This window comes from Rhizobium sp. HT1-10 (assembly GCF_049472505.1).
Classification (GTDB): Bacteria; Pseudomonadota; Alphaproteobacteria; order Rhizobiales; family Rhizobiaceae; genus Rhizobium.
Genome location: NZ_JBCEBQ010000007.1, coordinates 285,397 through 329,767, shown reverse-complemented (window position 1 = coordinate 329,767; position 44,371 = coordinate 285,397). Strand labels below are relative to the sequence as shown.

The following is a 44,371-nucleotide window of genomic DNA, read 5'->3' as shown; positions in this document are numbered from 1 at the left end:
CGATCGTTAGCGAACTGCAGGGCAAGGTCGATGAATTCCGCAAGACCCTGCCGCCGGGCTACAGCATCGTCAATGGTGGTGCTGTCGAGGAAAGCGGCAAGGCACAGGGACCCATCGCGGCTGTCGCACCGCTCATGCTGTTTGCCATGGCAGTTGCAGAGTTTCAGCCGGTTGTTCCTTGTGTTTGCCGTCGCGCCGACAGCCCTCATCGGCGTGGCGTCGGCGCTGCTGCTCAGCAACGCGCCCATGGGGTTCGTGGCGATCCTCGGCATTCTGGCGCTGATCGGCATCCTGATCCGCAACTCGGTCATCCTCGTGGTCCAGATCGAACATCTACGAAGCGAGGGAAGACCTCCCTGGATGGCGGTCATCGAAGCGACCGAGCATCGCATGCGGCCAATCCTGCTCACTGCCGCCGCGGCCACGCTTGCCCTCATTCCTATCTCCCGCGAGATATTCTGGGGACCTATGGCCTATGCCATGATGGGCGGTATTGTCGTCGGAACGGTTTTGACCCTACTGTTTCTACCGGCACTCTACGTCGCCTGGTTCCGCATTCGGCGTGAAGAGGAACCTGTCGAGCATGAGCCGATCGCCACGTGAGGCGATCCCCCAGGCGCCCGGATTTCGCAGCTGGGCGCCGGCCTACCGACGACCAAGGCCGGCCCTGAGGGTGTCGCCAGAATACAGGATTGTGCTCCGATGATGTTCCCCGACCGTTCCACGCGTCGCCTCTCGCAGGTGGTGGTCATGATGGTTGCTGTCCTTTCCGGCTGTGCCTCCAGGCCTTCCGCGGCTGTGCTCGATCCGGTTCATCCGGCCAACCTGCCGGAGAAGCGCATCGTCATGCTGACGGCGACGAACCGCGACAGCCTGGGCCCATCCCGTGGCTTCGGCGTGAACTGGGCGCAGTCCGTGGCCTACCAGAGCTACGAGATGTCGGTTCCACCCGCCCACAAGCCGGCAACCATCGAATACCCGAAGGATCGCCCCGACCCGCAACAGCAGTTCGTGGTGACACGCCGGCAAGACCTTTCCGAAGCGGGATTCGTCGCCGCTGCGGCCAACTCGGTGGGCCCTGACGGAAGCGTGCAGATCTATGTCCACGGCTACAACAATTCTTTCCAGGAAGCGCTCTACCGCGAAGCGCAGGTGACTGCCGATTCGGGCCTCCAAGACCCCATCATGTTCTCCTGGCCTTCCCAGGCCTCGATCGTCGGATATGTGGCGGACCGCGACGCAGTCCTCTACTCGCGACACGACCTCCAGACAGTCGTGGCCGCCCTTTCCTCGGCCAAGAAAATCAAGCGCATCGTGTTGTTCGGCCACAGCATGGGCGGCTTCCTGGTGATGGAGGTGGTCCGTCAGCTCAAGCTCGAGCATCGCGAGGATGTCATCGGCAAGCTCCAGGTCGTGCTTGCCTCGCCCGACATCGATGTCGACGTGTTCCGATCCCAGCTGAAGGAGATCGGCAAGCTGAAATATCCGCCAACCTTGCTGATCTCGAAGGTCGACCGCGCCCTGGCCGTGTCCAGCTTCCTCGGAGGCGAGCGCCCACGCGTCGGCCGGCTCGATGTCAGCGATCCGCGCATTCAGCAGGCCGCCTTGGAAAACGATATCACCTTGATCGACCTCACTTCGCTGAAAGCCACGGATGGGGTCGGCCATGACAGGTTCGCATCGCTGGCGCGGTTTGCAAAGCAGTTGGAGGCACTCGACCGGACGCCGGCAGCTGCGGCTTCACGCGTTGGCACCTTCGTCTTCGACGCGGCAGGCGCCGCGGTCTCCAGTCCCTTCAGGCTGGCCTCGACCGTCGTCAGTGGAAAGTAGCAGACCTCGGCCTCAACGCCGAAGGACCTTCACTTCGCGCGGCGGCAGCGGTCCGAGCAGAACTTGACCTCGCTCCAGTTCGCCGCCCACTTCCGACGCCAGGTGAATGGCAGGCCACAGCAAGCGCAGATCTTGGTCGGAAGATCGCCCTTCTTTTTCATTTTCGGCATGGGCAAGGCCTTTCGGGTGCGGCGCGACGAATATGGCTCATACTCGCTGCCCGGCGTCCATTTTCGTCAAAAACGATGCGGCGCTCTCGCGATAGGACCGTCTCTTGCTCTCGTCCATGCGATGCCAGGATGCATAGATCTGCGCGAGGCGGTGGTTGGTCGAAAGAGTTTCGCGGTTTCGGTCCAGGAAATCCCAATAGAGCGCGTTGAACGGACAGGCGCCGTCGCCGGTTTTCCTGGTGACGTCGTAGCTGCAGTTTTCGCAGTAGTCCGACATGCGGTCGATATAGGCGCCGCTTGCTGCATAGGGTTTGGAAGCCATGAAGCCCCCGTCAGCGAATTGGCTCATGCCGATCACGTTCGGTAGCTCCACCCATTCGAAGGCATCGGCATAGACCGAGAGATACCATTGATGGACGGCATGCGGGTCGAGTGCGGCGAGCATCGCAAAATTCCCGACGACCATCAGCCGATGGATATGGTGGGCATAGGCGTGGGTCATGGTTTGGGTGATGACGGTCGACAGGCACGCCATGTCGGTCTCGCCGTTCCAGAAGAACCAAGGGAGCGGTCTCTCGGCATTGAAGACGTTGCTGTCCTCATAGCCCGGCATCTTCAGCCAGTATATGCCCCTGATATATTCTCGCCAGCCGATGATCTGGCGAATGAAACCCTCCACCGCATTCAGCGGCGCCGAGCCCTCGAAATAGGCCCGCTCCGCCGCCCGACAGACCGACAGGGGATCGAGCAGCCCGATGTTGATGTAGAACGACAGCAATGCGTGATTGAGAAAGGGCTCATCCCTCAGCATTGCGTCCTGGGTCGCACCGAAATTCGGCAGGAAATCGACGATAAAGGCCTCCGCCGCCTTTTCGGCATCCGCAGCGGTGACGGCAAATCCGAAGTTCCGGGTCGAGCCCATGTTGTCGGGGAAGGACGTCTCGACGAGATCGAGTACTCCAGCGGTTATCGGGTCGGGCTTGAAGACAGGATGTTTCGGGCGGAAGAGGTCGGGCTGGGCGGGCCTGCGGTTCTCCGCATCGAAATTCCACTTGCCGCCCTCTGGCTGCTGTCCCTGCATCAGCAAGCCGGTCTTCCGGCGCATGTCGCGATAGAAATACTCCATGGTGAGGGATCGCCGACCGTCCGCCCACCGCCGAAATTCCGGCTTCGCGCAGAGGAAGCGCGTGTCGGCCCTAATTTCGACCGGCACACCGACCATCGCGGCCCAGCCCTCCATCGCATTCAGGACGCGCCATTCGGAGGCTTCCGTGGCGATGATTCGCTTCGGCATGACCTCTGACAAAAGCCGCATCAGCTCGCCGGTAAAGGAGCCGGCATTATTCGGGTCGTCTAGACGGGTGTAGTGGAGCTCGAAACCGCTGGAGCGCAGCTCTTCGGCGAAATGGCGCATGGCGGAGAAGATCAGCGCGATCTTCAGCTTGTGATGCGGCACATAGGTGGCCTCCTCCATCACTTCGCACATCAGGATCGCATCCTGCGCCGGATCGGCATCCTCCAGGCTCGACAGCGATTGCGACAGCTGGTCGCCGAGTATGAAAATGAGGTTACGCACAGGCTTCATCGGCAGGCTTTCGGATTGCGACTTTCGGTTTGCAGTACGCTGAGGATGATCAGCCGGATTGGTCTGATATCAACGATAAGGCTGCGATGCCCGATGCGGCACCGCTCCGGCGTGCAGCCTCAGAAGGCAACTCTGCCACGGCATCCCGTTGAATTCGCCTGAGTTCCGCATATGTCTAATTTGGGAGCGGGGATTACGACCTGCGCAGAATGGGAGAGAGAATGTGCCGAACCTGGGTGGAACTGTCTGCATCGTGACCGGCGCTGGCCGGGGAATCGGGCGCGAAACGGCGCTGCATCTGGCCAGGGCCGGTGCGGCGGTCGCCTTGATCGCCAGAACATCCACCGAGATATCCGAGACCGAGTCGCTCATCCAAGCCGAAGGCGGCAAGGCGCTGGCCGTGGCGGTTGACCTCGTCGATCGCATGGCGGTGGAAAGGGCAATACAGTCAATCGTCGACACGCTCGGACCTGTCGATCTTCTTGTCAATAACCACGGGTCCTTCCGGGCATTCGGGCCGATCTGGGAATGCGACCCCGACACGTGGTGGCAGGACGTCGAAATCAACCTGCGGGGCAGCTTCCACACATCCCGCTGCCTGGCGCCGGGAATGCTGGCCCGCGGCCGGGGACGGATCGTCAACTTCGTCGGCGGCGGCACCGGCAACAGCTTTCCGCACGGCTCGGGCTACGCGTCGAGCAAAGCCGCGATCATGCGCTTCACGGAATGCCTCAACGACACGACCAAAGAGGGTGGGGTTCTGGCCTTCGCCGTCGATCCGGGCCTGGTGCGCACGCCGATGACGGAGCTGCAGGTGTCGTCGGAGGACGGCAAGAAGTACCTTTCCGCCATCCAGACGCTGTTCGACGAAGGTGTCGACCTGCCGCCGTCGCGCGCCGCGGCCCTGATTGTCGATATTGCCTGCGGGCGCTTCGATCCGCTCGCCGGGCGACTGTTGAGGGGCGCAGACGACCGGGATCAGCTTGAGCGTGAGATGGCGGCACTGGTTGATGACGACGGCCGGGCGTTGCGCTTCACCAAGCTGTTTTCAGAGACCTGATACCAGCGCCGAATGCTTGGGTTGACGGCACCGGGATACACCGGATGCCAATGAACCACCGAGGCGGACAGCATGCGCTGCCCGCCTTTCACGCGGCATTCATGTTTTTCATCCCGGAGAGGGTCGCTTTGGCCCAAGCGACGACGGGCCGGTGGTCGGAGACACCGAGCGTCTCGACATCGTAGACCGGCCCCAGCCGGCAGGGCTCCGCGCGCCTGGCAAGTTCGATCAACTCGGGAATGTAGGCCGCTCCCGGATGTCCGGGAAGACGTCCCTCCAGTCGGGCTGCGTATCGCTCCGCCACCACCTCTGCCGGCGCGTGGCACCACACCTCGGCAATATCGGTCGTGCCCGACATGGCAATATGCTCGCGCAATAGCTCCATCGGCTGGAAGCCGAACCAAGCGTCGACGATAAAGGTCGAGCCATCGGGCGCATCGCGGATGACAGACCAGATCGCCTTGTAGCTCGCCTTGCCGAGGGTCCGGTTGAACAGCCGGTCGACGCCTTCGATATGTTCCAGAAACGGATCCTTGATCGTGTCGAGTGCAAGGATCGGCCAACCGGTAGCCTCGGATACGGCATGCGACAGGCGGCTTTTGCCGGATGCGGGGATGCCGTTGACCAGCAGGACGCGCTTGCCGCACGCCTGCCGGGACGGCCAGCCCTGCAATTGCCGGGCAGTCTCGAGCGCTGCCAGCCCGGCGCCAACCACGCCGGCGTCATCACCCAGCGCCGCGCATCGCAGCGGCGTCCGGTTCCAGCCGGATGTCTCGGGAAGGAAGCCGAGCGCTTCGACCGCTGCTTGTCCCATGCCGCCGCCGAGCAGCATGATCGCCGGGTCAAAGGCCGCCGACAGCGTGGAAATCGCAGCGCGCAACGGTCCCGCCCAGTTCTGGATGACAGCAAGTGCCCTCTTGTCTCCGGCCCGAGCCAGGACCGATATGTCCTCGAAGCGGGTGCCAGTTGGATAGCCGGCCTCTTCGAGATGGCGGCCGAGCGCCGTGCCGGAGGATTCCGTTTCCACGCAGCCTGTCTGTCCGCACAGGCAGCGGCGACCACTCCCGTGATTGACGACAAGGTGGCCCAGTTGCCCGGCACTTTGTTTGCCGCTGACGATGCGGCCATTTTCCATCGCCGCACCGCCGATGCCGGTACCGATGGTCAACATCACGGCGCTGCGGGCGCCGCGCGCGGCACCAACACCGGTTTCCCCGAGAAGGGCCATGCTGCAGTCGTTGGCGACGGCGACGGGCTTGCTGAATCTGTTCTCGATCAGCTTCTTGAAGTCGCATTGCGACAGATCGAGGTAGCCGCCTGACAGAACGATGCCCGCTTCGGCATCGACCCTGCCGGGAATGCCGATCCCGATCGCGACCACGTCGGCGCTGTCCGCCTGGCCTATGAGGTCGGTGATGATGCCGATCGCCGTCTGGCGGTCCCGGCTACCCGCAACGATCGTCTTGCTCAGGATTTCCCCGGCCGCCGAGATGCGGGCGGCCCGGATGTTTGTGCCACCGATGTCGATGCCAATTGCAGACGGATGCTTTGTCATGTCGGTGACCGGACCTCATGCCGCCTTGCTGGTTCGTGTCCCAAAGTAGCGTGCGATGATGGCCTGGATATCCTGCAATCTCGAGACCGCGACCGTCGAAAGCTTCTGTGCCGAGACTTCCCTGTCGATCGAGATGCAGTCCTTCCAGAGCGAGCGACCGGCAATCACGCCCGATGCGCCGTTTTTCATCGCTGCCTCCACCTGGACCAGGAACGTCTGATGATCGACGCCCGCCGAAAGCACGGCCCAGGGAACGTTGCCGGCAAGGCGGGTAATCTCCGCACAGGCTTCTTCGGAACCCGGATAAGGGATCTTCAGCACCTTAGAGCCCAGCTCGAGGCAGGCGCGCGAGCCCTCGCGGATCAGCATCGGCAGTTTCGCCTCATAATCTTCAGAGCTCTCACCTTCGAGCCTATAGGTCAGGAACTCGACGACCAGAAGCATGTCCTCGCGGCCGAAATCGGCGATGAAGCGCTTCAGTGTCTCGAGGTTTTCCCTATTCGCTTCGGGAACGTCCATTCGCAGATAGACCATGATTTTGCCGCCGGTGCCACCCAGCTGCCGGACGCGACGGGCGTCTATCCCCTCGACCATCTTGGATATGCGATAGCCCTCAGGAGACACATCCCAGCCGGAGGCGTCGAGGCCGATCAGCAGTGCCGTGTCGCGGGGCAGAATTCCCCGATCAACCAGATGCGGCACGGCGCAAATCGGATCGACCAGCACGCAACCCGCATGGGCTGCGAGATGACGGGTGATATCAGCCTTTGTGTCGCCCAGCATCTCGTTGCTGATCTTCGCCTGCTCTTCCGGGGAAGAGGCGAGCAAGCTGCGCATTCCGCCGCGCTGGTCGCAGGCAATCACCATCATCGCCCCGTTGGCGCCGCAGATCTGCTGATATGCGCGCTGCTCCGCTGTCGTCATTGCTGTCATCGCATCCACTCCCTATCCGCTCATCAATCTGCGGCTGTTGATCAATCGCTCGACGGAGCCAGCGAAAACGGTCACAATTCTGCTGCTCGCAGGCCGGATGGCAATGCGATTGGGTAGCCTGGAATCTAAGGCATTCGAGCAGGATTGCGGTTTGGCCGCTTTTCAGCGATAACTCCTCCAAGTCACGTTCATGTAACACGTTTCAGAAAGGAATTGCAAGCGTGCCTCCGCAGCCTTCGCAAGAAACTCCAGCGTCCCGGGCGATGCTGCACATGGTTGCAAAGCTGCACTATGAGGCAGACATGTCGCAGGTCGATATCGCCAAGAAGGTCGGTGTCTCAACCGCGACCGTGTCACGCCTGCTGCAAAAGGCGCGGGCCGTGGGAATCGTTAGGATCGAAGTCCTGGATCTGGCATCACCCGATGAGATCAGCCTCGAGCTTGTGGCGGCGCTCAATCTCAAACGCGCGGCGGTGATCGATACCCCGCCATCCGGAGTCCTGGCTGCTCTTGCCGCGCCCTTGGGGAACCTTCTGAAGGAGGAGGGCCTCGGCAGCGGTTCTGTCCTCGGCATCGGCTGGGGGAGGGCAATTCGCGAAGTGGTGATGGCTGGGCTGCCGCGCATTCCGGGGATGCTGGTGGTACCGCTGAACGGCGGCATGCAGCAGGCGGCGCCGCACTTCCAGATCAACGAGTTCGTGCGTCAGGCAGCCGAGCATCTCGGCGGCGTCCCGCACTTCCTGCACGCCCCCTATCTGTCATCGACCGATCTGCGCGAAGCTTTTCTCAGCGACCCTTCGGTGCGGGAAACCACAGGTCTCTGGGACCGGATGGAGTGCTGCATCGTCGGGATCGGCCTGCCCCATGCGATCAATCCGCCGGAAGCCAGCGCCGCCACATTGAACGAGCAAGCCTTGAGCGCGGTCGGCGACGTGATCCGTCATTACGTCGACATCGACGGGAAGCCGTTGCCCTGGGAGGGCGAGGAGCGGATGATCGCCGCCTCGCCTGAACAACTGCGCCAGACGGGACTGGCCATCGGCGTTGTCGCCACCGTCGAAAAGGCAGCCGGCGTGATCGGCGCGGTCCGGGCCGGAATGATCAATGCAGTCGTCACCGACACGGCAACGGCTCAGGCCATTTTGACCATTCTCCGCGAACAGCCTGCCGCATAGTTTTACTCGCACGGCGACGATCGCCAACACGCCGAAGCGAATAGAAATTCGTTTCAGGAAGATATTTCACTTGACGAAGGGTACGTCGCGGCATGAGGATCATGTCAGCCGGCTTCCAGGAGGGGTAGCCGTCTGACTCAGAACATCAGCTCATAATGGAGGAGACTATGGAGCGTCGTTCATTCTTCAAGATTGCCGCAGCGGCAACAATTGCCACGTCCGCTGCCCTGACCGCCGGCCATGCCGGTGCCGCCGACAAGAAATACACCATCGCACTCGTTCCCGGCCTGACGACAGACGCCTTCTACATCACCATGCGCAAGGGCGCCGAGGCTGCGGCCAAGGCTGTCGGTGCCACGCTGGTGTTTCAGGGCGCTCCCGACTTCAACCCGGTGACGCAGGTTCCCGTGCTTGATGCCGTCATCGCCAAGAAGCCCGATGCGATCCTGATTGCCCCGACGGACAAGGATCAGTTGATCCAGCCGCTGAAGAAGGCGTCTGACGCCGGTATTCCGGTCATCACCGTCGACACGTTCATCGGCTCCGGTGTCTACCAGACCGGTGCCGGCAACGCCGACTTCCCGCTGGCCTATATCGCATCCGACAACGTGCTCGGCGGCGAGATCGCAGCGCGCGCGCTTGCAAAAGCCGTTGGCGACAAGGGCAAGGTCTATGTCTCGAACGTCAAGCCCGGCGTATCGACCACCGACCAGCGCGAAGAAGGCTTCAAGAAGGAGATGGCTGCAAACCATCCGGGCATCCAGGTCCTCGACACTCAGTTCAATGACAACGATGCCAACAAGGCAGCATCGCAGGTGCAGGCGGTGTTCGCCCGAAATCCCGATCTCGTCGGCGTGTTCGGCGCAAACCTGTTCTCGGCGCTCGGTTCGGCAACCGGCGTGAAGCAGGCGGGAAAATCAGGCGCCGTCAAGGTCGTTGCCTTCGATGCACCGACCAGCATCGTCGACAACATCAACTCCGGCCTGGTCGATGTCGCCATTGCCCAGCATCCGGCTGAAATCGGATATTTCGGCGTCATGGCAGCCTATGCCCACCTGACCGGCAATTCGATTCCGACGGCGATCGGCACCGGCTTCACCATCATCGACAAGTCGAACGTCACAGACCCGAAAGTCTCCAAGTACGTCTACTCTGATTGATCCATAGGGCGCCCGCGGCCGACATCGTCCGCGGGCGGTTTCCAGCGACATCTGTCACGCATGCAGCCTTCGGGCCGCAGACCCTAGTATTGGATAAAAACATGGCAAGCACCGTTGAAACACCGCCGAAGGCGGACCTGCATGTCGCGCCCCAGGCCGATCATGCCGACCAGGCAAAAAACCTGATCACGCGGATCGCGCAATTGCGCGCCTGGCTTTTTCTCGCCGCACTGATCGTCCTGTTCGAGATCTGGGCGCGCCTTTCCTTCGGCGGCACCTTCGTCTTCTCTCCCTTCAACTGGCAGTCGATCGGCATTTTCGCCATTGCGCCGCTGCTGCTGGCAATCGGCCAGACCTTCGTCATCATTTCCGGCGGCATCGATCTGTCGATGGGCTTCATCATGGGCCTTGCCGCCGTGGTGGCCGCGCATGTGACCAATATCGCCGGTCTCTACATGCCGCTCCCAATCGCCATGGTGGTCGGCATCGCTGTTGCGATCGCGGTCGCCACCATTCCCGGCATGGTCAATGGACTGCTGATCTCACGCCTGAAGGTTCCGCCCTTCATCGGAACGCTCGGCATGTTCGGCGTTGCCCGGGGTGCGGCCTTTCTGCTCGCCGGCGGTACGACCGTGCCGGTCAAGAACGAATATTTCGCCATCCTCGGCAACGGCAGCATCTACGGCATCCCCTATCTCGTCATCGTCACGGCGGTGTTCGTGCTGATCATGCACTATCTTCTCAGCCAGACCCGCTTCGGCCAGCACAATTACGCGATCGGCGCCAATGTGCAGGCTGCGCGCCGGGCGGGCATCGACATCAAGCGCCATCTGATGCGGCTCTACATCTTGTCGGCTGCCTGCGCCGGCATGGGCGGGGCACTCTATGCCGCCCGTTTCACGGCGGGTGCGGCCCAGGCCGGCGAACCGCTGCTGCTCGACTGCGTCGCCGCCGTGGTGATCGGCGGGGCAAGCCTGTTCGGTGGCTCCGGTTCCATTCTCGGCACGGTCGCCGGAGCACTGGTCATCGCCGTCATCCAGTACGGCCTGGTGTTCCTCAATGTCGAACCCTTCTGGCAGTTCATCGCCGTCGGCGTCGTCATCATCATTTCCGTTCTCATCGACCAGGCACAACGCCGGTTCACCGGAGCCAAGCAAGATGAATAGTCAGACCCCACTGCTCGAAGTCCGCAACCTCTCCCGCAGTTTCGGGGCGGTCAAGGCACTCGAAAACTGCTCTCTCGTCGTGCGCCCTGGCGAGGTCGTGGCACTCGCCGGCGACAACGGGGCCGGCAAGACCACCATGATCAAGACGATCTCCGGCGTTTATCCTCCAACCTCGGGTGATATCCTGATCGAGGGCAAGCCGGTGTCCTTTTCCTCGCCGCAGGATGCGCGCGAAAAGGGGATCGAGACCATCTACCAGGATCTCGCGCTTGCCGATAACCTGACGATCGGCGCCAATATCTTTCTCGGCCGCGAACCGATGAAGAAGGCTTTCGGCTTCCTGCCGGTGATCGACCGCAAGGCCATGGCCGAAGCAGCGCGCAAGACCATGGCGACGCTGGATTTCCATGTGAAAAGGCTCGACGCCCCCGTCAGCAATTTTTCCGGCGGGCAGCGGCAGGCGGTCGCGATCGGCCGTGCCGTCTATTGGAATGCACGGATCCTGATCATGGATGAGCCGACGGCGGCCCTCGGCGTGCCCGAACAGCGCAAGGTCGTGGCCCTCATCAAGTCGCTGAAGGCGCAGGGGCGCGGCGTGGTGTTCATCTCCCACAATCTGCAGGATATTTTCGCCGTCTCCGACCGCATCGTCGTCTTGCGACGCGGCATCGTGGCCGGCGAAAGAATGATCGCCGAGACAAATCATGACGAGATCGTCAGGTTGATGATCGGCGGCTGAAGCAGGATGATCAATTGCCATCGGCGCCGCGGTTGGTATCGCAACGGCGCCGATCCCCGCCTCTTCCAGAGACCCCTTGATAACCTCAGCCTATCAAGACGATTAGGAAATAAGACTTAATTCTATCGTCAACTTTCCTTATAACTCCATCAAGGACGACTTTGGACGGTCACGCGCCGGACAGCGACAGGTCCGTTCGCGAGTTAGATAATCGAGAGGAAAAGCGATGGATAACCCAGTAGACACTTCCGGCAAATGTCCCGTTCCACACGGTGCGTCTTCGGGCGGCACCGGCAAGGGCACGCGCGGGAACCGCGATTGGTGGCCCAATCAGCTGGACGTGCAGATCCTGCACGGACATTCGGTTCGCTCGGACCCGATGGGTGATTCCTTCAACTACGCCGAAGAATTCAAGACGCTGGACCTCGACGCCGTGAAGCAGGACCTTCACGCGCTGATGACTGACAGTCAGGAATGGTGGCCGGCGGACTTCGGCCATTACGGCGGTCTCTTCATCCGCATGGCCTGGCACAGCGCCGGTACCTATCGCATCACCGACGGTCGTGGCGGCGCGGGCCAGGGGCAGCAGCGCTTTGCGCCGCTCAACAGCTGGCCGGACAACGTCAATCTCGATAAGGCACGCCGCCTGCTGTGGCCGATCAAGCAGAAATACGGCAACAAGATCTCCTGGGCCGATCTGATGATCCTCACGGGCAACGTCGCGCTCGAATCGATGGGCTTCAAGACCTTCGGTTTCGCCGGCGGCCGTGCCGACGTCTGGGAGCCGGAAGAACTGTTCTGGGGCCCGGAAGGCACCTGGCTCGGCGACGAGCGCTATAGCGGTGAGCGCGAACTGGCGGAGCCATTGGGCGCCGTGCAGATGGGCCTCATCTACGTCAACCCGGAAGGCCCCAACGGTAATCCGGACCCACTCGCCTCTGCCCGCGACATTCGCGAAACCTTCGCCCGTATGGCGATGAACGACGAAGAGACCGTCGCGCTGATCGCCGGCGGCCACACCTTCGGCAAGACGCATGGCGCCGGCGACCCCTCGCTGATCGGCGTCGAGCCGGAGGGCGGCGAGCTCGAGGCCCAGGGCCTCGGCTGGCATAGCAAGTTCGGCACCGGCGTCGGCAAGGATGCGATCGGCGGCGGACCTGAGGTCACTTGGACGCAGACACCGACGCAGTGGAGCAATTTCTTCTTTGAGAACCTGTTCAACTTCGAATGGGAGCTGACCCATAGCCCGGCCGGTGCCAAGCAATGGAAGGCAAAGAACGCCGAACCTTCGATCCCGGATGCCTTCGACACGTCCAAAAAGCATCTCCCCACCATGCTGACCAGCGACCTCGCGCTGCGTTTCGATCCGATCTATGAAAAGATCTCGCGTCGCTTCCTCGAAAACCCGGATCAGTTCGCCGACGCCTTCGCCCGCGCCTGGTTCAAGCTCACCCATCGCGACATGGGCCCCAAGGTGCGTTACCTCGGCCCGGAAGTCCCGGCTGAAGATCTGATCTGGCAGGACGTCATTCCGCCGGTCGATCACCCGCTGATCGATGACAAGGACATCGCCGACCTCAAGGCCAAGGTGCTTGCCACCGGTCTGTCTGTGCAGGAACTGGTGTCCACCGCCTGGGCATCCGCTTCGTCCTTCCGTGGTTCGGACAAGCGCGGTGGCGCCAATGGTGCTCGCATCCGTCTCGCGCCGCAGAAGGATTGGGAAGCCAACCAGCCGGCACAGCTGGCCAAGGTTCTGGCCGTTCTCGAAGGCGTTCAGAGCGAATTCAACGCCGCCCAGACCGGTGGCAAGAAGATTTCGCTGGCCGATCTGATCGTGCTTGCTGGTGCGGCCGGTGTCGAAAAGGCCGCCAAGGCTGGCGGTCACGATATCGCCGTGCCGTTCACGCCCGGTCGGATGGATGCTTCCGAAGCGCAGACCGATGCTGCCTCCTTCGCCGCGCTGAAGCCGCGCGCCGATGGTTTCCGCAACTACATCGGCGGCCGCCAGTACATGAAGCCGGAAGAGGCGCTGGTGGATCGCGCCCAGCTGCTGCAATTGAGCGCGCCGGAAATGACTGTTCTGGTCGGTGGGCTCCGCGTCCTCGAAGCAGGCCAGCCGGAGCACGGCAAGTTCACGACCCGTCCCGGTGCCCTGACGAACGACTTCTTCGTCAATCTCCTCGACATGGGCACCCAGTGGTCGCCGATCGAAGGCAAGCAGGGCGTCTACGAAGGCCGTGATCGCAAGACCAGCCAGCCGAAATGGACAGGCACGCGTGTCGACCTGATCTTCGGCTCCCACGCACAACTGCGCGCGATTTCCGAAGTCTATGCGGCATCCGATGCGCAGGAAAAGTTCGTGAAGGACTTCGTCAAGGCCTGGAACAAGGTCATGAACGCGGACCGCTTCGACCTGCACTGATCCCCATCACGCCTTTGGGCACGGCCTTGTGCCGTGCCCAAAGTGCTATAGGCGCTCTGACAATCGTAGAGCATCTTGCGGGTGCAGGGCTCCTTAATCCAGGTGGTCCCGCCCGCTCAGCCGCGGCCAATGAATGGCATGCTGGATGCCATCAGCGTGATGAACTGGACGTTCGCGTCGAGGCTCATGTTTGCCATCGACAGCACGGTCGATCCCACCAATGCAACATCCATGGTCGGCTCCACGGCAATCGTTCCGTCTGCCTGCGGCACGCCTTGGGCCATGCGGGTAGTCATATCCGTGGCAGCATTGCCGATATCAATCTGCGAGGCCACGATGTTGTGGATACGACCGTCGAGGCTGATCGACTTGGTGAGACCGGTGACGGCGTGCTTGGTCGCGGTATAGGCGGCCGAGCCCGGGCGCGGCGTATGGGCCGAAATGGAGCCATTGTTGATGATGCGGCCGCCCTGTGGCGATTGGTCCCGCATGGCCCGGTAGGCCGCGCTGGCGCAGAGAAACATACCGTTAAGGTTGACGGCAACCACGGACTGCCATTGTTCGAAGGTCACATCGCCGAAATTTGTCGTCGGCGCGCCGACGCCGGCATTGTTGAAAAGCACATCGAGACGGCCGGCCTGCGCCTTGACGGTCGCAAACAGTGTATCGACGGAATGAGGATGTGTCACATCTGTCGGAACGATGAGGGACGTGCCGAGCCTCGCAAGGGAAGCCGTTTCCTGCAGCGGCTCCTGGCGCCGACCTGCCAAGGCGACGAAGTAGCCGTCGTTAAGCAGCGCCAGGGCTACCGTTCGGCCAATTCCGGACCCTGCGCCGGTGACAACTGCGACCCGTTGATCCATCTTTCGTCATCCTATCATTCGTCTGGCACCCAGGCCGGCTCAGATGGCCGCTGGGGTGTAATCGTTGGCGGTAAACAGGTGATGGTGCACCCGGCCGGTAAACATCTTGAGAAGTTCGCCGCTCACCTCCCGACTTTCATAACGCACATCGGACTGCAAGGCGGCATCCACTGTCTCCATGTCGGCGTAGCGAATGGCAAGTGCCATCGCATAGGGCGGCGCACCTTCGTCACGATCCAGACCGTCCAGGACCCGGACCTCTTCGGCACCTGGAAACCGCGTCCAAAGCGGCACCAGCCGCTCCTTCACGAAGGCGCGGAACTCGGCCTCCCTGCCGGCATGGATTTCTCCTTCGAACAAAGCATAGCGGACAATCATCGGTGTTTCCAATGGATGAAGGGGAACGGGTGCAGGGGGGAGGGAAGCCCCGGGCGGCTGCTCGCGCCCGGGGCATTGATCTTACTTGCCCCAGATGGACTTGTAGTGATCGCGGTAACCGTTGTCGGGATCGAAGCTGTTCTTCGGGCCGCCGTCGAATTCGACATTGGCTGATGTGACCACATGCAGCGGCGAGACATAGCCGGACCATGCGACACCGGCGAAGGCGCGGTTCAGCTCGTCGACAAGCTGCCAGCCCTGCAGATTGAGCGGCTCAGCGACGGTAACAGCCTGGTATTGCTTGGCGCGAATGCGCTGATAGGCGCTCTCGGAGCCATCACCCGCCGCGACATTGACGGGCTTGCCGTCACCGGCAATGCCAGCCGATGCGAGCGACGGACCCATGAAGTCGAAGTAGAGATCGTTGATCGCCAGGGAGTGCGTCCACTTCTCTCCGTACTTCTGCAGCAGCGAGGTTGTGAGCTGCGGCATGCGCTGCGACGTCTCGGCAATCGGCGTATCGACATATTCGAGCACCGTGCCGCCGAGGGACTCGATCTCCTTCTTCATGCGGTCGGCCTTGGCGATGGCGATCGCGTAGGTGCTGTCGGTGAAGATCACCACGCCCGGCTTGCCGCCGGCATCGACGAAGGCCCAGTCGGCCGCTGCCTTGGAAACTTCCATGGCATCGGTGGTGACATTGGCGAAGACGCCGACATCAGGCACGGGGCCGACATTCGATGCCGCATGCCAGGACACCATCGGAATGCCGGCCGCCTTTGCCTGCTCCATGGCCGGCTTCTGTTCGACCGCGTCGAAGCCATCGATGATGATGCCGTCGGGCTTCAAAGCCATGGCTTGGCCGAAGGCCGCGGTGCGGCCGCCGATCGAGCCGGCGCCATCGAGCGCGGTGACCTTCCAGCCGAGCGCACCGGCCGCTTCCTGGACGCCGGTGACGACGCCGAGAATGCCGCCGTTCTTCATATCCCCGGCCAGAATGACAATGTTCTTGCCGGCCGCTCCCTTCGGCCCGGTCGTCGGGCCGTCCCAGCCGGTGACCTTCGACGCATATTTGTCGACAACCGCCTTGGCATCGGCCATGGGGTCGGCGAAGGCGGGCAGGCTGGTCATCAGGGCGAGGGCCGCGACGGTCACCTGCAACATCGTTCTGCGATTCATGTTCACTCCTCCATTGGTTTCGAGAGCCGGACCAGAGCCGGCGCAGTTCACTTGGACGCGGGCGTGATCCTCCTCACGGCACCGCGCTTGCGCTGGGCGTATCCGGCTATGCCGATGGCAATGAGCAGGGTGACCCCATTGAAGAGCGGCTCGATGAAGAACGAACCGCCGAATTGCTGAATACCGGATATGCCGACCGCAAGAATGATCACGCCGATCAGCGTTCCCCAGACATTGACGCGGCCGGGCTTGATCGTCGTCGAACCGAGGAAGGCGCCGACCAGCGCCGGCAGGAGATATTCAAGCCCGACGCTCGCCTGGCCGATGCGAAGCTTGGAAGCTAGCAGCACGCCGGTAAGGGCGGCCAGAAGGCCCGACGTCACGAAGGCGCCGATGACAAATTTGCGCACCGGAATGCCGTTCAAAGCCGCCGCTTTCGGATTGGCGCCGATGGCGTAGAGGTAGCGCCCGACCGGCAGATATTCGAGCACAACCCACATGGCGATGGCGATACCCAGCACATAGAAACCGGTGATCGGCAGGCCGAACAACATCGTCCCGTTCAGGGCATAGAAGCCCTGCGGCAGAACACCGACAACCTGGCGGCCTCCGGTGTGCCAAAGGGCGAGCGCATAGAGGACGGTCCCTGTGCCGAGTGTTGCTATGAAGCTGTCGATCTTGGCGACCTCGACCAGCAGACCGTTCAGGAAGCCGGTGAGGGTGCCCAGCGCCAGAACGATCAGGACGGCAACGGGCCAGGGGAGGCCGTAGGCGGTCTGCAGGCTGATGGCGAGGATATGCCAGAGCACGATGCCGTAGCCGACGGTCAGATCAATGCGGCCGGACGCCATCGGGATCATCGCGGCAAGCGAAAGCAGCGCGATGATCGCCTTGTCCGAAACGATGGAGCGGACGTTGAGAAGCGTGGGAAAGGTTGTCGGCAGCAGAACCGAAAACAGCAGGATGAGCCCGATTGTCAGGATCACCAAGCCATAGACAGGGATCAACCGGCCGATTTTCTGTGCGGTCGACAAGCCCGCCATTTCGCCCTTTGTCGGCTCCAGCGCTGTCGATTCAATGGATTGCATGGCTTTGTTCCTCGATTTTCATGCCGCTTCGGACGCGGAGGCCGCGGTGATGACTGCCTCCGTGGTCAAAGCATCGCCGGTGAGTTCGCTGACGATCCTTCCGCGCGAGAACACCAGTGCCCGATGGCAGATATGGGCGATTTCCTCAAAGTCGGTGGAGACGACAATCACCCCCAGACCGGCGTCGAGCGCCTGTGTGATCAGGCGATAGATTTCCGCGCGGGCGCCGACGTCGACGCCGGCCGTCGGGTCCTCGCAGACGAGCAGCTTGCGGCCCGTCGCAAGCCAGCGGCCGACGACGACCTTCTGCTGATTTCCACCCGAGAGGGCCTCGACCGGCAGGTCAGGGTCGTTCGGTCGCAGGCCGACGGAACGGCCGATGGCGAGCGCAAGATCGGCCTCCCGTCGCGGCGAGAGAAACGACAGCAGGCCGCGCCCGACGGCACCCGGATTGAGATAGGTGTTTTCACGCACCGAAAGCGACATCGCAACGGACTCTTCCGTCCGGTCCCGGGCCATCAGGCCGATGCCCGAAGCCATGGCGGCACGCGGGCTCGACAGATCGGGTTCGGCATCATGCAGCAACACACTCCCGGAAAAAGCCTCGCAGCCGAAGAGTGCCCGTCCCACCGTTTCCTGGCCAGCGCCGCGCAGGCCGACGAGGCCCAGCAATTCGCCCTGGCGTATGTCGAAGGAGACCGGGCTGGTACCGGCACAGACCAGATCGCGGACCTCAGTGATCGGCTTGCCCGGAGCCGTCGGCTTCTTGGCAAAGAGGTCGAGGTTGCTGCGACCGATGATCATCGTCACAAGTTCATCGGGACTGGTGTCGGCAACGGCCTTTTGCCCGACCATCTTGCCGTCGCGCAGCACAGCGACACGGTCGGCAATCCGGAATATTTCATCCAACCGGTGCGAGACGTAGATCATCCCCACGCCGCGTGCCTTCAGCGGCCGGATCGCGTCGAACAACCGGTCGACTTCATCGGCAGGAAGGCTGGCCGTCGGTTCGTCCAGAACCAGGACGTCCGCTTCCACGGCAAGAGCCCGGGCGATGGCGACCAGCGATTTTTCCGTGCGGCTGAGCGATGACACCCTGGTCGTCGGATCGAAGTGGCAACCGACGAGCTTCAACGCGTCCTCGGCCCGCACCTGGGTGCGCTTCCAGTCGATCATGCCGCTACGCATCGAAAAGCCCTGCGCCAAGCCCATATTTTCGCCGACCGTCATCCATTCGATCAGCCCGAGATCCTGATGGATGAAGGCGACCGGCTGGCGTTCATTGGGCCTGGAGGGGCGATGATGGTAGCTCTCGCCTCGGAACAGGATGTCACCGATATCAGGCTTGTAGATACCGGCAAGGGTCTTGATCAGAGTCGACTTGCCGGCGCCGTTTTCGCCCAGCAGCGCCAGGATCTCACCTTCCCGCAAATCGAAAGAGACATCGCTCAGCGCCCGGGTGCCGCCGAACGTCTTGGTGATGGCCTGAAACTCAAGCAGTTGTCTCGCTTCCACCGATGCTCCTCCCAAAGCCACCGTTCATGAAATTCATGTTATCGATAACATTAGACGGCGGTCAAGCAAAAATCTGCGACGAGGCTGAGGGCGGATGATGGTTTGAACCGCTAGCCTGCGAGCGAGCCATCGAGAAGGCGCATCATCTCGGCCGAATCCCGGGGGCCGAGACCGGCGACGCAGAGCAGCCGGTGGATTTCTGTGACGGCACTTGTCATCGGAAGGGGTGTCCTGGTCTTCAACGCGAAGGCTTGCAGCGAGTCGAGATCCTTCAGCATGTTGTCGATACGGCCGGTCGGCGAAAAGTCGCGAGCTGCAAACTTTGCCGTGAACTCTTGCAATATTCGATTGTCTGCCCGGCCTCCGGCAAGAGCGGCCGGCAGCATGGCGGGATCGACGCCGCCTGCCTCCGCCAGCTTGACGGATTCAGCCACGGCCTGGAAAAGCACCGCGCAAAAAAGCTGATTGATCAGCTTCGTGGTCTGGCCGGCGCCCGTGCCGCCCATCAGCGTGTAATTGGCAGCCAGATGCTGCATGACGACACGGGCCCGTTCGAAGTCCGCCTCGCCGCCGCCGGCCATGATCGTCAGGCTTCCCGAAAGCGCGCCGGGTACACCACCCGAGAGCGGGCAGTCCATCCAGCCCATGCCGGTTTCAAGCCTGAGCCGGCTCGCCATCGAGGTCGTTTCGGTGGGATCGATGGAGGACATGTCGATGAGCAGCTTCTCCGGCGATGCCGCCGCAGCCACGCCGCCTGCACCGAAAACGACGGATCGGACGATATCCGCATGATTGAGGCTGAGAATGCAGAACTCGGCCACCGCTGCCGCATCCTCGACGGATCGGGCAGGGGTTGCGCCCTTCGCCGCGAGCAGGGCGACCTTTTCCTTGTCGAGATCGAAAACCGCAATCTCGTGCCCCGTCTCGATCAGGCGGGTGGCGATAGCCGTGCCCATGATGCCGGCGCCAATGACGGCGATCCTGGCCTTTTCTCCCTCTCGCATGCTTCCTCCTCCCGCATCCCGGACCGCAGCATCAACCACAGAGGCCGAGTTCATCGGCCGCTATCGCATCGCCCCAGATGCCGCCCTAGAGGCATGTGGTGATGCCACCATCCACATAAAGCGTGTGGCCGTTGATAAAGGAAGAGCCTTTGCTGGAAAGAAAAACCGCCGCGCCGATCAGCTCCTGCACATCGCCCCAGCGCCCTGCCGGCGTCCGCTTTTCCAGCCAAGCGGTAAATTCGGGATTGTCGACAAGAGCCTGGTTGAGCGGCGTTTTGAAGTAGCCAGGCGCGATGGCATTGATCTGCAATCCGTGCTTCGCCCAATCCGCGCACATGCCGCGGGTCAGATTGCGAACCGCCCCCTTGGTGGCCGTGTAGGGCGCAATGCCCGGACGCGCCAGTTCGCTCTGGACGGAAGCGATATTGATGATCTTTCCGCGACGCCTGGAGATCATTCCCTGGGCAACCGCCTGTCCGACGTAGAACACGCTGGAGATATTGGTGGCCAGCATCAACTCCCATTTGTCCGCCGGAAAATCCTCCAGAGGCGAACGGAATTGCATGCCGGCATTGTTGATAAGGATATCGATCGCGCCCAGACGCTCCTCGATCGCGGCCACACCCTGGTCGGCGGCATCTTTCTGGGTGACATCGAAGACGGCGGGATAGGCCTTGAAGCCCTTGCCTCTCAGGGTGTCGACCGCATCCGCGACAGCATCCTGCCTCCGCCCGTTGACAACCACGTCCGCGCCATAGCTTGCCAGCCCTTCCGCAAGGGCAAAACCAATGCCCTGGCTCGAGCCGGTAATCAGCGCACGATGACCCGTTAAATCGAATAAGTCCCGCATCTGGCCTCCTCAACGCTCTGTCAGCAACGCCGGACAGTAGCATCCGCACGGGGTGAAACACCACTTGACATCAACACCGAATTATATGTTATCGATAACATAATCAACCGGCAAAGTGGAGGAGAGGACATGCCGAAACCGGATATCCTGATGACCGGCGCCTATCCTGACTGGGACATGGAGGAGCTGGAAAGGGACTACGTCGTCCATCGGTTGTGGGATGCGGCTGACCGACAAGCTCTGCTGAACGCTGTTGGCAGGGACATCCGGGCCATCGCCACCAAAGGCGATCTCGGCGCCTCGGCCGAGCTGATGACGGCATTGCCCAATCTCGAGATCGTTTCCTGCTACGGCGTGGGCACCGATGCCATCGATCTTTCCCACGCTCGCAGCCGTGGCATTCGCGTCACCAATACGCCCGATGTTCTGACCGACGACGTCGCCGATATTGCCATAGGCCTGCTTCTGGCTGCGGCCAGGCAGATCGCGCAGGGAGATGTGTTCGTACGCGCGGGCACCTGGAGCAAGCGGGCGATGCCTCTGGTTACCCGCGTTTCCGGGAAAAAGGTGGGCCTCGTCGGAATGGGGCGGATCGGCCAGGCTATCGGCCAGCGGGCTGCAGCGTTTGGCTGCGAAATAGGTTATTTCGCCCGCCACAAGCGGGAGGAAGTCGGCTTTGCTTTCCAGCCCGACCTTCTCGCCTTGGCGGCCTGGGCCGACTTCCTGGTGGTGATCGTTCCCGGCGGGGAGGCGACCCGCAACATCATCGACGCTGATGTCCTGAAGGCGCTCGGACCGCGGGGTATCCTGGTGAACGTTTCGCGCGGCTCGACCGTGGACGAGCCGGCTTTGATTGCAGCTCTCGAGGGTCGAATGATCCAGGCGGCCGGCCTCGACGTGTTCTGGAACGAACCCGACATTGATGCCCGCTTCTTGAGCCTCGACAATGTCGTATTGCACCCCCATCATGGCTCGGGAACAGTCGAGACGCGCCGGGCGATGGGCAAGCTCGTACGCGAGAACCTTGCGGCACATTTCTCCGGCGCCCCCCTCCCGACACCCGTCATCTGAGGTCAAGACCGATGAAAGCACTGGTCATTCACGCCGCCAAGGATCTTCGTATCGAGGAGCGAGAGGCCCTGCCTCCAGGGCCAGGGCAGGTAGAAATCGCCATCCAGGCCGGCGGCATCTGCGGTTCGGACCTCCATTACTATAATCATGGCGGCTTCGGCACCGTGCACCTGCGCGAACCGATGATCCTCGGGCACGAAATCGCAGGCACGATCAGCGCCGTGGGCGAGGGGGTCGAAGGCCTCTCCATCGGCGAGCGCGTCGCCGTATCGCCAAGCCGACCCTGCAATCATTGCCACTATTGCCTGAAGGGGCAGCAGAACCAGTGCCTGCACATGCAATTCTACGGCAGCGCCATGCCCATGCCCCATATCCAGGGCGGTTTTCGCCAGCAGTTGGTGGCGGAAAGCTGGCAATGCCACAAGGTCGGCGACGGTGTCTCCATCGAGGAAGCCGCCTTTGCCGAACCCTTCGCGGTGACGCTGCACGCGGTCAATCGCGCCGGCTCCATGCTGGGCAAGAGGGTCCTGGTGACCGGCTGCGGCCCGATCGGCGCGCTTGCGATCATTGCCGCCCGCCTGCACGGCGCCAGGGAGATCGTCGTGACCGACGTGATGGATCACGTTCTCACGCTCGCACAGGGCATCGGTGCCGATCGGACGATCAATGTCGCCACCAATCCCGAGGCGCTGTCGGCCTACGGCGCGAACAAGGGCTATTTCGACGTGATGTTCGAGGCGTCGGGCAACGAGCGGGCAATGAGGGCGGGACTGGAGGTGCTCGCACCACGCGGCGTGCTGGTCCAGCTCGGCCTCGGTGGTGATGTCTCGCTGCCCCAGAACATGATCGTTGCCAAGGAGATCGAGATCAGGGGCACATTCCGGTTCCACGAGGAGTTCGGCTTGGCCGTAGACCTCATCAACAACCGACGGGCCGACCTTAAGCCGCTGCTGACGGCCGTCTATCCGATTGGCGATGCCGTCGCGGCTTTCGAGGCAGCGAACGACCGCAGCAAGGCCATGAAAATTCAGATTGCCTTCTGAACAGTCCGTTCGGATCAGGCGCTTTCGCGCATCACGACCTTGTAGCTGGTGAGGGTGATCTCATCGCCGCGCCGTTCTCCGCCCTGGATTGCTTCCAGCAGGCGGGCGGCGGCCTGGCTGCCGATCCCGTAGCAGTCGGCATTGATGGTCGTAATGCGCGGGTGGCAGATCGAGGAGATTTCATAATCGCCGAAGCCGGCGATCGCGATGTCTTCCGGCACCCGCATGCCGCGGCGCTGGCATTCCATCAGTGCTCCGAAGGCCGAAAGATCGGACACGCACAGGACCACCTCCGTATCCGGCCAGCTTTCCAGCAGGCTGACGATCGCCTGCGCGCCCTGCTGCATGGTGATCGGCGGAACGCCGAAGGAAATCGCGCGACCGGGGCCGAGACCGAGCTCCTCGACCGTCTTCAGGAAGCCGCTCCGCCGCTGGCTGCCGCGCGTGTCGCGCGCCGTCGTGCCGCCTATATAGCCAAACTTACGGTAACCTTTCTCCGCAAGGGCGCGAACCAGCAGCGACATGGCTTCGCCGTTCGAAAAACCAACGACGTGATCGATCGGCTTCTCGGGAATTTCCCATGTCTCGACAACCGGGATATTGGCATTTTCAAGCATGCGGCGTGCCCGTGGCGTATGCGATCCGCCCGTGAGGATGATGCCCTCAGGCCTACGCCGCAGCATCGACTCGATCAGCTTCTCCTCCTTTTCGGCGGAATAGTCGGTGTAGCCCAGAAGCAGCTGCAGCCCGGTATTTTCCAGCGCATCGGTGATGCCGCGCGCGGTGTCTGAAAAGTTCGAGTTGTTGATGGAGGGCACCAGCGCCGCGATGAAGCCGGTGCGCCGGGACGACAGGCTGCCCGCCGATTGATCGAGTACGTAGCCGAGCGCGTCGACCGCCTCCATGATGCGCTTGCGGGTTTCTTCGGAAACGCTCGCATCCTGGCGAAAGGCGCGCGACACCGTCATTGCCGAGACGCCGACGGATTTGGCGACCTCGGCCATTGTCAGCTTCTGGATGTCGCGCGGCGAGGCACGATTGGACCTGCTGCTGTCCGGTCTCTTCACTTTATGTCCATGCCTAATTCAGTGCCTGAACGCCAAGGTTGCTCGACGTAAGGACACCGACACTAAAGTTATCGATACCATCAGACAATGGGAAATGCGTGTGCGCGGCCATCGAGGGTGGTGCGCCGAGAAATCCCGCGACGGACGCTGTAGACAATCAGTGGCAGAAAAAGATCGGCAGGTCGGTCTTGTCCATCACGGTCCTGGTCACGCCACCGAAGATGGTCTGCAGAAATTCCCCATGGCGATAGGCGCCCATCAGCAGGCAATCGGCGCCCAACCGATGTACCTTTTCAAGAAGTTGGGTGCCGAGATCATCCTGATGGCTCTCGATCACATGGGTAACGGGCGTCACACCGCTTTCGGCGAGGAGCGCGATAGCGCTGTCAAAATACTCCTCTGACGGTGAGAGGACATGCACCATGCCTGCCGCTCGAAGCCACGGTTCGGCCTTCGCAAGGCAGTGTCGGACCTGCGCATCGTCGTTCCAGGCGATGGCGATGGACGCGCCGATGACAATCGGAGCGCTTTGCGGGAGCGGCGGTACGAAAAGCACCAGCCGCTGGTGGTCGAAGACCGCTGCATGCAGGGCATCGCGTGCCTCCATCGACTGCGGCCGCGAAATGGTTATGAGGCCTGCGTTGCGGACCAGCGTCCCCACGCTATCGCCCTCAACCTCCCGCCAGGCGACAGCTTTTCCCCGGTCGCCGAGGCTTTTCGTCCAGTTGTCGAAGATGGCTCTGGTTTCGCCAGGCTGCTCGGCTGTCCCCTCGTCCTTCAACCGCAACTCCTGGACGTCGATTTCCTCAGCGCTAAGAGCAATTTTTGTCGGATCGAACCCGACGTGCAGAGCCGTGATGGCCGCGTCACGATCGACCTCGGCTGCAGCAAGCGCCGCTCTCAAACTATCGTGACAGGTTTGCGGGCTCGCAATCAGCGCGATGATATCCATGGATGCTAGGCCTTCCTGCAGTCGACGAAAATGCACCCGCGACCGTTTGGCCAGGCGGGCCGAAGCGGCGGCGCTCGTGAACCAGGTCCCCGATGAACAAAGGACGCCGCATCACTTGACCCGGCGTCCGTGTAACCTGGCGAGCAAGTTCGATTGTTGTCAATCTCGTTTGCCGCGCGTCAAGGCAAGAATGGTATTACTTGCCGTCAAACCAGATCTTCCACTGCGGAACGGCAGTCGCAAACGTGCCGCGATGGGTGGTTGGGCCTGTCGAAACGGCTTCGACATTGGTGTTTCCCGATCCCATCGACTGGGCGTAGGTCATGGCCATGCGGCCGACGCCCGTCGTGATCGCCTCGTCCGTTTCGCCGTAATAATTCCGGACCGGCGACTTGATCACCCAGCGATAGGACTGCGCCGTCATAATCAGTTTGCCGAAGGCGGAATTGGCGAAATATTGCGGATCGAAGTATTCCGGTCGAATGAGCTTGTGCAGATCGGTGGTGATATCTGAGGCAGTGAAAGGCTGGCGATCATAGGCTTTCTTGGCGATGTCGTAGTATTCGTCAGTCAGCAGCGAGTGCGCGAGGCCGGGGACACCGTAGTAGTTCTCGTAGGCGAAGGAGGAGAGGATCACGATACTGTTGAGCCAGACGGCATCGAATTTCCGAGGATAGACAAGAAAACCCTCCATCAATGCGTAGACGTCGAGGGGTGCGCTTGCCGTGGCCGCGCCGTCGACCTTGACGCCAGCCGCTTCCAGCTTTTCCAGCATCGCCATGGTGACGAACCCGCCCTGCGACCAACCCGCCAGAAAAAGCTTGTCGCTGGAAAGCTTCATGTCAGCGAGCACGGCACGGCTGGCGATGAGCAAGTCGTAGGTTGCCTGCTGATGGCTGCCCTTGACCATGTAGCCTTCAGGCTCGGTGGAAATGCCAAGGCCGAAGTAGTCAGCGCCGATCAGCAGATAGCCCTGACCTGCGAATTGCGCGATCATCAACTGTGTCTCGGGCGACTGGTCCGCGAAGGAGGGCACCTGCTCTCTGCCGTAGACGGTGCCGTGCTGGTAAGAGACGGTGGGGAACGACTTGCCATCGGTGTCCGGTACCGCCAGCAGGCCCGAGGTCACGGTCGGTTTATTGCCCATTTCCGGGATCACGGAACTATAGGTGATCCGATAGAGACGCACGGCATTGCGAGCGGGCGTGTAGGCAACCGTAATTCCGGCAAAGGCCGGCGTGTCGGTTTTCAAGATCGTGTTGAGCTTGTCGACGTCCCAGGTGGCGAGAAGCTCATACCTGATCCCGGAGCCGACCGCGATCGGCCCAGCCTGCGCGGCAAATGCGGGAGAGACTCCCAGTGCCAGTAGCAAAATGCACAACACCGAGCGCACGAAAGGCAACATCCAAATCCCCTGTGTTTAAATGCCAATTTCTCCGCCCGGTTCCCGAGCATCGAACTCCATCGAGCGCAGTTATTCAAGCGCCTCTTAATATTTCATTTCAATATGACTTCGACGCGACAATTTAATGCAGCAAAACCAAGGGATGTTTACTATCGGGCAGGCTTCGGAATTGTGGCGATAGTTCCATAACCCATCTTACGCTCCAAAGGTCTTTAGCGGGGGCAGCACCGCAAAGTTGAAGTGTCCTTTTTGTGCAAAGTTGGAATGTCGCAGTCCCCAAGTCTGATCGATGTGTGGGAGATTGCAGATGGGGTTGGCAGCGATGGGCGAGCGCGATCTGCAGCGGATCGAGGCTTTTGTCGAAAGCAATTGCCGACCGAATGACCATATCGCCAGCGGGGCGACAATCTGTGCTGCTCGGCAACCTCACCGGAACCGTGAGCTCCCTCATCGCAGCGGATGGCCTTGACGGTTGCCCGTCTCGGCGCCTTAATAATTGTCGGGGTTGAGTTTCAACATGTCGCGATCGCCGATGTCGAAAGCAGCCGAGCGCGGGGAGATGCGCTCGTCGAGCAACGGCGTGAGGAGGACGATACTGCGGTGGTCTACACGTCGAACGCCGATAGCCTCGACCCTTGTGTTATCTCTATACGGAGGACCGACTTGACCATTTCACTTCTCATCAATGGCGCGGATCGTCCCGCAGCCAGCGGCCGCACTTATGACCGCCTCGATCCCTTCACCGACAAACTCGCAAGCCGCGCGCCGGCTGCGGGGCTTGAGGACGTCACTGATGCCATCGAGGCCGCCGCAACCGCCTTCCCGGCCTGGTCGAAGACAGGCCCGACCTATCGGCGGCAGATATTGGCCAAAGCCGCCGACATCATCGACTCCGGCGTCGAAGAGTTCACCAGGCTGATGATAGCGGAAACCGGTAGCACCGCTGCCTGGGCTGGCTTCAACGTGATGTTTGCGGCCAAGATCCTGCGCGAGGCAGCGGCAATGACGACGCAGATTTCAGGCGAAGTCGTCCCCTCCGATAAACCGGGTACGCTCGCCATGGCAGTCCGCCAGGCGGCCGGCGTTTGCCTGGCGATCGCGCCGTGGAACGCACCGGTGATCCTGGCCGTCCGTGCGATCGCCATTCCCCTCGCCTGCGGCAATACCGTCATTCTCAAGGCCTCGGAGCTGTGTCCAGGCACGCATCGGCTGATCGGCTCGGCGCTGACCGAGGCCGGCCTGCCGCCCGGCGTCATAAACGTCATCACCAACGCGCCGGAGGATGCAGCGGAAATCGTCGCCGCGCTGATCGCCCATCCCGCGGTCAAGCGGGTCAACTTCACCGGATCTACCAGGGTCGGCAAGATCGTCGCCCGGCTTGCCGCCGAGCATCTGAAGCCGGCCTTGCTCGAACTTGGGGGCAAGGCCCCGTTGGTGGTGCTCGAGGATGCCGACATCGACGGCGCGGTGAATGCCGCGATATTCGGCGCCTTCATGCATCAGGGTCAGATCTGCATGTCGACGGAGCGGATCATCGTCCATAACGCCATCGCCGATGCCTTCGTGGCCAGGCTTGCGGCGCGTGCCGCTCGGCTTCCGACAGGCGACCCTCGCGGCCATGTCGTCCTCGGCTCAATGATCAGCCTCGAGGCCGCAAAGAAAATGGAGGGGCTGATTGCCGATGCGCAAGAGAAAGGCGCGAAGCTGGTCGCCGGCGGCAAGCGCACCGGTACCGTGGTCGAAGCGACGCTGCTTGACCATGTGACGCCGGCCATGCGGATCTACAGCGAGGAATCCTTCGGCCCTGTAAAGCCGATCATTCGGGTTGCCGACGAAGAAGAGGCCATCCGCGTCGCCAACGACACCGAATACGGCTTGTCGGCGGCGATTTTCAGCCGCGATGTGCGACGCGCCATGTCGGTGGCGGCGCGTATCGAGTCGGGCATCTGCCATATCAATGGACCGACGCTGCATGACGAGGCGCAGATGCCTTTCGGTGGAGTGAAGGGAAGTGGCTATGGCAGGTTCGGCGGGAAGGCCGCCATCGCCGAGTTCACGGACCTTCGCTGGATCACGCTGGAAGATCCCGCGCAGCATTATCCCTTCTAGGCCCTGCTCAGGACCGCAGCGCCTTGCGCAAACACAAACCGGCGCGAATTGCTTCGTGCCGGTTTGTTTTATCGCAATATCTCGAAGCCTTAAGGCGCGGCGTGACTTGGCTCGCCCGTTGTCACCTCGGCTTCTTCGGCCTCAGGCTTGTAGGCCCTCGCGATCAGCACATAGGCTGCAGGCACGACGAACAGCGTGAACAGCGTGCCGATTGCGAGACCCGTGGCGATGACCAGACCCATGTTAAAGCGCGAGGCAGCACCTGCACCCGTCGACAGGATGAGGGGCACAACGCCGAGCACCATGGCTGCCGTCGTCATCAGGATGGGCCGCAAGCGGATGGCAGCCGCTTCGACGATCGCCTGCCGCTTGGACTTGCCGGCATTGCGGTGTTCGTTGGCGACCTCCACCATCAGGATGCCGTGCTTGCTGACCAGACCCATCAGCGTTACCAGGCCGACCTGCGTGTAGATGTTGATGCTCGCACCGCCCAGGCCGAGGCTGATGAAGATCAACGCGCCGGCCAGGGACATCGGCACCGAGACCAGAATGACGATCGGGTCGCGGAAGCTGTTGAAGAGAGCAGCCAGCGACAGGAAGATGATGATCAGGGCGAAGGCGAATGTCGTGACGAAGCCGCCGGATTCCTGCTGAACCTGGCGCGATTGTCCACCGTAGTCGACCGTGTATCCCGGGGGCAGTGTGTCTGCGGCGACCTGTTGCAGCGCCTTCAACGCATCACCCATGGCGACACCCGGCATTGCCACGCCCGAGATGGTGGCCGCATTGACCTGCTGGAAGTGGTTCAGAGATTGCGGTGCAGTGACCGTTTCCACATGGGCGACGGTCGACAGCGGCACGCTCGTGCCGTCGCTGGTCTTTATATAGAAGTTCAGCACATCCGAGACGTTCAGGCGCGACATCTGTTGCACCTGCGGGATGACCTTGTAGGAGCGGCCGTCCAGGCTGAAATAGCCGGTGTAGTTACCGCCCAGCATTGTCGCCAGCGAAGCACCGAGGTCTGACATGCTCAACCCGAGCTGGGCCGCCTTGTCACGGTTGAAAACGATGCGTGACTCAGGTTGGTTGAACTTCAGATCCGTGTCGAGAAAGATGAAGCGGCCGGTCTTCAGAGCGTCTCCGATGAACTTCTGCGAGGCGTCGTTGAGCGGTCCGAAGTCGTTGGTGGTGGAGATCACGAACTGGATCGGCAACCCGTTGCTGCCGGGCAGAGGCGACGGCTGGAAGGCCACGACCTTGGAGCCGGCTATGCCGTTGAGCTCCTGCTGAATGGCGGGCTGCAATGTCTTCGTTGTCTGCGTCCGTTGGTCCCAGGGCTTCAGAACCCAGCCGGCAATTGCCTGACCTGGCGTATTGATCTGGAACACCACATTGGTTTCCGGGTGCTTTTCGAAGATATCATAGGCTTGCCGATCATAGAACTGGCGCTGTTTCAGCGTCGACGTCGGCGACGATGTCGTCAGTGCGAGAATAACGCCCTGATCTTCTTCCGGTGCGAGTTCGGAGGTGGAGGAGGAATAAAGCCAGTAGATGCTGCCCAAAACGATCAGGCCGAAGGTGATGACCACCGGCATGGAGTTGAGCGTGCCTTCGAGCAAACGTCTATAGCCCCTGCTCAGGCGGCCCATGAACCGGTCGATGGCGTGGACGATCCTCGCCTCGAAGGACTTGCCGTCCTTCGGGATCGGCTTCAGCAGATAGGCGCAGGCCATCGGCGAGAGCGTCAGGGCGATGATAGCGGAGACGGTCACCGCACCCGCAAGCGTAAAGGCGAATTCAGTGAAGAGCGCGCCGGTCAGCCCGCCCTGGAAACCAACGGGGACATAGACCGCAATCAGCACCACCGTCATCGCGACGATCGGGCTCGCGAGGTCACGGGCTGCCTGCAGGGCGGCGCCCAGAGGCTTCATCCCCTCCTCCATGTGCCGGTTGACCCCTTCGACGACGATGATCGCGTCGTCAACGACCAGCCCGATGGCAAGCACCAGAGCCAGCAGCGTGAGAAGGTTGATCGAAAAGCCGAGGGCCAGCATTACCGCGAAGGTACCGACCAGCGAAAGCGGGATGGCGATGATCGGGATGAGGACAGCGCGCCAGGAGCCGAGAAAGGCGAAGATGACCACCGTCACGATGAGGCCGGCTTCGAACAGCGTGCGGACGACCTCGTCGATCGAGCTGTTCACGAAATCGGTGGAATCATAGATGATCTGGCTGGTCAGCCCGGCCGGCAGTTGTCCTGCGATCTCCGGGTAAACAGCCTTCACGCCGTTGATGACATCGAGCAGGTTTGCCGTTGGCGCGACCTGGATCCCGATATAGACGGCTGTCTTGCCGTTGAAACTCGTCGCGGAGTCATAGTCGTCATTGCCCAGCGTGACGTTCGCGACATCGCTCAGGTGAATGATCGCACCGTTGATCTCGGTGAGGACCAGGTTCTTGTACTCCTCCAGCGAGTGGAGGTTCGTCGACGATGACAGGTTGACCTGGACAAGGTTGCCCTTGGTGGTGCCGAGACCAGAGATATAATCGTTGCTTTTCAGCGCTGTGGCGACATCGCTGGCGCTCAGGCCGTGGGCGGCAAGCTTGACCGGATCGAGCCAGGCGCGCAGCGCGAACTTCTTCCCGCCAAGGATTTCAGCCGTCTGCACCCCTTGCACGGACTGCAGCTTCGGCTGAACGACGCGCGTCAGGTAATCGGTCACCTGGTTCGGTGCCAGGACATCGCTGGCAAAGCCGATATACATGCTGTCGATCGTCTCGCCCACCTTCAGCGTCAGCGTCGGCTGCTGTGCGGAGGACGGGAGCTGGTTGATGACGGAATTGACCTTGGTGTTGATTTCGGTCAACGCCTTGCCCGCATCGTAGTTCAGTCGCAGATTGACGGTGATCGTGCTGGTGCCCGTCTGGCTGGTCGATGTCATGTAGTCGATGCCATTCGCCTGGGCGATGGCATTTTCCAGCGGCGTGGTGATGAACCCGGCAATGATGTTGGAATCCGCGCCGGCATAGGTCGTCGTGACGGTGACGATGGCGTTTTGCGTGCGCGGATATTGCAGGATCGACAGTGACGTCATCGACCGGACGCCAAGCACGAGAACGAGCGCGCTGACAACGAGCGCCAGAACCGGCCGACGCACGAAGATATCGGTGAAACTTTTCATGGCGGGGTCCTACTTGTCCTTGATCTCAGGCGCGTTTTCGGCGGTCGGCACATGCGAGTTGTCGACGATCACCGGGCTGCCGTTTCGCAGCTTGATCTGGCCGGCATTGACGACCTGTTCGCCTTCCTTGACGCCTTCGAGGATTGCGACATTGTCGCCGCGCGTCTCTCCGGACTTGATGAAGGTCTGGCGCGCAACGCCGTTCTTGGTGCCGCCCTCATCCTTCTGGTCGACGATGAAGACGGAATCGCCGTAAGGATTGTAGACGATGGCCGTCTGCGGAAGGGTGATGAGCTTCTGGCTGCTTCCGACGGCAATTTTCACGCGACCGAACATGCCAGGCAGCAAGATGCCGTCCGGATTGTTCATAGCGGCGCGCACCTGGACGTTTCGCGACGACGAATCGACCTTGGAGTTGATTGCCGCGATCTTTCCGGGAAAGACTTTTCCTGGAAAGGCATCAATCGTCGTGTTGACGTCCTGTCCGATCTTCAACTGGTTTAAGGTTTGCTGCGGCAAGTAAAAATCGACATAGAGCGTATCGAGCGCCTGCAGGGTGACGATCGTCGTCCCCGCGGTCAGATACTGGCCTATATCGACGGCCCGGATGCCGAGCCGGCCCGCAAAGGGTGCGCGCAGCGTCTTCTGATCGACAATGGCCTTCTGCTGGTCGACAAGCGCCACCGCGTTCTTGTAGCTGGCATCATCGCTATCGACGGTGGCCTGGCTGACGGCACTGACCTTTTGCTGGTCCTGCGCGCGTTTCAGCGAGATTGCAAAGTTATCGGCCGTCGCCTGAAGGGCGGCCAGTTTGGCGATGTCGTCTTCGGCCGAGAGCTTCTGAAGGGTCTGGCCCGCCGCAACCGTATCGCCGGATTCGAAGCTTCTCTCCTCGACGATTCCTGCGACCTGCAGGGCAAGATCGGCGCCGTTGACGGCCTTGAGCGTGCCAACCGCCTCTATTTCGGTTTGCCAGTCGGTCAGAGATGCAGTCGATGTCGAGACCGTCTGGGGGGGATTGGCCATTCCGGCCATGACTTTCTGGATGATGCCAGCCTTGAATGACTGGAAGCCGTAAAGCCCGCCAAGAACAGCCCCGGTTGCGAGCAACATGATCACCATTCGCTTGATCATTGCGTGTAGACCTTTTTTACTGTGAGTGCTTTTTCAATACTGACGGACAATGCTTGGCGTATCGTTACAACGCTGCGTCAGATGCTACTTTTCTTGCAGCTCCAGGCTTAACGGATGCAAGTTTCGGACCGACACTTCGGCTATCGTCCGATCCATCTCCCATATAGCCTGCCCCGATCGCCACATTGAGCGACACGTAATCCGTCGCGCTCTGCTGCACGGCGCCGGCCAGGCTCTCCTGCGCCGTCGTGACGGAACGCTGCGCGTCCAGTACATCCAGTAGGGACGAGGCGCCGTTCCTGTAGTTGTCGGTCGAAAGTCTGAGCGCCTCCTCGTAGGACCTGACCTGTGCCCGCAGCGCGGCGATCGTCTGGGCATCACGGCTGACCGCAGACAACGCATTCTCGACATCTTCGATCGCGCTGAGCACCGTCGATTTCCAGGTGAGGTAGCTGGCGCGCGCATTCGATTCGGCGATCTTGACGTTCGCCCGAAGCGTGCCGCCGTCCAGGATCGGCAAGTTTAGGGTCGGACCGAACGACCAGGTGGTGAGGCCACCATTGGAACCCGAGCTGTGCACGGCGGAGGGCGAAATCGAGCCACTAAGCGAGATGCTGGGATAGAGCTTGGCCTCACTGACGCCGATCTGCGCGGTCGCGGAGGCAAGATTGCGCTCGGCAACGCGGATGTCCGGACGGTTGCGAATGAGATCGGCGGGAACGCCGGAGGCCACGCTGCCATGGAAAATCGGCTGACCGAGACCGGATTGCATTTGTGCGATGACGGTGGCCGGAGGAACGTTCAGCAGCGTGGCCATATGGTGCACCTGCTTGCGGAAATTCACTTCGTATGGTGGCTTTTCGGAGAGCGACGAGTTGACCAGCCCCTCCGCCTGGACGACATCGAGCCGCGAGGCAGCGCCCGCCTGCATCTGCGATTGCGTCAGAGCCAAGGTCTCCCGCCGCGATGCCAGGTTCTTGTCGGCGATGGAGCTCATCTCCTGATAGTATCGGGCATTGATGTAACTGGTGACCAGATCCTGAAGATAGGTCAGCCGCGTGACATCGACGGTGGCGTAGTCTGCATCCAGGGTCGCAAGAGCGCCTTCGCGAGCCCGGCGGTATTGGCCGAAAAGATCGAGCAGCCATGAGGCCGTCAGGTTGCCGCTGCTGGTATTGGTGGTCGAAAGCTGGGTGCGAAGCTTCCCCTTCTCACCGCTGACGGTCTGCGAGGCGTCAGCCGTCAGGCTCGGAAGCCCCCCGGCTCCGGCGACAGTCACATCGGCCTGTGCCGCGTAGGTCGCCTCGATGGCCGACAGAATGGAAACATTCTGCGCAAGGCCAGTCCCGACGAACGCCTCGAGCTTCCGATCTCTGAACGCGGTCCACCATCTGCGGTCGGCGACATCGCCGTTCGACTTGTAGGCACCCTCGGCGAATTTGGCGGGAACCGGCGTAACCGGAGGCTTGTAATCAGGGCCACTGACGCAACCCGTGAGGGCAAGCAGCAAGAGAGGGGCAAGACGCAAGGAATTCATGGATATACCCACATTGGAAGTCGAACCGTACGGTTCGGTTCGACTCGATAGCGGTTTTAGAATTGCGTTTCAAGGGGCTTCTCTCGACACAACCTCGGGTACATCGAATACGTGGGCATACTCGCGAGTTCGCGTGGGCACGGTGAGGCCTGCAGCGGAAGTCGCTTGGCAACATCATTATCGGCAAGATTCATTGACTGAGGCATCGGTCAACAGCCGTCGCCGGCGTCGGGTAACATCGAACGACAAGTGGACATCGAAGCTATCCGCGAACCGGGATATTTCTGCAGGACCAACAGCGCGCACGAATCTCCTACGTCTTCGAACGCATGCTGCGCCCCTCCCCCAGATGACGCAGCCAGTGGTGGCGTGGACGAGCGCGCTTCCACCCATGAGCCTCCCCATGCACAAGTTTTACCTCACCTCTCAAAATGAGACGCAAGAGGTGGGTGTATCAGAACGAGAATCGGAATTACCATTAACCATCAATGGCTTAATGCCTAGACAAACAATGGAGAAAGGTTAACTAATCCTTACTTATTAAATTCGTCAGCCGCATGATGTGGCTGATCAACCATGACATCGGCTTTCGCGCATGACGTTCGAGATCGTTCAAATCGTTCAGGAATTCAACACTGCAGGGGGAGCGGAGCGTGTCGCCTGGGATCTATCAGTGGCCTTCAGCCAGATGGGGCAGATGAATTCCGTGGTCGCGTCGCACGTGCCGAGACACCCGCCGCAAAATGTCAAGATGAGACCGATCGCTCCGTTCTTGGCGCGCCTGCCGAAGAGAGGTCTGTTCCGTTACTTCGGCCGGCTGCTGGTCGTGCCGGCATTCACTATCGCCGCAAGCTTCGTGAAGTTGCCAAAGCGGGACAATGTGTTGATCAGTCACGGCGACACATTTTTTGGCGATATACTCGTTGTGCACGCGATCAATGCCGAGAACCTCAAGGAAAAGCGCCAGGCCGGTCAATGGGGCTGGCTTCTCAACCCGCTGCATGCCTGGGTCGCGATCCGCGACCGCCTGATGATCGGCGGCTTGCGCTATCGCCGCTATGTCGCGGTCTCTGACCGAGTGAGGCACGAGTTGATGAGCAACTACAGCGTACCGTCGGAGCGAATCGAGATCATACCGAACGGGATAGACCTGGCCAAATTCCAGGTAACGCCGGATGCTCGGGAAGCGGTCCGCGCGGAATTCAATATTCCGGACGGCGCCCGGCTCATGCTTTTCGTCAGGCACGAATTCAACCGCAAAGGCCTTGCCCATGTCATCGAGGCGATGCTGACCCTGAACGATCCCTCGGTGTGGTTGCTGGTTGTCGGCTCAGACAACCGAAAGCCATATCTCAGCATGGCAGGCAAGCTCTCCAACCGGATCGTCTTTGCCGGTGAGCGCCGGGATATGGAGAGGATCTATCCGGCAGCTGACGTCTTCGTCCTGCCGACGGCCTATGAAACCTTTTCGCTGGTTTGCATGGAAGCGATGGCATGCGGCGTCCCCGTGCTGGCGCCCAGGGTGGGCGGTATCGAGGAATATCTGAAGGACGGCGTCAACGGATACGGCATCAGCCGGAATGGCCACGACATCGCAAAGAAACTCACGCGCGTCTTGTCTTCGAAAGAACAACTTGAGCCCCTGAGGGCTGGTGCAATTGCCACGGCGCGCGGCTACAGCTGGGATGAAATCAGCCGCCGCTATGTGGCGCTGGCCGGCGATGTGCTGAAGGAGAAATACGCATGAGCCAAACTTTGCGCTTGATGTCCAGGACCTTGGGCCTGTGCTTGCTGCTGGTCGCATCCCAGGCGGCGGCCGGCGAGCAGACGCTGCGCTGGCGCACGGGCGGCGGCAATATCGTCACCCATCTGACAGGGCAGCCGACAGCCCCGCTTTACGAAGCCCTCCATGCCGTCGGCGCCCGGCTGGGCCGCATGAATTCCTACGGCTGGCGCGATCTCGCCCGCGTGCCCACTCCACATGATTTCGATGCGGCAATGCTGGAAGCCCACGGCAAAGGCATCACGCCTGTGCTGCTCTTCGAATACGAGGGCAGTTATCAGTTTCTCGATCCGGCCCAGCCGATCGGCTCCTACAAGGACTGGTTCCGCGCGGGCGTGGAATATGCCCGGCGGTTCCGACCCAACGGGGAGTGGGGCCGCGAGCATGGGATAAAGGATTTCGGCGCGACGATCTTCGCGGCCGTCAACGAACCGGACGTGCAGAACACGATTCCGAAGAAGGACTATCATGACGCGTTGGAGGGACTCGCCGACGGCATCCATTCTGTCGACAAGTCCCTCATCGTCCTTCCCGGCGGTTTCGCCGCCTGCAACATCGACGGCGACGCGACCTTGCGCGGCTATGGTCCTGCCATCGCCGATCTCCTGGACAACGGCAAGCTCGATGGCCTGGACCTGCACACCTACTACAATGACCGCTGGTATCCGCTGACCGAAGGCCGTCAGTTTTCCGCACAGACCTGCTTCGACCGGATAAAGTCGACGCTCGGCCTGAAGCGGGACATCAATTTCTACGCCACCGAATTCAACGTCTCCCGCAGCGAGGGCTGGTCGGACGAAAAACTGTCGGCAAGCCTGTTCCTGACTGCATTCTGGGATAATTTCGGCGTTGTTGGCGCCAAGGGCCAGCCCGTGACCGTGTTCGCCTTTCCCTGGGCCCTTCCGGACACCGACCGCGTCGATGGCCCGGGCTATGCGATGGCTGCCGGCGAAGCCCCTTGGCGCCCGGAGGAACGCTCCAAGGTCGTGCAGCGGGTGCTGAATATTGCCGGCGACATGAAGGTCGTCTCCTCCGATCCCTATCACGCCGGCACCATGCATCTCTCAGGTCCGAAATCCGACCTGTTCGTTTGGCACAACCGGCGCGGTTGGACAGACATTTCCGGCGGGCGATGGACGATCGCCCTGCCAGCGGGCGCCCGCAAGATCGAACTCTGGGGATGGGACGGGCTGCGCGAAAGCCACGAGGTATCAGGCGATCGCTATGTCTTCGAGGCTCTTGCCGGTGGCGAAACCTACATGGCGCTCGTCACCCGCTAACCGGGTCAAACTGTCTATCCACGCCGTGCCGCAGCCTTCCAGGCCGAATGAAGCTGGTCGGCGATGGCATCATAGGTGAACCCCATCCGGATATTCTCCAATCCGTCCGCTGCCTTCTGGTGCCGCTCATCCGGATGGGCGTGAATATGCGCGATGAGTTCCGCCAAGGAGCGGGGGTCGCGCTCGGGCACGATCCAGCCGCCCTTTCCGACGATATCTGGAATGGCGCCTGAACGCGCGCCGATAACCGGCGTTCCACAGGCCTGCGCCTCGATGATGACGCGGCCGAACTGCTCCTTCACGGTGGGCGTCGTATGGGTCAACAGAACCAGTGCATCGAGCGAGCGAATGAATGTCGCGACACCTTCCGGATTGCTCCACGGCATGATGGTCAGGCGGTCGGTTAGCCCGAGCCGTTCGGCCCGTTGACGCAGCGCGGCTTCATAGGGCCCCTCCCCCACGAGCTTCAACGCCACGGGTGCGCTCGTCATCGCCATCGCCTCCAGAACGTCCTGGATGCCTTTCTCCTCAATCAGACGACCTACATAGCCAAGCGTCAACTGCGGCTGTTCAGCCAGGCTGCCGATTTCTGGCACAGGCTTGAACACCTGTTGGTCGACGCCGTAGCCGATCGTGCTGACCGGGCCGCTATAGCCGCGTGCCTTTGCCACCATGGTGGCGTCGCTGCTGCGGGACAGAAGGTGCGCCGTGTTGGCAAGTACGTTCCCGCGAATGGTCTCGAAAGGCGGCGGCAACCGCTTCAAAATGTTCTGGTCGACTTCCAGGACCAAGGCGGCGTCTCCCTTCAAGAGCCGCGCCTGCAGGGCGATAAAGCTCCACGGCTCCTCCCACAGGTGGATGACGTGAGGCCTCGTTTCGCGGATGAGCCTGCCGAGCCCACGGTAGACGTGCAGGTACCAGCTGAAAGGACCCGCATCGGGAAAGAGGATCGGCAGGACATGGGTGGTAACACCCGGATCACCGCCGGGATCGGCCGTCATGCTGCGCCCGAACTGCTTCCAGCGGCTTGGCACGACCAGATGAACATCGACATCATCCCGGTTTTCGAACGGCGCATAGCGTAAGCGTCCGGCGGCACGCGAAACGCCGGTGTGCGCGATGGAAATAACCCTCAATTTCTCCTCAGACACGACCCAACATCCTTGCGGCGGCCGCTGTTGCGCCGGCCATGTGAAGCTCCGGCATCAGAAGATTGCGATGAGCCCCGTTAAGGGTGACGCGCGGATAGGCGAAAGGCGCCGTCGCCCCCGTCAGCAGCCCTTTCGTCGTCGTGGCGACACCCTGATATCCCGTCTCCCGCGCGATTTCGAAGTCGCGGGGGCCGCAATCATCGACACGCCCGAAAGGAAAGGCGAATTGCGTAACCGAGATATTCAGCTTCTCGCGCAGACGGGTCCGGCTGTCGCGGAGCTCATGGCGTGCATCTTCAGACGTCAGGAGCGAAACCCGCGGGTGGGAAACCGTGTGAGAGCCGATCTCCACCAGCGGATCGGTCGCCAACTCCGAAAGCATGTCCCAGGTGATGGCGTGGCGCCAATGCACAGCTTCGGCATCGACTGCGTTTTCGAGACAAAAGCGCGCATAGTGGTTGCTGGCTTCGACGCCGCTCCAGCGGGTTTGCAGATCCTGAAATGCAGCAGCCGCACGCTGGGTCGTATCCGTCGCGATCCGTTCGCCGTCGACGAGCACGAAGTCTCGTTCCAACAGGGTTTCCTCGAGGCCGACCCACCACATGGGCAAAGTTCCGTCCGGAATTCCGGTGGTGACGAACAGCGTCACCGGGAGGCCATGGCGGCGAAAGAGCGGGACCACCGCCTCATAAGTGTCGCGGTAGCAATCGTCGACGGAAAAATTGACGAAGGTCCCCCGCGTCTTCGGATCGCGCGCCAGCCGCAACCCTTCCTCGATGGTGACCACCTTGCGGCCGCTGGCTGCCAGATGCGAGAGCAGCGTGTCGAAGAAATCGAGGTCGAGATAGAAATTCCGGTTCGGCAGCGTCGGCCAAATCGATGAAGGTGCTGCGCGGTGAAAGGTAAAAAAGCAGCCCCGCGGCCCCCGCAGCGCATCGACCCACTGGGCCATTGCGGCCCCTATGGCACTGGAAAAAGACAGGCGTGGTCCATTGTTGTCAGGCATCAGGCGGTACTCCCCTACGTAACGCAAGATATCGATAGAACTTGGCAAAGATCCCCGGTGCCAGCAGTGCGGCGGCAAACATGACCGAGAGCGCGTAAGCGGCAATGCCGCAGGCGATCCGCGCCAGTCCGCCGTCGAAAACCGCGATGATCTCGATTCCCGCAAGCGCCATTGCCACCACCGGCAGCAACCCCCGCGCCAGCAGCCTTAACAATACCATAGGTGTACCCAGCGCTATGATGACAGCAGTACACATCACGAGACTTCGCACGGTTTCACCCAAGCCCAGGAAGAAGGTCCCATAGGTCGGCGTATGCTCCAGCGCGGCGGAGATGGCATTCATGGCGATATTGGCCAGGTAGGAGGCAACCAGGATCCCTGCGGCAAGCGTGCTGCGGTTGGCCCGGTTCAGCAGCCTGAGCAGGATCCAGCCCAGGGTAGAGGCCCAGAGGCCGATGGAAATGCCGCGTAGCGCCTGGCTGGTCAGTTCGACACCCAGGGCGTTGAAGGCGCCGCGCTGGAAGATGGTGCGGACGATATCCGGCGCGAAGACGAAGATGAAGGCCGAGGCCGGCATCATGACGATGGCGACAAAGCGGGTAATGGCTTCCGCCTGCTCCTTCAGCTTGCCTTCCGCGCCATGGGAGAGGACGGCAAGACCGATGGGTTGGCTGACCAACAGAAGTGCACTGTCCGTCAGCGTCCGCGCGTAGTCCATCGAAGCAATCGCGCCTGTTGTCAGCTTGGAAGCGAGCAGGCGCTCCAGCCATATGCTCGTCTGCTCGGCGGCAGGCAGGGGCAGGAACGGCACCAGTCGGCTGAGAAAGATGCGGGTTTCCGTGCGGATATCGGCGATGCTCAGGCTCTCCAGGGCAAGATTGCCCTGACGCCACAAGGACCAGAGAGCCCAGATCGCGAGCCCATTGAAAGAAAGCGTGAAGGCGATGGCAAGCATCTCTCCCCGGTCGGTCAGAACGAGCATGCAGAGGCCGAGCATGACGCCAATGTTCAGCATGCTGGCGCGGGCATTGGTCACGCGCGTCTTGCCGAAGGCGATTTCGCCTGCCGCGAGGCAGTTGATGGCAACGGAGGCCGGCATCGAGAAAGCCATGATGCGCACGAAATAGATCGTGGCTTCCTTATCCGCATTGGAGACGCCGGCCATCATGGCGTCCACCAGCAGCGTGGCGATGATGATCGTCAACACCATCAACAGCGCGCCGATCGCCGAGAGCGCGACAGTCATCGCTGCAAGCCGTCGCGCGGCGTCGCCATTGCGGCCGGCTTCCTGCATGCGCGGAATGAGGATGGCGGGGACGCTCTCGTTCTGCAGGAAAGCCAACGGCAGCAGGATGATCGTCATCGAGCATCGAAAGCTGTCGGCGAGCGCGGCGACACCGACGACATGGGCCATGAAGACTTCACGGACGAAGCCGAGGCTCTTGCTGAACAGGGCGCCACTCGACAGTCTTGCCGCGATCTTCTTGATCGACGGCTCCGGCGGCCGGGCTGTCTCGGGCTCCGTCGTGTCCTCGGTCATGATCTGGCTTCACCCTGTGCCCGAAGGCGGGGCGCGAGAACGACGAAGCTCCAGAAGAGGAATCCCGCTTCGGCCGCAGTGATATTGGCAAGAGGAATCTGCAACAGGCTGCCCATGGCCATGGCACCGACCATGACCGCCTGGCGCGAGCGCTCCCGAACAGCCCCGGCGACAGCGCCCGATATCGCCCAGACCAGGCTGCAGAGGCAAAGAATGCCGCCGACGATGCCCATTGTCACCCAGCAGGCTATGATCATGCCGTCGATCGGCATCTGGCCGGCCGAGCCGACATCCGTCACGGTAAATCCGTTGCCGACCAGCGAACTGTCCGGCAGCATCCAGAGGGTGTAATATTGCACCAGGCGCTCCTGAAAGGAGCCGTCCTGGCTCCCCTGCCCGAGTGTCGCCAGCCGATCGCCGATGACGTCCGAGAAAGGCGGAATGGTAACCGCCACGGCACCGGCAATGACCAGCCCGACGGCGATTGCCTGCGCCTTCAGGCGGGTGCTGGCAAAAAGTAGACAGAAGACAAGCGCCAGGATCAGCGAGAGCCAGGCCGTGCGATAGAGCGACAGAAGCAAGGCGAGCATGGACGGCGCGGTGACGAGGAAGGAGAGCCATCCCGAGCGAAGGAAGGCGAAAAGCAGCAGCCCCGCCGCCGTGAAGCTCGCAAAGCTGGCCGGGCTGTTCATGGTCGAAAAGACGCGCACGCCGTAGGGAACCGGTTGGCCGATCGACAGGATGGGAGCGAACTCCATCCAGTAACGGTCCCAGGCCTGCGGGTCGACATACTGCAAGATACCATAGAGGCCGGTCAGCGGCAGGATCACGAAAAACGCGTGGACGGCGGCATCGAGAATCTCGTCGCGGTCTGCGCGAAGGGTCAAGACCGCCGCGTAGAGCACCGGTGTCATCCATTTGAGCAGGCCGCTGGCCGTATCGTTGATCTTGCCCTGCAGCAGCGACAGGATCCCGGCATAGACGATGCAGGCGCAGACGAGCACGAGGGGCCCCATGCGGCTGTCGAAGGGTTCTTTCTGGTTGATGAGGTGACGGAGTTCGATGGTCGGGATGAGCAACGCGGTCAAAGGGCCGATCAGCACCAGGCCGAGCTCGTCATATCCCGCTCCGTTATCGATGATGCGTCGGATGAAGGGAGCAAAGGCGAACAGGACCAGGCTCGCCTGGAAGTGGGAGGCGATGCCTTTCCGCCATGTCAAGACAGACACCGCGATGCAGCCGACGACGAAGAGTGGCCTGCCCAGGCTACCCGTATAGCCGCCGATGACAGCGAAGACGGCAATCAGCGCCAGCGCCGGCATCCAGCCGGACATGTGGGGTCGATCCTGCCCTTCGGACCGCAGCCGACCATCGACCCGTAGCAGCGTCATGGCGAGGCCACCTTTGCCACGATGGCTGATACGGTGCGCCGCATGGTGACGATGTCATAGACCGCCTTCACGCGGTCCCGTGCGCGTGCCACCTTGTCGAGAAACGGCTGGCGGTCGGCGAAGAAGGCGCGGATGCTGTCGGCGAGCGCGGTAGCGTCGTTTGCCGCAACCAGCGTCCCCGCCTTGCCGCCATCCAGGATTTCCGCCGATGCGCCGGCATCGGTGGCGATGACAGGCGTTCCGGCCAGCATCGCTTCGAGCAGCGTCAAGCCAAAGGGTTCGGGATCGACGGAGGGGTGGATGACGGCGTCGACCGCCTGCATGAGCGCCGGCACGTCGGCGCGTTGGCCGAGAAAATGAACCCGATCTCCAAGACCCAGCTGCTCCACCATTCCGGTCAGGCGCACGCTGTAGTCGTCTTCGCCGAACAGGGCGCTGCCGACGAGAATGCACTGCACATGCGGAACCTTCGTCAAAGCCTCCAGCACCACGTGCTGCCCTTTCCAGGGTGCGAGGCGGCTGAACACGCCTATCAGCGGACCCTCGGGCAAACCCTGGGCGCGGCGGCCGAGTGGGGGAGCGGGAGTGAGCGATATGCCGTTCGGCACCGTCCTGATCAGATCGCTACGGCCACCGGCCGCGGTGAATGCATCGGCTGCCGCTGTCGACGGGACGATGACGCAACTGGCGCGGCTGTTTGCCAAGAAGATCTGCAGCCGCCGCTGCATTCTGCCGAAGTGTCGTCCGTCCACGATGTCGTGGAGGTGCCAGACAAGCGGTCGGCGGACGGCAATGGAGGCAAGCGCCGAGAGAAGAAAGGCCTTCTGCGAGTTGGCATAGACGACATCGTGCCCGCGCGACGCGCTGATGATCGCCCCAACCAGCCGCAACAGCCGGGCTGCGAGCGGGAGCGCGGCAAACAAAGATTGATCGCGGCGGATCGCGCCGAGCTTCGCGCCTGATGCGACCGACACCTTGAGCCGCTGCTCGCGAAGCACCTGTTCCAGCGGTCCGCCTTCAAGCAGGAGCGCAGATGCCTCCCGCCACCCTACGGTGAGGTTCGCAAGCACATATTCCGCGCCCGACATTACCCCCGTCTGGTTCACGAAGAGAACCCGCGGCACGCGCATCAAGCGCTCCTTCTGTGTAGTCGGCGCGGGACATCCTCGGAAATATTCTCCTGGCCGCTGGCGGGCAAGAGTATGGCGCCGAGGCCTATCAAGCCGAGCTCCGCCATCACGGCTGCCGCGGCATCGAGCTGGCTTGCAGCCTCGCCTTCATGCTCCGCGCAGACCACCGCACGCACCTGAAGCTGCGCGGCAAGCATGGTCAGTGCCGGGTAGGATTGGGAATCGAGAAGCGCCGGGCCGGTGAGCAGCACCGCATCATAGCCACTTGCCCAATCCAGGAAGCCCTTGAGAGCCTGGCGCCGCGCGCGGGCAAAGAGCTGTAAGTCGGCCTGCTTGCCCGGCACGACATCGAGGCCGGGCGTCTGCGTCGCAGCGACGCAAGCGGCGGGCTCTGCCTTTCCGGCAACGACATCGCCGAGCGTCGGATGATCGGCGGGAAGGTCGAAGGCGGTCATGAATTCCATCGATGCCGGCGCGCACTCGACGACCAGGACCGAAAGCCCACCCTTGACCAGAGACTGCGCAGCCAAAAGGCAGGCAAACGAGGCAAGCCGTGACCGGCTGTCGACCGGCAGGAACAGCAGCGGCCGTGCCTGCGAGGCTTCCAGCAGGTCGGCGGCCATCTGCCTCGAGTTCTGCCGGAAATCCCCGGACAGCATGCTCCACCAGGTCATGGTCAACAGACTTTCCCCCGGTCTGTCCGCCAGGCCGGAGACAGGCAGCGTCGCAATGACGCGAAGCGGATCGGCGGTAACCTCGACGTCCGGAGCCGCCGCCTCGCGAGCCGCCAATACCTCTTGGGAGACGGCTGAAGGTCGAGGCGCTCCGCCGGCAGAGCGCGAATAGAGGGGACGCAAGAATGGCCGCAACCGGTCCCACAGGACGGCACCGGCGCCAGCCAGGAAAAGTCCGAGGGCG

The 44,371-nt window shown here is 61.8% G+C and carries 35 protein-coding genes and 1 pseudogene (1 of these 36 cut by a window edge); 13 read left to right on the top strand and 23 right to left on the bottom strand.

What is annotated here, in order from left to right; translation table 11 throughout:
• Positions 1-603, top strand: a pseudogene (locus VH564_RS18730) (efflux RND transporter permease subunit); the annotation flags it as partial.
• Between the two features lie 99 nt (positions 604-702).
• Complete coding sequence (locus VH564_RS18725) at positions 703-1,830, top strand: alpha/beta hydrolase (RefSeq protein WP_423341364.1); 1,128 nt, start codon at positions 703-705, stop codon at positions 1,828-1,830.
• 29 nt (positions 1,831-1,859) lie between these two features.
• On the opposite strand, the gene VH564_RS18720 is transcribed toward VH564_RS18725, so the two are convergent.
• Both VH564_RS18720 and VH564_RS18715 read right to left on the bottom strand, forming a co-directional pair.
• Positions 1,860-2,000 (bottom strand): DUF2256 domain-containing protein, encoded by a 141-nt coding sequence (locus VH564_RS18720; RefSeq protein ID WP_423341363.1) that lies wholly within the window; start codon positions 1,998-2,000, stop codon positions 1,860-1,862.
• A gap of 37 nt (positions 2,001-2,037) precedes the next feature.
• Positions 2,038-3,585, bottom strand: coding sequence for a cryptochrome/photolyase family protein (locus tag VH564_RS18715; RefSeq protein ID WP_423341362.1), 1,548 nt, complete (start codon positions 3,583-3,585; stop codon positions 2,038-2,040).
• Positions 3,586-3,838: 253 nt separating this feature from the next.
• On the opposite strand from VH564_RS18715, the gene VH564_RS18710 reads away from it, so the two are divergent.
• Positions 3,839-4,645: an SDR family NAD(P)-dependent oxidoreductase gene (locus tag VH564_RS18710; protein ID WP_423341361.1), complete on the top strand. Its 807-nt coding sequence runs from the start codon at positions 3,839-3,841 to the stop codon at positions 4,643-4,645.
• Positions 4,646-4,733: 88 nt separating this feature from the next.
• Here VH564_RS18710 and VH564_RS18705 read toward each other — a convergent pair whose 3' ends face one another.
• Both VH564_RS18705 and VH564_RS18700 read right to left on the bottom strand, forming a co-directional pair.
• Positions 4,734-6,200 carry an ROK family protein gene (locus VH564_RS18705; protein WP_423341360.1) on the bottom strand — a complete coding sequence of 489 codons (1,467 nt, stop codon included), beginning with the start codon at positions 6,198-6,200 and terminating at the stop codon, positions 4,734-4,736.
• Positions 6,201-6,215: 15 nt separating this feature from the next.
• Complete coding sequence (locus tag VH564_RS18700) at positions 6,216-7,133, bottom strand: tagatose-bisphosphate aldolase (protein ID WP_423341359.1); 918 nt, start codon at positions 7,131-7,133, stop codon at positions 6,216-6,218.
• A 263-nt stretch (positions 7,134-7,396) separates the two neighbouring features.
• Between VH564_RS18700 and VH564_RS18695 the strand changes: the two genes are divergently transcribed.
• From VH564_RS18695 to katG, 5 genes are all read left to right on the top strand, one after another.
• Complete coding sequence (locus VH564_RS18695; RefSeq protein WP_423341380.1) at positions 7,397-8,308, top strand: sugar-binding transcriptional regulator; 912 nt, start codon at positions 7,397-7,399, stop codon at positions 8,306-8,308.
• A gap of 167 nt (positions 8,309-8,475) precedes the next feature.
• Positions 8,476-9,468 (top strand): ABC transporter substrate-binding protein, encoded by a 993-nt coding sequence (locus tag VH564_RS18690; RefSeq protein WP_423341358.1) that lies wholly within the window; start codon positions 8,476-8,478, stop codon positions 9,466-9,468.
• Between the two features lie 101 nt (positions 9,469-9,569).
• A complete protein-coding gene (locus tag VH564_RS18685) occupies positions 9,570-10,634 on the top strand; it encodes an ABC transporter permease subunit (RefSeq protein WP_423341357.1) in 1,065 nt (354 codons plus the stop codon).
• A complete protein-coding gene (locus tag VH564_RS18680) occupies positions 10,627-11,373 on the top strand; it encodes an ATP-binding cassette domain-containing protein (protein WP_423341356.1) in 747 nt (248 codons plus the stop codon). The genes VH564_RS18685 and VH564_RS18680 overlap by 8 nt, the downstream gene beginning before the upstream one ends.
• A gap of 226 nt (positions 11,374-11,599) precedes the next feature.
• A complete protein-coding gene (gene katG / locus VH564_RS18675; protein WP_423341355.1) occupies positions 11,600-13,795 on the top strand; it encodes a catalase/peroxidase HPI in 2,196 nt (731 codons plus the stop codon).
• A gap of 116 nt (positions 13,796-13,911) precedes the next feature.
• On the opposite strand, the gene VH564_RS18670 is transcribed toward katG, so the two are convergent.
• The 7 genes from VH564_RS18670 to VH564_RS18640 all read right to left on the bottom strand — a co-directional run bounded on the left by VH564_RS18670 (position 13,912) and on the right by VH564_RS18640 (position 20,672).
• Positions 13,912-14,658: an SDR family oxidoreductase gene (locus tag VH564_RS18670; protein ID WP_423341354.1), complete on the bottom strand. Its 747-nt coding sequence runs from the start codon at positions 14,656-14,658 to the stop codon at positions 13,912-13,914.
• Positions 14,659-14,697: 39 nt separating this feature from the next.
• Complete coding sequence (locus tag VH564_RS18665) at positions 14,698-15,036, bottom strand: hypothetical protein (RefSeq protein ID WP_423341353.1); 339 nt, start codon at positions 15,034-15,036, stop codon at positions 14,698-14,700.
• 81 nt (positions 15,037-15,117) lie between these two features.
• Positions 15,118-16,215 (bottom strand): substrate-binding domain-containing protein, encoded by a 1,098-nt coding sequence (locus tag VH564_RS18660; RefSeq protein ID WP_423341352.1) that lies wholly within the window; start codon positions 16,213-16,215, stop codon positions 15,118-15,120.
• Positions 16,216-16,262: 47 nt separating this feature from the next.
• Positions 16,263-17,303 carry an ABC transporter permease gene (locus tag VH564_RS18655; RefSeq protein ID WP_423341351.1) on the bottom strand — a complete coding sequence of 347 codons (1,041 nt, stop codon included), beginning with the start codon at positions 17,301-17,303 and terminating at the stop codon, positions 16,263-16,265.
• A gap of 18 nt (positions 17,304-17,321) precedes the next feature.
• The gene (locus VH564_RS18650; protein WP_423341350.1) at positions 17,322-18,818 is read right to left on the bottom strand and encodes a sugar ABC transporter ATP-binding protein; all 1,497 of its coding nucleotides are present in this window, start codon (positions 18,816-18,818) and stop codon (positions 17,322-17,324) included.
• A 110-nt stretch (positions 18,819-18,928) separates the two neighbouring features.
• Positions 18,929-19,822: an NAD(P)-dependent oxidoreductase gene (locus tag VH564_RS18645; protein ID WP_423341349.1), complete on the bottom strand. Its 894-nt coding sequence runs from the start codon at positions 19,820-19,822 to the stop codon at positions 18,929-18,931.
• An 85-nt stretch (positions 19,823-19,907) separates the two neighbouring features.
• Positions 19,908-20,672 (bottom strand): SDR family oxidoreductase, encoded by a 765-nt coding sequence (locus tag VH564_RS18640; RefSeq protein WP_423341348.1) that lies wholly within the window; start codon positions 20,670-20,672, stop codon positions 19,908-19,910.
• A gap of 129 nt (positions 20,673-20,801) precedes the next feature.
• Between VH564_RS18640 and VH564_RS18635 the strand changes: the two genes are divergently transcribed.
• Both VH564_RS18635 and VH564_RS18630 read left to right on the top strand, forming a co-directional pair.
• Positions 20,802-21,743, top strand: a complete 942-nt coding sequence (locus tag VH564_RS18635; protein ID WP_423341347.1) for a 2-hydroxyacid dehydrogenase — start codon at positions 20,802-20,804, stop codon at positions 21,741-21,743.
• 11 nt (positions 21,744-21,754) lie between these two features.
• Positions 21,755-22,786, top strand: coding sequence for an L-idonate 5-dehydrogenase (locus VH564_RS18630; RefSeq protein WP_423341346.1), 1,032 nt, complete (start codon positions 21,755-21,757; stop codon positions 22,784-22,786).
• A 14-nt stretch (positions 22,787-22,800) separates the two neighbouring features.
• Here the strand turns inward: VH564_RS18630 and VH564_RS18625 are convergent, their stop codons facing one another.
• The 3 genes from VH564_RS18625 to VH564_RS18615 all read right to left on the bottom strand — a co-directional run bounded on the left by VH564_RS18625 (position 22,801) and on the right by VH564_RS18615 (position 26,210).
• Entirely contained in the window at positions 22,801-23,790 is a 990-nt protein-coding gene (locus VH564_RS18625; RefSeq protein ID WP_423341379.1) for a LacI family DNA-binding transcriptional regulator, read from the bottom strand.
• Between the two features lie 220 nt (positions 23,791-24,010).
• On the bottom strand, positions 24,011-24,805 hold the full coding sequence (locus tag VH564_RS18620; RefSeq protein ID WP_423341345.1) for a universal stress protein: 795 nt from the start codon (positions 24,803-24,805) through the stop codon (positions 24,011-24,013).
• A gap of 196 nt (positions 24,806-25,001) precedes the next feature.
• Positions 25,002-26,210, bottom strand: a complete 1,209-nt coding sequence (locus VH564_RS18615; RefSeq protein ID WP_423341344.1) for an alpha/beta hydrolase family protein — start codon at positions 26,208-26,210, stop codon at positions 25,002-25,004.
• 663 nt (positions 26,211-26,873) lie between these two features.
• On the opposite strand from VH564_RS18615, the gene VH564_RS18610 reads away from it, so the two are divergent.
• The gene (locus VH564_RS18610; RefSeq protein ID WP_423341343.1) at positions 26,874-28,319 is read left to right on the top strand and encodes an aldehyde dehydrogenase; all 1,446 of its coding nucleotides are present in this window, start codon (positions 26,874-26,876) and stop codon (positions 28,317-28,319) included.
• Positions 28,320-28,408: 89 nt separating this feature from the next.
• Here VH564_RS18610 and VH564_RS18605 read toward each other — a convergent pair whose 3' ends face one another.
• From VH564_RS18605 to VH564_RS18595, 3 genes are all read right to left on the bottom strand, one after another.
• Positions 28,409-31,501: an efflux RND transporter permease subunit gene (locus VH564_RS18605; protein WP_423341342.1), complete on the bottom strand. Its 3,093-nt coding sequence runs from the start codon at positions 31,499-31,501 to the stop codon at positions 28,409-28,411.
• 9 nt (positions 31,502-31,510) lie between these two features.
• Positions 31,511-32,635, bottom strand: a complete 1,125-nt coding sequence (locus tag VH564_RS18600) for an efflux RND transporter periplasmic adaptor subunit (RefSeq protein ID WP_423341341.1) — start codon at positions 32,633-32,635, stop codon at positions 31,511-31,513.
• A gap of 64 nt (positions 32,636-32,699) precedes the next feature.
• Positions 32,700-34,172, bottom strand: a complete 1,473-nt coding sequence (locus VH564_RS18595) for an efflux transporter outer membrane subunit (RefSeq protein WP_423341340.1) — start codon at positions 34,170-34,172, stop codon at positions 32,700-32,702.
• Between the two features lie 595 nt (positions 34,173-34,767).
• Here VH564_RS18595 and VH564_RS18590 point away from each other — a divergent pair.
• Positions 34,768-35,919: a glycosyltransferase family 4 protein gene (locus VH564_RS18590; RefSeq protein WP_423341339.1), complete on the top strand. Its 1,152-nt coding sequence runs from the start codon at positions 34,768-34,770 to the stop codon at positions 35,917-35,919.
• Positions 35,916-37,235 (top strand): hypothetical protein, encoded by a 1,320-nt coding sequence (locus VH564_RS18585; protein ID WP_423341338.1) that lies wholly within the window; start codon positions 35,916-35,918, stop codon positions 37,233-37,235. The genes VH564_RS18590 and VH564_RS18585 overlap by 4 nt, the downstream gene beginning before the upstream one ends.
• Positions 37,236-37,249: 14 nt before the next feature.
• Here VH564_RS18585 and VH564_RS18580 read toward each other — a convergent pair whose 3' ends face one another.
• The 6 genes in view from VH564_RS18580 to VH564_RS18555 are tightly spaced (each overlapping or abutting the next) and all read right to left on the bottom strand, a layout consistent with a single transcriptional unit that may run on beyond the window.
• Positions 37,250-38,386: a glycosyltransferase family 4 protein gene (locus VH564_RS18580; protein ID WP_423341337.1), complete on the bottom strand. Its 1,137-nt coding sequence runs from the start codon at positions 38,384-38,386 to the stop codon at positions 37,250-37,252.
• The gene (locus tag VH564_RS18575; protein ID WP_423341336.1) at positions 38,379-39,392 is read right to left on the bottom strand and encodes a polysaccharide deacetylase family protein; all 1,014 of its coding nucleotides are present in this window, start codon (positions 39,390-39,392) and stop codon (positions 38,379-38,381) included. The genes VH564_RS18580 and VH564_RS18575 overlap by 8 nt, the downstream gene beginning before the upstream one ends.
• Complete coding sequence (locus VH564_RS18570; protein WP_423341335.1) at positions 39,385-40,932, bottom strand: lipid II flippase MurJ; 1,548 nt, start codon at positions 40,930-40,932, stop codon at positions 39,385-39,387. Before VH564_RS18570 ends, VH564_RS18575 begins: the two co-directional genes overlap by 8 nt.
• Entirely contained in the window at positions 40,929-42,323 is a 1,395-nt protein-coding gene (locus VH564_RS18565; protein WP_423341334.1) for an O-antigen ligase family protein, read from the bottom strand. Before VH564_RS18565 ends, VH564_RS18570 begins: the two co-directional genes overlap by 4 nt.
• A complete protein-coding gene (locus tag VH564_RS18560) occupies positions 42,320-43,453 on the bottom strand; it encodes a glycosyltransferase family 4 protein (RefSeq protein ID WP_423341333.1) in 1,134 nt (377 codons plus the stop codon). The genes VH564_RS18565 and VH564_RS18560 overlap by 4 nt, the downstream gene beginning before the upstream one ends.
• Positions 43,453-44,371 carry the 3' end of a GNVR domain-containing protein gene (locus tag VH564_RS18555; protein ID WP_423341332.1) on the bottom strand. The gene runs 1,280 nt beyond the window's last position, so the window shows 919 of its 2,199 coding nt (coding positions 1,281-2,199); its start codon lies beyond the right edge, outside the window; it ends in the stop codon at positions 43,453-43,455. Before VH564_RS18555 ends, VH564_RS18560 begins: the two co-directional genes overlap by 1 nt.

What these genes read in the sequence shown, in the direction of transcription:
- VH564_RS18665 (WP_423341353.1), bottom strand. Translation starts at nt 15,036, where the DNA reads ATGATTGTCCGCTATGCTTTGTTCGAAGGAGAAATCCATGCCGGCAGG.
- VH564_RS18605 (WP_423341342.1), bottom strand. Translation starts at nt 31,501, where the DNA reads ATGAAAAGTTTCACCGATATCTTCGTGCGTCGGCCGGTTCTGGCGCTC.
- VH564_RS18720 (WP_423341363.1), bottom strand. Translation starts at nt 2,000, where the DNA reads ATGCCGAAAATGAAAAAGAAGGGCGATCTTCCGACCAAGATCTGCGCT.
- VH564_RS18590 (WP_423341339.1), top strand. Translation starts at nt 34,768, where the DNA reads ATGACGTTCGAGATCGTTCAAATCGTTCAGGAATTCAACACTGCAGGG.
- katG (WP_423341355.1), top strand. Translation starts at nt 11,600, where the DNA reads ATGGATAACCCAGTAGACACTTCCGGCAAATGTCCCGTTCCACACGGT.
- VH564_RS18655 (WP_423341351.1), bottom strand. Translation starts at nt 17,303, where the DNA reads ATGCAATCCATTGAATCGACAGCGCTGGAGCCGACAAAGGGCGAAATG.
- VH564_RS18685 (WP_423341357.1), top strand. Translation starts at nt 9,570, where the DNA reads ATGGCAAGCACCGTTGAAACACCGCCGAAGGCGGACCTGCATGTCGCG.
- VH564_RS18700 (WP_423341359.1), bottom strand. Translation starts at nt 7,133, where the DNA reads ATGACAGCAATGACGACAGCGGAGCAGCGCGCATATCAGCAGATCTGC.
- VH564_RS18660 (WP_423341352.1), bottom strand. Translation starts at nt 16,215, where the DNA reads ATGAATCGCAGAACGATGTTGCAGGTGACCGTCGCGGCCCTCGCCCTG.
- VH564_RS18645 (WP_423341349.1), bottom strand. Translation starts at nt 19,822, where the DNA reads ATGCGAGAGGGAGAAAAGGCCAGGATCGCCGTCATTGGCGCCGGCATC.
- VH564_RS18725 (WP_423341364.1), top strand. Translation starts at nt 703, where the DNA reads ATGATGTTCCCCGACCGTTCCACGCGTCGCCTCTCGCAGGTGGTGGTC.
- VH564_RS18640 (WP_423341348.1), bottom strand. Translation starts at nt 20,672, where the DNA reads ATGCGGGACTTATTCGATTTAACGGGTCATCGTGCGCTGATTACCGGC.
- VH564_RS18695 (WP_423341380.1), top strand. Translation starts at nt 7,397, where the DNA reads ATGCTGCACATGGTTGCAAAGCTGCACTATGAGGCAGACATGTCGCAG.
- VH564_RS18620 (WP_423341345.1), bottom strand. Translation starts at nt 24,805, where the DNA reads ATGGATATCATCGCGCTGATTGCGAGCCCGCAAACCTGTCACGATAGT.
- VH564_RS18635 (WP_423341347.1), top strand. Translation starts at nt 20,802, where the DNA reads ATGCCGAAACCGGATATCCTGATGACCGGCGCCTATCCTGACTGGGAC.
- VH564_RS18705 (WP_423341360.1), bottom strand. Translation starts at nt 6,200, where the DNA reads ATGACAAAGCATCCGTCTGCAATTGGCATCGACATCGGTGGCACAAAC.
- VH564_RS18575 (WP_423341336.1), bottom strand. Translation starts at nt 39,392, where the DNA reads ATGCCTGACAACAATGGACCACGCCTGTCTTTTTCCAGTGCCATAGGG.
- VH564_RS18715 (WP_423341362.1), bottom strand. Translation starts at nt 3,585, where the DNA reads ATGAAGCCTGTGCGTAACCTCATTTTCATACTCGGCGACCAGCTGTCG.
- VH564_RS18680 (WP_423341356.1), top strand. Translation starts at nt 10,627, where the DNA reads ATGAATAGTCAGACCCCACTGCTCGAAGTCCGCAACCTCTCCCGCAGT.
- VH564_RS18690 (WP_423341358.1), top strand. Translation starts at nt 8,476, where the DNA reads ATGGAGCGTCGTTCATTCTTCAAGATTGCCGCAGCGGCAACAATTGCC.
- VH564_RS18560 (WP_423341333.1), bottom strand. Translation starts at nt 43,453, where the DNA reads ATGCGCGTGCCGCGGGTTCTCTTCGTGAACCAGACGGGGGTAATGTCG.
- VH564_RS18570 (WP_423341335.1), bottom strand. Translation starts at nt 40,932, where the DNA reads ATGACCGAGGACACGACGGAGCCCGAGACAGCCCGGCCGCCGGAGCCG.
- VH564_RS18630 (WP_423341346.1), top strand. Translation starts at nt 21,755, where the DNA reads ATGAAAGCACTGGTCATTCACGCCGCCAAGGATCTTCGTATCGAGGAG.
- VH564_RS18670 (WP_423341354.1), bottom strand. Translation starts at nt 14,658, where the DNA reads ATGGATCAACGGGTCGCAGTTGTCACCGGCGCAGGGTCCGGAATTGGC.
- VH564_RS18600 (WP_423341341.1), bottom strand. Translation starts at nt 32,635, where the DNA reads ATGATCAAGCGAATGGTGATCATGTTGCTCGCAACCGGGGCTGTTCTT.
- VH564_RS18565 (WP_423341334.1), bottom strand. Translation starts at nt 42,323, where the DNA reads ATGACGCTGCTACGGGTCGATGGTCGGCTGCGGTCCGAAGGGCAGGAT.
- VH564_RS18615 (WP_423341344.1), bottom strand. Translation starts at nt 26,210, where the DNA reads ATGTTGCCTTTCGTGCGCTCGGTGTTGTGCATTTTGCTACTGGCACTG.
- VH564_RS18625 (WP_423341379.1), bottom strand. Translation starts at nt 23,790, where the DNA reads ATGGCCGAGGTCGCCAAATCCGTCGGCGTCTCGGCAATGACGGTGTCG.
- VH564_RS18585 (WP_423341338.1), top strand. Translation starts at nt 35,916, where the DNA reads ATGAGCCAAACTTTGCGCTTGATGTCCAGGACCTTGGGCCTGTGCTTG.
- VH564_RS18595 (WP_423341340.1), bottom strand. Translation starts at nt 34,172, where the DNA reads ATGAATTCCTTGCGTCTTGCCCCTCTCTTGCTGCTTGCCCTCACGGGT.